General features: G+C 41.0%; 47 protein-coding genes, 1 tRNA gene and 1 pseudogene (2 of these 49 only partly in view). 17 read left to right on the top strand and 32 right to left on the bottom strand.

Annotation, left to right across the window (positions count from 1 at the left end):
- Positions 1-757, bottom strand: the start of a protein-coding gene (locus PHEP_RS12930) for a GMC family oxidoreductase (RefSeq protein WP_015808424.1). 980 nt of this gene lie to the left of the window's left edge; only the first 757 of its 1,737 coding nucleotides appear in the window; its start codon is at positions 755-757; the stop codon falls past the left edge of the window.
- A 531-nt stretch (positions 758-1,288) separates the two neighbouring features.
- Here PHEP_RS12930 and PHEP_RS12940 point away from each other — a divergent pair.
- Positions 1,289-1,576: a hypothetical protein gene (locus PHEP_RS12940; protein WP_015808425.1), complete on the top strand. Its 288-nt coding sequence runs from the start codon at positions 1,289-1,291 to the stop codon at positions 1,574-1,576.
- Between the two features lie 24 nt (positions 1,577-1,600).
- Here the strand turns inward: PHEP_RS12940 and PHEP_RS12945 are convergent, their stop codons facing one another.
- Positions 1,601-2,047 carry a GNAT family N-acetyltransferase gene (locus PHEP_RS12945; protein WP_015808426.1) on the bottom strand — a complete coding sequence of 149 codons (447 nt, stop codon included), beginning with the start codon at positions 2,045-2,047 and terminating at the stop codon, positions 1,601-1,603.
- 371 nt (positions 2,048-2,418) lie between these two features.
- Between PHEP_RS12945 and PHEP_RS12950 the strand changes: the two genes are divergently transcribed.
- Both PHEP_RS12950 and PHEP_RS12955 read left to right on the top strand, forming a co-directional pair.
- Positions 2,419-2,865, top strand: coding sequence for a VOC family protein (locus PHEP_RS12950; RefSeq protein WP_015808427.1), 447 nt, complete (start codon positions 2,419-2,421; stop codon positions 2,863-2,865).
- A 143-nt stretch (positions 2,866-3,008) separates the two neighbouring features.
- Entirely contained in the window at positions 3,009-3,743 is a 735-nt protein-coding gene (locus PHEP_RS12955; protein WP_015808428.1) for a DNA-formamidopyrimidine glycosylase family protein, read from the top strand.
- Positions 3,744-3,754: 11 nt separating this feature from the next.
- Here PHEP_RS12955 and PHEP_RS12960 read toward each other — a convergent pair whose 3' ends face one another.
- Positions 3,755-4,012, bottom strand: coding sequence for a hypothetical protein (locus tag PHEP_RS12960; RefSeq protein ID WP_015808429.1), 258 nt, complete (start codon positions 4,010-4,012; stop codon positions 3,755-3,757).
- Positions 4,013-4,309: 297 nt separating this feature from the next.
- Here PHEP_RS12960 and PHEP_RS12965 point away from each other — a divergent pair, with 297 nt between their 5' ends.
- Entirely contained in the window at positions 4,310-4,981 is a 672-nt protein-coding gene (locus tag PHEP_RS12965; protein ID WP_015808430.1) for a DUF6766 family protein, read from the top strand.
- An 87-nt stretch (positions 4,982-5,068) separates the two neighbouring features.
- Here PHEP_RS12965 and PHEP_RS12970 read toward each other — a convergent pair whose 3' ends face one another.
- From PHEP_RS12970 to PHEP_RS12980, 3 genes are read right to left on the bottom strand one after another with little or no spacing between them, the layout of a single operon-like run.
- Positions 5,069-5,572, bottom strand: coding sequence for an SRPBCC family protein (locus PHEP_RS12970; RefSeq protein ID WP_015808431.1), 504 nt, complete (start codon positions 5,570-5,572; stop codon positions 5,069-5,071).
- Positions 5,572-5,889: an ArsR/SmtB family transcription factor gene (locus tag PHEP_RS12975; RefSeq protein ID WP_015808432.1), complete on the bottom strand. Its 318-nt coding sequence runs from the start codon at positions 5,887-5,889 to the stop codon at positions 5,572-5,574. Before PHEP_RS12975 ends, PHEP_RS12970 begins: the two co-directional genes overlap by 1 nt.
- 25 nt (positions 5,890-5,914) lie before the next feature.
- A complete protein-coding gene (locus PHEP_RS12980) occupies positions 5,915-6,295 on the bottom strand; it encodes a DoxX family membrane protein (RefSeq protein WP_036674071.1) in 381 nt (126 codons plus the stop codon).
- A gap of 214 nt (positions 6,296-6,509) precedes the next feature.
- Between PHEP_RS12980 and PHEP_RS12985 the strand changes: the two genes are divergently transcribed.
- Complete coding sequence (locus PHEP_RS12985; RefSeq protein ID WP_015808434.1) at positions 6,510-6,809, top strand: cupin domain-containing protein; 300 nt, start codon at positions 6,510-6,512, stop codon at positions 6,807-6,809.
- 133 nt (positions 6,810-6,942) lie between these two features.
- Here the strand turns inward: PHEP_RS12985 and PHEP_RS12990 are convergent, their stop codons facing one another.
- Both PHEP_RS12990 and PHEP_RS22245 read right to left on the bottom strand, forming a co-directional pair.
- Positions 6,943-7,398 (bottom strand): ferritin-like domain-containing protein, encoded by a 456-nt coding sequence (locus PHEP_RS12990; protein ID WP_015808435.1) that lies wholly within the window; start codon positions 7,396-7,398, stop codon positions 6,943-6,945.
- A gap of 6 nt (positions 7,399-7,404) precedes the next feature.
- Positions 7,405-7,563, bottom strand: a complete 159-nt coding sequence (locus tag PHEP_RS22245) for a hypothetical protein (RefSeq protein WP_015808436.1) — start codon at positions 7,561-7,563, stop codon at positions 7,405-7,407.
- Positions 7,564-7,715: 152 nt separating this feature from the next.
- Between PHEP_RS22245 and PHEP_RS12995 the strand changes: the two genes are divergently transcribed.
- Positions 7,716-8,450, top strand: coding sequence for an SRPBCC family protein (locus PHEP_RS12995; protein ID WP_015808437.1), 735 nt, complete (start codon positions 7,716-7,718; stop codon positions 8,448-8,450).
- A gap of 60 nt (positions 8,451-8,510) precedes the next feature.
- Positions 8,511-8,663, top strand: coding sequence for a lmo0937 family membrane protein (locus PHEP_RS22090; protein ID WP_015808438.1), 153 nt, complete (start codon positions 8,511-8,513; stop codon positions 8,661-8,663).
- 42 nt (positions 8,664-8,705) lie between these two features.
- Here PHEP_RS22090 and PHEP_RS13000 read toward each other — a convergent pair whose 3' ends face one another.
- Complete coding sequence (locus PHEP_RS13000) at positions 8,706-9,080, bottom strand: response regulator (protein ID WP_015808439.1); 375 nt, start codon at positions 9,078-9,080, stop codon at positions 8,706-8,708.
- Positions 9,081-9,289: 209 nt separating this feature from the next.
- On the opposite strand from PHEP_RS13000, the gene PHEP_RS13005 reads away from it, so the two are divergent.
- Entirely contained in the window at positions 9,290-9,853 is a 564-nt protein-coding gene (locus tag PHEP_RS13005; RefSeq protein WP_015808440.1) for a type 1 glutamine amidotransferase domain-containing protein, read from the top strand.
- 8 nt (positions 9,854-9,861) lie between these two features.
- On the opposite strand, the gene PHEP_RS13010 is transcribed toward PHEP_RS13005, so the two are convergent.
- Positions 9,862-10,431, bottom strand: a complete 570-nt coding sequence (locus PHEP_RS13010) for a dihydrofolate reductase family protein (RefSeq protein ID WP_036674609.1) — start codon at positions 10,429-10,431, stop codon at positions 9,862-9,864.
- Between the two features lie 426 nt (positions 10,432-10,857).
- On the bottom strand, positions 10,858-10,995 hold the full coding sequence (locus PHEP_RS21925; protein ID WP_015808443.1) for an Hsp20 family protein: 138 nt from the start codon (positions 10,993-10,995) through the stop codon (positions 10,858-10,860).
- A gap of 66 nt (positions 10,996-11,061) precedes the next feature.
- On the opposite strand from PHEP_RS21925, the gene PHEP_RS13015 reads away from it, so the two are divergent.
- Positions 11,062-11,430 (top strand): SpoIIAA family protein, encoded by a 369-nt coding sequence (locus PHEP_RS13015; protein WP_015808444.1) that lies wholly within the window; start codon positions 11,062-11,064, stop codon positions 11,428-11,430.
- Between the two features lie 19 nt (positions 11,431-11,449).
- Entirely contained in the window at positions 11,450-11,791 is a 342-nt protein-coding gene (locus tag PHEP_RS13020) for a YtxH domain-containing protein (protein ID WP_015808445.1), read from the top strand.
- A 167-nt stretch (positions 11,792-11,958) separates the two neighbouring features.
- Here the strand turns inward: PHEP_RS13020 and PHEP_RS13025 are convergent, their stop codons facing one another.
- The 4 genes from PHEP_RS13025 to PHEP_RS13045 form a co-directional block, all read right to left on the bottom strand.
- Entirely contained in the window at positions 11,959-12,246 is a 288-nt protein-coding gene (locus tag PHEP_RS13025) for a hypothetical protein (RefSeq protein ID WP_015808446.1), read from the bottom strand.
- A 17-nt stretch (positions 12,247-12,263) separates the two neighbouring features.
- On the bottom strand, positions 12,264-12,524 hold the full coding sequence (locus PHEP_RS13030) for a hypothetical protein (RefSeq protein WP_015808447.1): 261 nt from the start codon (positions 12,522-12,524) through the stop codon (positions 12,264-12,266).
- 259 nt (positions 12,525-12,783) lie between these two features.
- Positions 12,784-13,431 (bottom strand): hypothetical protein, encoded by a 648-nt coding sequence (locus PHEP_RS13040; RefSeq protein WP_015808448.1) that lies wholly within the window; start codon positions 13,429-13,431, stop codon positions 12,784-12,786.
- A gap of 109 nt (positions 13,432-13,540) precedes the next feature.
- Entirely contained in the window at positions 13,541-14,437 is an 897-nt protein-coding gene (locus PHEP_RS13045) for an SDR family oxidoreductase (RefSeq protein ID WP_015808449.1), read from the bottom strand.
- A 313-nt stretch (positions 14,438-14,750) separates the two neighbouring features.
- On the opposite strand from PHEP_RS13045, the pseudogene PHEP_RS13050 reads away from it, so the two are divergent.
- Positions 14,751-15,227, top strand: a pseudogene (locus tag PHEP_RS13050) (YciE/YciF ferroxidase family protein); the annotation flags it as partial.
- 829 nt (positions 15,228-16,056) lie between these two features.
- Here PHEP_RS13050 and PHEP_RS13055 read toward each other — a convergent pair.
- The 13 genes from PHEP_RS13055 to PHEP_RS13120 all read right to left on the bottom strand — a co-directional run bounded on the left by PHEP_RS13055 (position 16,057) and on the right by PHEP_RS13120 (position 44,375).
- Positions 16,057-17,898, bottom strand: coding sequence for a beta-N-acetylhexosaminidase (locus PHEP_RS13055; RefSeq protein ID WP_015808450.1), 1,842 nt, complete (start codon positions 17,896-17,898; stop codon positions 16,057-16,059).
- 18 nt (positions 17,899-17,916) lie between these two features.
- On the bottom strand, positions 17,917-18,963 hold the full coding sequence (locus PHEP_RS13060; protein WP_143715747.1) for an exo-alpha-sialidase: 1,047 nt from the start codon (positions 18,961-18,963) through the stop codon (positions 17,917-17,919).
- 5 nt (positions 18,964-18,968) lie between these two features.
- On the bottom strand, positions 18,969-20,723 hold the full coding sequence (locus PHEP_RS13065; protein ID WP_015808452.1) for a RagB/SusD family nutrient uptake outer membrane protein: 1,755 nt from the start codon (positions 20,721-20,723) through the stop codon (positions 18,969-18,971).
- 10 nt (positions 20,724-20,733) lie between these two features.
- On the bottom strand, positions 20,734-24,039 hold the full coding sequence (locus tag PHEP_RS13070) for a TonB-dependent receptor (RefSeq protein ID WP_162141657.1): 3,306 nt from the start codon (positions 24,037-24,039) through the stop codon (positions 20,734-20,736).
- Positions 24,040-24,261: 222 nt separating this feature from the next.
- Entirely contained in the window at positions 24,262-26,211 is a 1,950-nt protein-coding gene (locus tag PHEP_RS21665; protein ID WP_015808454.1) for an FG-GAP-like repeat-containing protein, read from the bottom strand.
- Between the two features lie 27 nt (positions 26,212-26,238).
- Complete coding sequence (locus PHEP_RS13080) at positions 26,239-27,387, bottom strand: cellulase family glycosylhydrolase (RefSeq protein WP_015808455.1); 1,149 nt, start codon at positions 27,385-27,387, stop codon at positions 26,239-26,241.
- A 111-nt stretch (positions 27,388-27,498) separates the two neighbouring features.
- The gene (locus PHEP_RS13085) at positions 27,499-28,971 is read right to left on the bottom strand and encodes a RagB/SusD family nutrient uptake outer membrane protein (protein ID WP_015808456.1); all 1,473 of its coding nucleotides are present in this window, start codon (positions 28,969-28,971) and stop codon (positions 27,499-27,501) included.
- A 21-nt stretch (positions 28,972-28,992) separates the two neighbouring features.
- Positions 28,993-32,424, bottom strand: coding sequence for a SusC/RagA family TonB-linked outer membrane protein (locus tag PHEP_RS13090; RefSeq protein WP_015808457.1), 3,432 nt, complete (start codon positions 32,422-32,424; stop codon positions 28,993-28,995).
- Between the two features lie 270 nt (positions 32,425-32,694).
- Positions 32,695-33,846, bottom strand: a complete 1,152-nt coding sequence (locus tag PHEP_RS13100; protein ID WP_015808458.1) for a FecR family protein — start codon at positions 33,844-33,846, stop codon at positions 32,695-32,697.
- A 76-nt stretch (positions 33,847-33,922) separates the two neighbouring features.
- Entirely contained in the window at positions 33,923-34,501 is a 579-nt protein-coding gene (locus PHEP_RS13105; RefSeq protein ID WP_015808459.1) for an RNA polymerase sigma factor, read from the bottom strand.
- A 909-nt stretch (positions 34,502-35,410) separates the two neighbouring features.
- Complete coding sequence (locus PHEP_RS13110; protein WP_015808460.1) at positions 35,411-39,502, bottom strand: hybrid sensor histidine kinase/response regulator transcription factor; 4,092 nt, start codon at positions 39,500-39,502, stop codon at positions 35,411-35,413.
- A gap of 66 nt (positions 39,503-39,568) precedes the next feature.
- Positions 39,569-40,747: a glycoside hydrolase family 88 protein gene (locus tag PHEP_RS13115; RefSeq protein ID WP_015808461.1), complete on the bottom strand. Its 1,179-nt coding sequence runs from the start codon at positions 40,745-40,747 to the stop codon at positions 39,569-39,571.
- Positions 40,748-40,790: 43 nt separating this feature from the next.
- Positions 40,791-44,375 (bottom strand): T9SS type A sorting domain-containing protein, encoded by a 3,585-nt coding sequence (locus PHEP_RS13120; protein WP_015808462.1) that lies wholly within the window; start codon positions 44,373-44,375, stop codon positions 40,791-40,793.
- A gap of 316 nt (positions 44,376-44,691) precedes the next feature.
- Between PHEP_RS13120 and PHEP_RS13125 the strand changes: the two genes are divergently transcribed.
- Genes PHEP_RS13125 through PHEP_RS13140 form a run of 4 tightly spaced genes read left to right on the top strand, consistent with a single transcriptional unit; the run spans position 44,692 to position 53,727 of the window.
- Positions 44,692-46,236: a surface glycan-binding family protein gene (locus PHEP_RS13125; RefSeq protein ID WP_015808463.1), complete on the top strand. Its 1,545-nt coding sequence runs from the start codon at positions 44,692-44,694 to the stop codon at positions 46,234-46,236.
- A gap of 55 nt (positions 46,237-46,291) precedes the next feature.
- Positions 46,292-49,414 (top strand): SusC/RagA family TonB-linked outer membrane protein, encoded by a 3,123-nt coding sequence (locus PHEP_RS13130; protein WP_015808464.1) that lies wholly within the window; start codon positions 46,292-46,294, stop codon positions 49,412-49,414.
- A 26-nt stretch (positions 49,415-49,440) separates the two neighbouring features.
- A complete protein-coding gene (locus PHEP_RS13135) occupies positions 49,441-51,159 on the top strand; it encodes a RagB/SusD family nutrient uptake outer membrane protein (protein ID WP_015808465.1) in 1,719 nt (572 codons plus the stop codon).
- 24 nt (positions 51,160-51,183) lie between these two features.
- The gene (locus PHEP_RS13140; RefSeq protein ID WP_015808466.1) at positions 51,184-53,727 is read left to right on the top strand and encodes a heparinase II/III domain-containing protein; all 2,544 of its coding nucleotides are present in this window, start codon (positions 51,184-51,186) and stop codon (positions 53,725-53,727) included.
- Between the two features lie 142 nt (positions 53,728-53,869).
- On the opposite strand, the gene PHEP_RS13145 is transcribed toward PHEP_RS13140, so the two are convergent.
- The 3 genes from PHEP_RS13145 to PHEP_RS13155 form a co-directional block, all read right to left on the bottom strand.
- Complete coding sequence (locus PHEP_RS13145) at positions 53,870-54,625, bottom strand: LuxR C-terminal-related transcriptional regulator (RefSeq protein WP_015808467.1); 756 nt, start codon at positions 54,623-54,625, stop codon at positions 53,870-53,872.
- A gap of 357 nt (positions 54,626-54,982) precedes the next feature.
- Positions 54,983-55,056: transfer RNA gene (locus PHEP_RS13150), tRNA-Arg, on the bottom strand.
- A gap of 51 nt (positions 55,057-55,107) precedes the next feature.
- Positions 55,108-56,478, bottom strand: a complete 1,371-nt coding sequence (locus tag PHEP_RS13155; protein ID WP_015808468.1) for an exonuclease domain-containing protein — start codon at positions 56,476-56,478, stop codon at positions 55,108-55,110.
- A 150-nt stretch (positions 56,479-56,628) separates the two neighbouring features.
- Between PHEP_RS13155 and PHEP_RS13160 the strand changes: the two genes are divergently transcribed.
- Positions 56,629-56,994, top strand: coding sequence for a response regulator (locus PHEP_RS13160; protein ID WP_015808469.1), 366 nt, complete (start codon positions 56,629-56,631; stop codon positions 56,992-56,994).
- 63 nt (positions 56,995-57,057) lie between these two features.
- Here the strand turns inward: PHEP_RS13160 and PHEP_RS13165 are convergent, their stop codons facing one another.
- Positions 57,058-57,459 (bottom strand): OsmC family protein, encoded by a 402-nt coding sequence (locus PHEP_RS13165; protein WP_015808470.1) that lies wholly within the window; start codon positions 57,457-57,459, stop codon positions 57,058-57,060.
- A gap of 159 nt (positions 57,460-57,618) precedes the next feature.
- Between PHEP_RS13165 and PHEP_RS13170 the strand changes: the two genes are divergently transcribed.
- Positions 57,619-57,671, top strand: the beginning of a protein-coding gene (locus PHEP_RS13170) for a ferritin-like domain-containing protein (RefSeq protein ID WP_036674621.1). The gene runs 403 nt beyond the window's last position; 53 of the gene's 456 nt are visible here — the first part of the coding sequence; it begins with the start codon at positions 57,619-57,621; the stop codon falls past the right edge of the window.

The following is a 57,671-nucleotide window of genomic DNA, read 5'->3' on the forward strand; positions in this document are numbered from 1 at the left end:
CATTGGTAATTACTGTCAGGTTACCTGTATGAACTGCGGGTATAACCAAACAGGATGATGATGAAAAATCGCCATATACCTTGCATGACCGGCCACATTGTCCGCAATAAAAACAAGGTGCACGGTCTTTATTATTGGACAAAGCTTCCGTTAGTACGGCACCTCTGCCAGGTATCACTTTCACGCCAACCTTTTGCGCGGCCTTTTTAATAAAAAGTTCATTAAGCCTTGGCTTCGGTGGTGTCATAAAAATACCATCAGGTTCACTTTCTATTCCTTCAACCGTACCATACAGACCGATCATCCGGTCTACCTTATCATAAAATGGCTTTAACTCCTGATAAGTAAGTGGCCATTCATCCGTAAGTCCGTCTTTCGGTTTAAAATCATCGGGGCCCATTCTTAAAGAAATGCGTCCCCAGTGGTTGGTACGTCCACCAAGCATTCTTGACCGGTACCATGCAAATTCAGAATCATTTTTTTGGGTATAAGGTTCTCCTTCCAGCTCCCAACCACCATAAGAACCGTCAAAATCACCAAATGGCCGTATAGTATTGGCACCTCTTCTTGGTGATTCCCAGGGCCATTTTAATTGCTGGGAATCTATACGGGGATCAAAATAAGCACCAGCTTCGAGCATTAAAACCTTTAGGCCTGCATTGGCAAGTACATATCCGGCCATTCCGCCGCCGGCACCCGATCCTACTACAATGGCATCGTACTCGATACCCGTTTTTTTTATTTCGAATTCGTTCATTTAATTTGGTTTTCATCAAATCAGGTCTCTCATCCTGGATGATTACAATTTAAACAGTTTATTTAAAGATTCAATTTTATTTTGAGGAAAAACGTAATTTAAATAGCTCCCGTTCTAATACGGGCAGAAACTATTTTTAACAAATCAGCAAATAACCTACTCGGTCTTCGAATTGGTAAGTGTGGCGCAAATGTATTATGGAATAAAAAAGCACGCTGGACTATTGATGGAAAATTTTATACTTCTTCTGGCGTAAGTGCTGGAATGGACATGGCTTTAGGCTTTTTAAGCGATAGACACGGGAGTGAATTTGCAAGGCAAGTTGCGTTTGAAATTGAATATAATTGGATGGAAGAGAAGGACAATGATACCTTTACAGCTATAAATTAATAAAAGAAATCACTTACTCCTCAAATGTGGCAGCGGCCATTATCGCAATATCAGGAAATGGAGGAGTTGCTGGTCAAAAAGTAACAATTGTGGTCAAGAGAGGCGGCAATCAGGTAGGAGCACCAATTGATGCTGTAGCCGATGCCTCAGGAAATTTCTCTAAATCTGCTCCGCTATCGTTTTCTAATTCCCTTATTAGGGAGTGGCCAACCAACTACCAACCATGCAGACAGCACCAAAAATGCAGCGGAAAGAAGAAGAGTCGAAGTTCTAAAAAGCAATAAGGCAGGTGATTCAAATGCGATTGCGGTTAACCCACTTTATATACCTTCCGGCAATATTGAAAAAAATCCGCTTTACAATCCGGCTTCAAGAGCGATCAATGAATCAGGTGTATCCGTCAAATCAAATACAAAATCAAAAAATTAAGTAGTAAACCTATATAGGTTTAAATTAAGATTTTAAGGGATAATAAAAATGTACCACATCCTCCCCTGTTGCACCAGTAGAACGATAGAAATCCAGGGCATAATCATCTGCCACATCTGCCTGTACAAATACTTCTTCTACGCCTATATTTTTGCAGTAATTTTGGATAGCTGCTATCAGCATCTTACCAATACCTTTACGCTGGTATGCAGTAGCTACCGCGAGGTCATAAATATACACCAATGGCGATGTGGAATAATATTGCCGCAAAGTATAACTTGTTAAGCCGCCGATTACCTCGCCATCCCGGAGCACTACAAATACAAAAAAATCATCCCTGGCCAGTAACCTCTCCAGATGATCTGCAGGGGGCATTACAAAGTCTTTCATTTCAAAAACTTCTTCAAATAGCCTGATCAAAGCGTCAAAATGAGCAGTATCCTTTGTTTTTTGTATACTACAATTTATCATGTCTTTACCAACCCATCCTTTTTATTTAAGATTTTCTAAGTCGTTTTCAATTGTTTAAATATATGATTTGTATATTTATTTCAGCATCATTTATTTCAGCATCACCCTCAAAAACCTATAATGTTAGATACATTGTGGCATAGTATATGCCCCAGTTTATCGATTCTGCAGTGTATATGTGCTGTAAACAGCCATGATAATAAGTTTTCATAGTGACGTTTCAAAATCAAGCATTTACCCATAAAAATAGGCCTTACGCTCCCACTTCAGCGGGTACCTCTCAACGCAAAAAAACTCCTTTTTGTCGTTTTCACACCCTATTTATTTTGCAGTTAAGCAGTACATTTGAATACAACAAAAGATAAAAAGTTATGACACTTATCAATCCACATATTAATTTCAACGGAAATGCTGAAGAAGCATTTACTTTTTACAAATCAGTTTTTGGCGGAGAGTTCACAAAGATCATTCGTTTCAAGGACCTGGCAAGCGCTGAATTTCCCATAGCAGAAAAAGAGGAAAATAAAATCATGCACATCGCTTTGCCAATTGGTAAACATAATGTATTGATGGCTAATGACGTTCCCGAATTTATGGGAAAAGTAAATGAGAATGAGCATAGAAGTAAAATTTCAATAAATACAGAAAGTAAAGACGAAGCTGATAAATTATTCAATGGCCTTTCCGTAGGTGGAACAATCGAAATGCCTATTACCGATAGCCCCTGGGGTTCATATTTTGGTATGTTTAGAGACAAATATGGCATTGAATGGATGGTGGAATTTAACCCCACTCCCCTCATACCATCACTTCCATGAAGGAATACGCTGGCACCATGATATATTAAAAGGATCTATGATTCACTATGGTAGCCCCAGCTAAAACATCGATTGCGTTTAAAATAATTTTCAAACTTATCTAATCAGTTGGGTGTTGATCAATACCAGATATATGATTTGATATGCCAGAAGGACCATCTATAGTGATTTTAAGAGAACTTATTGAAGAACTTGATTTGGAAGGACAAGAGGTTATAGCTCTTAGCGGAAATACAAAAATCGAGAAAGATAGAATGCTCCATCACAAAGTAAAGGCCTTTAAAAGCTGGGGCAAGCATTTCCTGATTTGCTTTGAAAATTTCAGCCTCCGGATACATTTCATGATGTTTGGAACCTATCGAATCAACGAACGTAAACAGACTCCTGCAAGACTAAGTCTATCATTTGAAAATGCGGAACTCAATTTCTACACATGCTCTTTAAAATATGTTGAAGGTGATGTTAATGTAAACTACGATTGGTCTTCTGACATCATGGCTGAGCAGTGGGATCCTAAAAAAGCCTTAAAAAAAATGAAAACAAAGTCGCAAGCATTGATCTGTGACCTATTACTGGACCAGGAAATCTTTTCAGGCCTGGGCAATATTATAAAGAACGAAGTTCTTTATAGGGTGGGTATTCACCCATCAAGTGTAATCGACTCAATTCCAGTAGCTAAACTTAAATTACTGATAACAGAAGCCAGACAGTACAGTTTTGATTTTCTGAATTGGAAAAAAGCCCATGTCCTGAAAAAACACTGGCTGGTAAACACCAGGCAATTTTGTCCGCTTAAACATCCGCTGATCAAATCATACCTTGGAAAAACCAAAAGAAGAACGTTTTTTTGCCCGGTTTGTCAAATACTATATCATTAACAGTAGAGCAGTTATACCGGTTTATTATTTAGGTAATTTTCTACCTGTTCACCTAGCTCAGCCACTAAAGCTCTAACCACTATACCTTCCCCACACCAAATTTTTCCGGTTTTGCCAATCTCCTGCCAGATCAGTCCAAGTGAGGTAAGCTGATCAAAAACCTCATATTTGGGTTCTTCTCTGGCAGGAACCACTAACAATGATTTGATTTCTCCTTCGATGGTCACCTGAATCTCAAAAGGTTCCCATTCTTCTGCTATTTTTCCCATAAGTTCAATTCTTTAGCAGGACAGCAAAAATTTTAAAGCTGTTTCTGGTTTCCATAATTATAATAGCGTTTAAGTGATGCGTTAACTACCAAGCCTTTAACTTCCACATTGGTCAAAAAGTTTTAAATACTGATGAAAAAAGCATAAAAACAAATTGACCAGCTAAAACAGGAAATCAACAACACTAATACAATTGTTAAATATTTTTTAAAATAAATTAAACAAAAAACATTTCTTGAGGTTGTATTGCCTCAGGAACGTCAAATCAATCACAATTCATATTTATAAATTTAATACATGAAAGCAAATCCTACCAATCGCTCCTATTTCTACCGTAACGGGCTCACCATCGTTTTTCTACTTTTGTTTATCGTAACACTTGGTGCGCAGGCATTGACCGGCTGGAAACAACACAACCAGGATCTGAAAGAAAACAATGCGCAACAGATCGGACTGGGCAGTTACCTGAAAAGCGGACATTTCATCTCAGCTACTTTCGAGAATTTCGAGAGCGAATTTCTGCAAATGTCCCTATATGTACTTCTGACCATATCACTCCGGCAAATAGGTTCAGCAGAATCCAAACAACTTGATGAGCCTGAAGAAGTAGATCGCACCCCACAGGCTTATTATGATGCCCCCTGGCCAGTCAAACAAGGGGGCTGGATCCTGAAACTCTACAGCAATTCTCTATCGATCTGCTTCGGGACCCTGTTCTTTGCCAGCTGGGGATTACATTTCTATGGAAGCTGGCAGAACCACAATGTAGAGCAAATCACCAAACACTTACCCACATCAAGTGTCATGGACTACCTGGGACAACCTGAATTCTGGTTTGAGACCTTTCAGAACTGGCAAAGCGAATTCCTATCCGTAGCTTCTATTGTATTTTTAACCATTTACCTTCGACAGAAAGGCTCTCCGGAATCAAAACCTGTCGATTCCCCGCACCTGGAAACCGGTAAATAGTTAACTAAACAATTCAGGCACTTACCAATAAAAACAGGCTTTGAATTATATTCAAAGCCTGTTTAAAGAAATAAATTATCATTAATTTTATTTCTTTAAGATCAACAATAATTCATCTAATTTTTCAAGAGTTGCAATCATACCTTGTTCCATTCCCATTTGTATAACCGTTTCCAGGTCGGCAAGGGATTTGTAGGTTACTATGGTTTCTACAAGAGCATTGTCATCCTTGTCCATAAAATTTACCAGCCACTCTGCGCGGGGTAAGTCTTCATTTATTTCACCTTCTGCATTAGAGAAAGCGTCTAAGGCTGTATAAAAATCTATCGGTTTAATCTTCAGGTATTCTGTCAAACCCCAATATTCAGTGCCATTGGGTTCTACCATTGCGTAATGCCATAAACCGCCTTCGCGAAAGTCCATTGACTTTGTCTTTGTAGTTAATGGTTTTGGAGCGAACCATTGGTTCAGCAGTTCGGCCTTGGTATAACAGTCCCAAACCAGTTGTCGGTCAGCTAAAAATTCACGCCTGATGGTCAGCGTATTTTTTGCCTTCTCAGCAATGAAGTCGAATTGTAGGTTGTGTTTCATTATTTTTTCTTTTTAATGGTTAATAAAAGATCGTCTAGTTGTTGGAAACGGGTCTCCCAGATCTTACGGAATTGTTCCAGCCAGCTGTCTATTTCTTTCATTTTATCAATTTCAAGCTGATAATGAATTTCCCGTCCCTGGTGTTCCTGTTTCACTAATTCACATTCAGTCAATATTTTTAAATGTTTTGATATGGCTTGCCTGGTAGTGTCAAAATGCTCGGCAAGGGCACTGGGTGTCATTGCTTGTAATGCAATTAACGCTATAATGGCCCTTCTGGTTGGATCAGCTACCGCTTGAAAAATATCTCTTCTCATTGATTATGATCTTGAATAGTTAAACTTATCCTTTGATCATTGGCAGGTATTTTTCCCTATTGTCAATAATCACCCACAGGATAATGCCGATCAATACAAATACGATAGGCAAACCCGATGGTGCCATATTGATGTTGGCAAGAAGAATACCTGTTAAAACAGGTAAAATTACTATCGCACCAAGAGCCCTTGTTCTGTCAAAGATCAATAATAAACCTCCGAGTATTTCAATGGAACCAACCAACGGCATAAGCCAGCCTATCTCCATAAACGCTTTTCCGGCTTGCACCATTTTTTCAGGCATTTCCTTTGGTATCGGCATATAATGAAAGAATTTATCCAATCCCGCATTAATAAACATCAGGCCAGTGAGCAGACATAAAACAAAAATTATCCTTTTCTTCATTGTAATTTATTTAAATAGTAAACCAATTGGTTGCAAATATAAAAGCAACCGATCAGTTGCACAAATTTATTTTCAAAAAAATTACTCTCTCCTACTTTTAGTAGCAGGTTGGATTAAAACCAACCTTGCAGAGGTTAAACATAATCAACCAGAAAAATGTTTCATGGATATGGAAGCACTAACCTTAATCGACCTAAATTAGATCAGCAAAACAGTGAGCGGCAAATACCACAATCTGCCCCTGAATATGGTAAACGACCACATCATCAGAATAAGCATCATGACCCTGCCTTATTATTGGCATTACCATCCCAATTCAGATGAAAGTTTCCTCTGCCTGGAAGGCCAGCTGATTATAGAACTCCAGGATCAGCTTATCGAACTCAGCCCCGGACAGCTTTACACCATCCCCGCCAACGTACTGCACCGCACCAGGCCTAAAGGCGAGCGCTCAGTCAACCTTAGCTTTGAACTGGAATCCATGCAGACCATTAAAAAAGAACCAGAATCATAGTTTAAACCCCAGCAAACCCACTTATGCATCAGCAGTAAACGAAAAGATTCTATGCAAATCAAAGTCCCTTCCGCCGGCACAGTAGCCTGAAAAAAGCCATAGTAGAATAGTGAACCTGGGTTAAAATAACCTGTTATCGTACCAAGCGCAGATGATAGGTCTCAATTTCTTTCAAAGCTTCCAGAATACCGGTACGCTGACGCTGCAACAATACAATATGATCTAAATGTGAACCATAGTTCTCCAACACTTTATCATATTTTTCAATGGCAGCCTTCTCCCCGGTCTCAATTGCACTTAAAATAGCTGCATCTTCCTTACTATTTAAAGCCTGCTTAATGTCAATCCAGGTCCGATGCAATGCACCTAAAATGCCACCTTCCTGATTATCCGAATCGCCCCCATGCTGAGCAATGTGTTCCTTAAGTTCGTCTGCAAAATCCGCACGCTGCGCAGCATATTTCAAAAATACAGTTTTCAGTTCGCCGCTGTCTGTAGCTTCGCTTGCAGTGGCATAACCTTCTTTCCCGTCATTGACAATATTGACCAATCCTTTCAGGTCGCTGATGATCTCTCTGTTTGTTTCCATAGTATATTATATTTGTGCATAAAGAACAACAACAATGGCATTCTGTTTAAAATTCCAATAATATTTCCTCATGGCCGGAATTCTCGTCATACTCATACACAGGATACCCTCCGGGTTCCAGCTCATCTGCTGTAATAGCTTCCCAATGATATTAAAAGGATTCATAAATTGAGTTTTATAAGTTTAAAATTAGTTACCTGACAAAAAAGAATGGAGAACAATAGTTTCAACAAATTTTAATAACGCTAAAACCAAAGTCCAGTAACATTGTTCAATACGCAGATGTCAAATCGAAGCATACCCTTAATCATCTACACATGAAAAACAAATTGAATAACCAAATTATGGAACATCTGTGCACCTTAAGCCTTCCTACTAATGGAAAAGAAAACATCGACCAGGGGGAACGGATCGTTTCCCTGTTGGGTGGAAGCTGGCTATTGTACAAGAGCCTGAAAAAAATCGGTAAACACCCCTTTCTCGGACTTCAGGGAGTAGCTGCAGGTGGACTCATGCTTTATCGCGGCGCTACAGGTATATGCCCGGTCTACCAACAACTTGGAAAGGACACTACCGATCCCCAGGCCATCAACATTACCGAGGATATTGTAGTCAATGCCCCGATAGACAAAGTTTATGCTTTCTGGCGGGAATTTTCCAATCTCCCTAAATTCATGGAACACCTGAAAAGCGTCGAAGAAGTAAGTGAGAAAATATCCTTTTGGACAGCCAATACCCCCGGAGGATTGATTGATCTGAACTGGAATGCCGAAATTACCAGGGAAGAAAAGGGATCCTATCTGGGCTGGCAGTCATTGGAAGGTTCGATGATCGACAATGCAGGGAAGATAGAATTCCGGGAAACCTTAAACGGGACAAGAACTGAACTGCACATAGAAATCGATTACTTCCCTCCAGCAGGTAGTGTTGGCAGAGGCATCGCTTCGCTTTTCAACGGTATATTTGAACGCATGATCCGCCAGGACATTCAACGTTTTAAAACCTATGCAGAGGAAAACGATTTCAAACAATATGCAGGACTGGCTTTATAGGCAAACAAAATACGCTCAGCAAGTGTTATAAGCATACATAAACCTTAAAAAAACAACATCATGGGAAATCTACTTTATACAATCGCAGTCATATTGGTCATCATCTGGGCCATCAGTTTTTTCGGTGGATTCTATACCGGCGGAATTATTCATATCCTGATCGTTATCGCAATCATAGCAGTCGTCCTGGGCGTAATCCGAAGGGCCGCCTAATACACAAAGGCTGTGGAAATTCCTGGCCAAATGTCTGTATTATTACTGGTCCTTCCTTTGTTGCTCGGGAATATGTCTTCTGAGTATAGTGTACAGCAAATCCAGGTCAAAAGGCTTACGTATATAACCATCGAAACCGTTAGCCCCATATAGACGGTCGATATTGTAATTGCAGCTCATTGCAATCACGGGAAGGTGCGGATATCGCTGCTTAATTTGAAAGCAGGTTTGTTTACAGGCCTCGCCATTTAATCTGTAATCCAGCATTACCACGTGAGGCCTGTGCTGATCTATCAAGGAGAGAAAATCACCTTCAATATCTGCCACCGGCAAAACATCAAAGCCTTCCATCGTTAAAGCTTCTGTAAGCACATCCAAAATGGCGGCATCAGTATCTTGTACAATAATGGTTTCCATAAGCCCATTTATAATTTGCTTAATAAATATACGATTTTATTAAACAAACCCAATAAAAATAGCTTTATGCAGATCGAACAATTAAAGAACTTTTTTAAATCCCAGCTGTTTTTAAAAAGGCAAGGAATCAAAAGAGCAAGGAATCCAGAGTTTAAATTGGCATTGTATAGTATACAGAGAACTTAAAGTTGAACATTAAAACAGTAATTATGGGACAATTAAGCAATCGAACCATTGCCGTTTTATCAGAAAGCGGTTTTGAAGAAACAGAATTGACTAGCCCAGTGCAAAGGCTAAAGGAGGAAGGTGCAACTGTTCATATCATTTCCTCTACAGCAGGAAAGATACAGGCCATGAAGGGCGATCATCAGTGGACCATAGAAGTTGATGTAGATAAGACCATCAGTGAAGTCAATGCCGAAGATTATCAGGGCTTAGTCATTCCAGGTGGGGTTTTGAATCCGGATGCATTGAGGAAGAATGATGATACCATCGCCTTTGTGAAAGCATTCTTTGAGGCAGGAAAACCAGTAGCAGCGATCTGTCACGGGCCACAGGTTTTGATCACAGCTGAAGTAGTAAAAGGCAGAGAACTTACCTCGACAAAAACCATAAGAATTGACCTGCTCAATGCCGGAGCAGAGTGGTATGACCAGGAAGTTGTGGTTGACCAGGGCTTGGTTACCAGCCGTAGCCCGGATGACCTTCCTGCCTTCAATGACAAAATGGTAGAAGAATTCGCAGAGGGTGTCCATGAAGGGCAACACACCTAAAAAGTAGATCATTTTTTTAACGGCCCAAGGTGCCTGTATGTGTTGATGAGCAAACCAGTGGGCGTGGTCTTGGAATCCACAAAAGTAAGTTCTCTTGCATCAATACTGTCCGAGAGTAAGCGCTTACCCCTGCCAAGCAGAACCGGGTAGGTAATCAGTATCACTTCGTCGGCCAGTCCCTTGTCAAGCAATACAGCGGTTAGCGTTGAACTTCCAATCACGATCAGGTCGGGCCCTTCAGTTAGCTTGAGATCGCGAATGGCACTACTAAGCTCCCCATCCAGGTCCTGCACCGGTCCCCACTGCAGGCTTTCGGGTCTATGTGTTGCGATATACTTGGTGGCAGCATTGATCGCATTTGCCATCGGAAAATCTCCGGCATTAGGCCAAAAGCCACTAAATATATCGTAGGTATGGCGGCCAAGCAGCAAATCAAAGTTCGGTCCGTAAGCTTCAAAGAGCATTGTCGCCCCCTCAGGACTTCGATAAGGTGTTGTCCATGCCCCATAGGTGTAGTCCCCATCGTGCTCGATCACTCCGTCAAGCGAGATATGTTCGAAAATTCTAATCTTCCTCATCTTATTTCTATTCATCTAATTGTTAACCAAATTTAAACAGTAAGGCTATACCTCAGTGAGGTGCAATTGCGACAATAAAAGGGTGTTTTTCCCATTCTAATAATCGGAGATCTCATCTATTTTGTTTGTTTTGCTCATGTTAATTTGGTTTTTGATTTGGTGAATGCGGAAATGATTAGACTGAAAATTATACTTGTTACCAGTCCGCCTATAATACTTGTAATAATGTAGCTTTTAATGTTGAATTGTGCCTGGGCCTGCTCTAGGGCAAACATTCCAGATTTGACCGTATGGCAAAGTAGTCAGGTGGAATGATATAGAAGGTAGCCATGACATACCTGGTAAAGCTTTCATCACACACAATAAAAAAAGCTGTCCCTAAAGGCAGCTCTTCAACCTAAATTTTAAAAAACATAATTATCTAATCTAAATTTTACGAGAAATATGTTTAGCCCCATCGTACTTAGGGATATCTAAATACAATACCCCATCCAGATACTTTGCTTCAATACCGTTCACATCGGAGCTTTCCGGAAAGGTAAAAGAACGATAACTGTATTTCATAAAAACCAGTCTAAAATTATAAAACCATATCCTGCCAATCTTGTTATGCTATAAAACCTTAAGATTATGCTAACAATTATTCCTGATCTACCAGATCATATATTCGGCGTGCGCGCCAGTGGCGAGGTCACCAAAGATGACTTACAGCAGGTTTTACTACCTGGCCTTGAAAAGCAAAGCGAGCAGTACAAAGAAATCTATTACCTGCTGGTACTGGAAACTGATGTACAAAACTTTACAGCCGGAGCCTGGATACAAGACCTGATTGCTGGGATAAAACACCTCACCGAGTGGAAAAAAATAGCGATCGTCACCGATCAGCAGGCCGTAGAAAAATTCACGGACATTTTCAGCTATATCAGCCCCGGAGAGGCAAAAGGCTACAAACTATCGGAATTACCTATAGCAATTGGCTGGTTAAGCCATAAAGCATAACATTATAAAATCTATTCCTATGAACTACAAAAAATTCATCAGAAATGCAGTTAAAAGCAGGCAGGAAACCAGCCTGGCTGCCTTTGCACTACTAGCGGGACTTGCAGCAGGTGCTGCAATAGCTGTATTATTTGCCCCAAGATCAGGGCGTGAATCCAGAAAACTACTGACAGAAAAACTCAATTTCACACAACAGTACGAAGGGAATGAGCTTGAGGAACACTTAATTGAGGACATCCGCAAAACCGCTCGCAATCATGCTGAGCATTTACAAGGACCTACTAATAAACGAAAAGACCCAACCCAGATCAAAGTTCCTTCAGCAGGCACAACAGCCTGGAAAAAAGCTATAGTTGAGTAATGAACACGGCTGGCTAAAGACTGGCCAGCCGAATCGATTAAACCAGGCGATTTTGTGAGCGACTTGCTCCTATCCGCCACTTTTTGGTGCGATCTAATACACTCACGCTGCTTACTTTCAGTATAGTTTATCAAAAACTAAATGCCTGCATCACAGCAACAGTTAGGCTACCTTTCTTCAAGGCTGTTAATCTGCCTTCCGATTTCCTGCACGGTAGCCTCATCAAGCAGGATATTCTGGTGTCCTGAGGTTTCATCATATTCATACACTGGGAATCCGCCAGGCTGCAACTCATCGGCAGTTATCGCCTCCCAGTTTTCACCATCACTTCCCATAAAGATTTCCCCGATTAAAGCACCATGATATACGAGCTTATAAGTGCCAGCTTCCTGAGGATGTATATTGATGTCTACCTGTGCTCCATCAACTCTGATAATGATATTAAAAGGATCCATAAATTGAGTTTTATGTTTTAATTATCCATAGGATGATGATTAGAACCAGGATTGGTGCCATCCAGTTCACCTAATCCGGCAGCGCCGCGATCAGTGCCTTGCTCATCCTGTTTAAAAGGCTTCCGCTCCTTTTCATCCTTATCTTTATCATGCTGATCGTCTGGCCCAGGTTCAAACTCAAACCCCGGGTCCACTGATTGGTTTTCAAATTCAGCATCCTTATTTATAATTACAGAATGATCTGTCTGTTCCGGTAAATTGGCTTTTATATTTTTCATAATTCCCTATTTAGTTCACAATCTGAGCGCTATCCGTATTTTGACAAGCCAGGAGACCTACATAAACCAACAGTATGGCAAAAATTTAACGCTGATTTTCGTTTTCATAATTACTGGATTAAGAGTTAATCGATCTATTAGCTATCAAGGCATTAACCTCCCGATCAAGCAAAAAGTTTTAAATACTGCTAAAAAAGCGTTATTAAACAACTACCCTCAGGAAATATACGTGGCTAAGCTTGAGTAGCACCATTGCCATTCATAACTTGTCTGGTTTTCGATTGTTGTTTAATAGACCTTCTACCAATGCCTTCCACTGGGGATAAGAAAACCCTATCTTAGCACCCCATCCTACAAAAGTATTGCGGACATTATCCAGGGAAAGATCTGTATCTGTATTGGGCACTTCGTTACGGCCATGTTCTTCAGCATAAATCGTATGACCAATACGCTTCACCTGGAAAGTAGAAGTAGCCTGATCGGTCAAAAAATGCGCAGTATCCTTGCTATCACCCAATGGATTGGCAGACGGTCTGGCCGTCATACTCAGCACTTCAGCATCATCCAGCATTTCGGATTTGATCTCTTCAATGGTGACCCAATCATACCCCTCACCCGCCAGGGAACCTGGACCAGGTATATCAATTCTGATGTGATCCCCGCCGGTAGCCTTGCGCTGCACGGGATTTCCTGCACCGTCGGTGAGAAAAAAATCCGACATTACCCCACCCGCAAGCTGCCTCCAGCGGTTCACGTCAAGTAAACGTTCCTTTACAATATTAAAAAAATGTACGGCCTCGGCCTCAGAAGAAAGCTCAATCTTTTCCACCGCATTCATTTCTGATCCGATTTGTTGAGGCGGAACATGTGAGGCCCCTGGATCGTTGGTTAGCTTATTAGTTTCCATATTTTTATAGGTTAGATTAATTTTTAAACCATCATAATTGTGGTGCACAAGTTTTTTCCATAGGTACCCGGAGGAAAGCTTTTTGATTTGGTCCCCCCTGCTATGTTGATCAAATTGTAATCCGTCCTCCGGTAACAGGTATGGTAGCCCCTGCTATATAGCTCGCATCTTGGGAAGCCAGGAACACATATGCAGGCGCCACCTCAGCAGGTTGACCAGCCCTTTTCATAGGCGTATCCTTACCAAATTCTTCGTGCTCTGGCATAGTAGAAGGGATTAACGGTGTCCATATAGGCCCCGGCGCCACTGCATTTACCCGAATGCCTTTACCATCCATCAACAAAATCTGGCTCAAATTAGCCGTAAAATTTTGAATAGCCCCTTTTGTGGCCGCATAAGGAAGTAATTGCTCACTTGGTGAATAAGCATTTACTGAAGTCGTATTGATAATGCTACTGCCAGGTTTAAGGTGAGGCTCTGCCGCTTTACATAAAAAGAACATCGCAGTGATATTGGTGCGGAAAGTACGCTCCCATTCTTCAGTTGGAATATCAGCCATTGTTTTTCTTGCCATCTGAAAAGCTGCATTATTGACCAGGATATCCAGTCCACCGAATTCTTTTACAGCCGTATCAATAATGTGTTGGCAATGAGCTTCATCCTGTATGTCCCCTTTCACTAAAATTGCCTTTTTGCCGGCTGCTTCCACTAGTCCTGCAGTAATATTGGCGTCCTCATCTTCCACATCATCAAGATAACTGATCAAAACATCCGCTCCTTCCCTGGCAAAAGCAATTGCCACCGCACGGCCTATGCCTGAATCACCACCAGTTATTATAGCCTTCTTTCCCACTAGCTTGCCACTGCCCTTATAGGATTCTTCTCCATGATCTGCCTGTGGACGGAGCCGCCCCTCTGTTCCTGGAGCTGGTTGGTCCTGCTTTGGAAAAGGAGGTTTAGGATATTTTTCTGCTGGATTCTCTAAGGGATTCTGTTGATTTTCCATAGTAATTGTTTAAATTGAAGTCCTGTTCTATTTTTGATATTCACTTCCACTGCGTCTCTAAGGAAGATCCGGTGGGCTCGTTATAAAACATTCAAGTAGAATTCCGGTTTATTATTTTTTAAAATTCTCCGGCTAGTCCTTTGGCCATTTAATCCAGAAAACAGCAGACCGCCACTACAATCGAACTAAACGTAGATGATAGGTCTCAATTTTTTCTATCGCTGGTTATTTACCCGCAATTGGTTATAATACAGCAAATCATTAAATATTTATCTACGAAAAACTTAAAATATAACAACAACATCAAAAACAGGATTTTTTTATAGATGAACTCAAAGACATCTACTGGGCCGAAAAACACTTGGCAAAAGCTCTGCCTAAAATGAAAAAAGCAGCGACGAGTCCAGAACTTGCAGCCGCCTTTGAAAAACATACAGAAGAGACCAATAACCACATCACTACCCTGGAGCAGGTATTCCAGCTACTCGATGAAAAAACCCAGGCAAAAAAATGTGATGCCATGGAAGGTTTACTAAAAGAAGCAGACAGCATTATAGAGGATATCGATACCGGCACACTGATTCGTGATGCGGGGTTAATCCTTGCAGCACAAAAACTAGAGCACTACGACATCGCCACCTATGGAACACTGATCGTATTTGCGCAAAACATGGGGCATAATGACATAGCCGAATTGTTGCAGTTTACTCTTGAAAACGAAAAGGCAACCGATATAGCCTTAACAGAAGTTGCCGAGAGTTTCGTCAACGAGCAGGCAGCAGCTGAATAACAACCCTTGATAAATCTATTGTAAACTTAAAAAGTTTAATATAAAAAAGCTATTGATTACAACCCTGATGGCTGCCTTTTGCTGGACAGCGCACCACAAACCTTCGCACAGGATACTACGCGTAGACCAGATACAACTTCAATGCCGTCAAGGCCACAATAATTATCTCTACTAAATTAAAAGCCTTAGACTGTTTATAGTCTAAGGCTTTTAAGAGAATAAGCAACTGTGTATCCAGCTGCTTACACCAATTTACAGCCATAACAGTTTCATAACTAGTAATCACCAGGGATTGTTATGGCAAATACAAGCATGCGGTAACTAAAGGTGCACCCCAGGCTATCCAAGTTACCCATCGCTGGCGTTTCGGTGAAGCCCTCACTAAATGATGACCCGGGAATATACCAGATTAAGTAGATCGTTAGTGCCGAAGATTGCGGAAAGCCCAGTAGTAATACCGGACGAATTGCCTGTTAGAGAAAAAGAAGTGGCTACTACCGGAATAAGGGCAACGGTTGGTCTTATCCGCCTATAGCTTTAAAGATTTAAAATTATGGAAGAACGCCAAAAAGATATTACTAGGGAAGTTTGGTCTGGCAACATTGAAGGTGGCAATCAAAAACATCGGTTTGTTCCAACCTATCGAAATACAATAAGTAACCCTCCCCTATTTCGAACGAATCTACTGACGAGAACCAAATGCAATAAGTTCGAAGCGCCTATTTCTGATGTGTAGGTTTTGATTGTTATAGCAATGAATTCAATTGCCGATTAGGCTATTTTAATTCACCAGCTCTTACAAAAAACAGATATCCTATTAGGATCATTATTATTTTAATATAGAAAAAACACTGACCTTGTATTGCTTTTTATTTTCGTCAAAAACTGCGGCCTTAATGGTACCTGGAAGACCAACCTGGAAAGGGACTGTATATTTTGGTGAATCATAAACTGGTTCCGTTCCGTCTGTTGTATAACGGATATCCGGTTCAAAGCTATCAGTCTTTAGTGTAACCAGGGCAGTTCCATTTTCTACATGCTTTATCAGGCTATAGGAAACATTCATTGCACTCCTGGCATAGTTTATTCCCAGAACTGAGTATCGTTTGTACTGAACGTTCATCCGCCTTTTAAAATCATTCCAGTTTTTCATTGCCGGGTCTGTCCAGGCAACCTCGGCCAATGCCGCAGCACGCGGATAGGTCATGTATTCAACCTTATCCGGAGAGTGGATAAATTCAGACCAGATATTCCCCTGTACGCCCTTGATGTATTTTGCTTCTTCTTTTGTCAGCGCTGCGGGAACAGGTTCAAAGGAATAAACTTTATCTAGTGAAACTATACTTCCAACTGCTAAGGGTTCCAGATAAGGTGCTCCCTGATAATAGTCAAAATACATGTATGCTGTTGGTGACATCACTACATTATGTCCCTGCCTTGCCGCAGCTACTCCTCCTGTTATCCCCCGCCAAGACATTACAGCTGCGTTAGGAGCAAGCCCTCCTTCAAGGATCTCGTCCCAGCCAATTATATTTTTGCGTTTTGTCAACAGAAAATTTTCAATGCGTTTTATAAAGTAACTTTGGAGTTCATGTTCATCTTTTAACCCTTCCTTTTTCATTCTTGCCTGACATTTCCGGCAAATTTTCCAGCGGTCTTTCGGACATTCATCTCCTCCAATATGGACGATGGGTGCAGGGAACAGTTCAGCAACTTCCGTCAATACATCTTCCAGGAACTTAAAGGTCTGCTCATTTCCGGCACATAAAACATCTTTTTGGATGCCCCAGTTAGCCGGGATTTTGAACGGACCGCCACTACATGACAATTCAGGGTAAGCCACTAATGCTGCCAATGAATGCCCGGGCATTTCAATTTCGGGAATAACGGTCACATAACGCTCTTTTGCGTATGCCACAACTTCCCGGATCTGGTCTTGGGTATAATACCCGCCATGGGGGGTATTGTTAATCTGTGTTGCGGCCCTGTTGAATTGGGTCCCCTCACGCCAGGCCCCGATTTCTGTAAGACGTGGATACTTTTTGATTTCGATACGCCATCCATGATCTTCGGTCAGATGCCAGTGAAATGTATTTAGTTTATGCATAGCCATATGATCAATATATTTCTTAATGAAATCAACTGAATAAAAGTATCGCCCCACATCCAGCATTAAGCCCCTCCACTCAAAACGGGGCTTATCGACAATAACTACACCTGGAATTAACGCCTCATTTGATGGTATCCCTGTTTTAAAAGGGATCAACTGGAGCAGCGACTGCAGGCCATAAAAAATGCCATTGGCTGTTTTTGCAGTTACGGTTATGGCGTTTTTTTGAACAGCTAAAATATATCCTTCTTTGCCCAATGTATCAGGAGCATTTTTTAAAGTCAGATGGATCAGATTTCTGGCGGGTACATTAGGCCCGGCATCCCTGGCAATTGTTAATTTGTTCTGTAAGCTTAACCGTTCAGAAAATAAGCCGGCTATCTTTTCCAGTTCGGGATTATTTAAATCAGTATATATTTTACTTTTAGCTGAGATCATAAAGCCATCATTAAGCCGCTTTATTGATGTTGGACGTGGTATGATGGAGAGTTCACCTGGCATTTGTGCATGGACCTGGTTTAATATCAGACTTAAAAATAGGATCAGGTTTATTATCTTCATTTTACTGTTTTTTATAGTTTATCGAAATTTAACGGCAACAAGCACGCGGTAATATTTTGCCACATGCCCTTTTTCCATGAACCGGTTATGTGATTTGTTTACTCCATAGTAATACAACCAGTAACGGTTTTTCCCGGCAGGTATCAATCCCGGATTTACACACCCCCATTTTACGTCTTCGCCGTGATAAAGGTCATCGGTGATATCGGCATCCATCAGATGGGCCTGCCCTTTTATCGAATATGCTACCCTTACACGGACCCGGTCCTCCTTTTCATTGAAAAATGTTGGCAGAAAAACCTGTAAGGAATCGTTGATGCCTGAGGTGGCGTTATTGTAGATATGAGGAAAATCCGGATATGGGCTTCTTAATATCACTTCTGGTTCCTTGATTACCCTCCAGTTACGGTCTGCAATGGCATGGCCGATAACCCGGTACCGAATATGGTTAACTACCTCCCACATCCGCAGATATATATGGTATAAAGAATCCTTTACCAGTACGGAAAACTGGCTGTCAAACTTCTTATTCCATAGAACACGCCTGTCTGTCCATTTGATCCCATCTGCTGATTCCATATAGAAAGTTTTCTGCTTGCCCCCGTCAGCAGGATCCCTTGCGGTAAAAAGCATTTTATATTTCAGTGGCGAATGTCCGTCTATAAATACATCCTGTTCTACAATACCGTCCTTTTTAGGAAAACCGCTCCCAAACAGGATGTTATTTTTATTGCCGGGCACTGCCTTTGTCCAGTCTTTGCCATTGGCTGAATAAGCATAGGGCAGATACCCTGAATAATCATCATTGCGGCGATTGTCCCATGAGGAATACCACATCTGCCAGTTGTGCTTACCGGTCTTAAGTACTTTATAATAAGCTAGGGTTTGCTCCTCCCAGGGCTTTTCTTGCCGGAGTACAACTTCCCTGGTACCGGACAACACTTCCAGATCAAAAGGGGCACCGGCATCGTTATACGTTTTTAAAGGCGTCCTGACACTTGTACAATAGTTAAAAAGCATTACAACAGCCAAACAGCTGAGCACGGTCTTCGAAATCTTTTTCATAAGCATTACCAGTATGGGGTTTGTGTAATGTCCCTGTTCATGGTAAGTACCGCCTGCGGATAAGGGAAAAAATAGTTTCTAGGACTGGTAAAACTTCGCTTTTCAACCTCGGTCCTGATATAAAAACTGTTATCTGAAAGGCTGGTCCCGGCAGCAGTGTTCATTCCTGTTACAGACTGGCTATTTAACGTTTCTGCCAGCAACCACCTGTTGATATCAAAATACCTGTGGGTATCAAATGCCAGTTCTATCCGTCTTTCATGTCTGATCCTTTCCCTCATCTGGTCCTGGGTAAGGTTTGCAGGCAGATTAGGAAGGCCCGAACGGTTGCGGATAAGGTTTATATATTTGTAAACATCAGATACGGGGCCTTCTGATTCGTTCAGTGCCTCTGCATAATTTAGATACACTTCGTTCAGCCTAAGATAAACCCATGTCTTCTGTGCCCAGACACCTTTAGGGATATCAACAGACATGTCAATAAATTTTTTCATCAGATAGCCGGTCTTCGCATAGGCGGCAGGGCTTTTTGATTTCCCGTCAAGGCCAGAATTCCAAAATTGTACCTGCCGCGTTTTGAAATAGGAACCGTTGTAAATGATACTTGCATAAAACCTGGGTTCTCTGTTTACATACATATTCCGGGTCCCGGCCAGCCATCTGCCCTTAGGGTCATTGGCAGCTGCATAACCTAATTCTATATAGCCAGAGCCGTTTTCGGTTATAGCCAGGCCATTGCTCATTTCGTAATCGTTAACAATTTCCTGTGTCGGGCACAACTGCGACTGTCCGCCAAATCCGTATGGATATGCCCATTTTTCCTGTTGCTGATAATTTCCCAGGTTCTTTGCAAAAAATATCTCGGAGTTCCAGTTCTTGTTAAAAGCCCCTGAATAATTTAAAACAGGATCATTTGAAGGATCGGTATATAAAATATACCCGGCAGCTTCAGCCTTCTCTATACATTCCTTTGCCGCTTTTGCCGCCACGGCCCATCTATCCTTTTCGAAATTTGTCAGAAATAAATGTTGTCCATACCTGTTTTTAAAGCTTGCATACTTCGGGTTTCCATTGTATAACGGGCTGGCTGCGTACAATAATATCCTTGATTTTAAAGCAAGTGCTGCTGCACCGTTCGCCAGGCCAAATTTACTTGGGATCAGGGCCTGGTCTAAAAGTGAGGCCGCCTGATCAAGATCAGCAGTCATAAAACCGACAACATCAGCAACCGGGCTACGGTCCAGTGAAACAAAATCATCATCTGTTTTATATGCTTTGTCTGCTATAATTGTTGGTCCGTACATCCTGAACGACATAAAATGAAAGAAGGCCCTTAAAAATAAGGCTTCACCGATCATTTTATTTTTCTCCACCTGGTCCACAGGCGTTTGCCCTATGTTTTCCAGAAAAAGGTTAATTTTTCTGAGCACCTGATAGTGATATTGGTAATCAGCTAAAAAATTGGCCGGCGAGTAAGAGTTGTTGTTGAGGATCTGGGATGCGGCGGCCGGACTCGTGATTTCCATATCATCGGACGAGCCCGTAAAGGGATTAAAACCAAGCGCCCCTTCTATCGGGTTAATCTCCAGTGGCAATGAAACATAACAGGAATACAGCCATCTTTCAGCATAATTTTTATCGGCGAAAACCTGGGCTACAGTAAGGTCTTCATCTGGCGTTTTATCAAGAAAATCCTTAGTACACGAAAGCAGCGCAGTGCTAACCAGCACAATAAGCAATAGGGTATATATATTTTTCATAATCTATAATTTATAATCCAATTTCCAATCCAAAACTAAGCACCCGCTGTATGGGGTATTGTCCGGTACCATCATCAGATTCCGGATCTAAAAATTTCAGTTTATCAAACGTTAACAGATTCTGTGCTGTAACTGATATCCTGACCTGGGTCATGTATTTTGGTAAAAATCTTTTTGGTAAACTGTAGGCGAATTGTGCATTCTTTATACGTATATAACTGGCATCTCTCATATAACTGCTGGATTGTTGTTGGGAGATAGGAACCGGGACTTCACCAATCCTCGGGTATTTGGCATTGCTGTTATCCGCCCCGGCCACCCAACGGTTAGCATAATATTCGCCCAATATATTTTCCCTTCCGCTGCCATATACATATGGTCTGATGGATGCACCGTTCAAAAACATATTTGTCTGGGCAGCGCCTTGGATCAGCGCGCTGACTTCAAATCCTTTGTACCTTACAACTGGTGTAATCCCATAGATGACCTGAGGAAATCTTGGATAACCCAGATAGGTCTGGTCATTGAGATCGATTTTATTGTCGCCGTTGAGGTCCTTAAATTTCAGGTCACCTGGCTTTGGGTTCCAGGCATTTGCAGGGCTGTTATTGATATCCTCCTGGTCCTGATAAAAGCCTTCTGTTATAAATGCAAGCCTGCTTCCGATGGATTTACCTTTTACTTCCAGGTTGGGATATAAAGGGACCGGTGAGTCATTATCGATAATTTTATTTTTTGAATAGGTAATATTGCCGCTCACTGAGTAAAAGAACTTTGAGTTTACCGTTTTTTTATAGGTTACCTGTGCATCAAAACCTTTGTTCTCAATGATACCAATGTTACCAAAAGGTACTGAACCGCTTAAAAAACCAATATATGCAGGAACTTGCTGTCTTTGCATCAGGATACCCGTTCTCCTTTCATGGAAAACATCTGCCTGCAGCACAAAATTGCCATTCCACATTTCAAGATCGAGTCCGATATCTGCTTTTCTGGACGACTCCCAGGATACATTTTCATAACCTGTTTTACCTTCTCCGTAACCTACATATCCAACTTGCGACTGTCCCAGCAATAAAGTGCCCTGGTTCTTGTTGATGGTAGACAAAAACAAGAACCTGTTGTCGCCAATCTGGTCATTTCCCACCTTGCCATAGGAGGCCCTGATCTTCATGAAGCTGATTGCAGAAGAACCATTCCAGAATTTCTCGCGTGTGGGTACCCAGCCAACAGAAACTGAAGGGAAGAACCCGAACCGTTTTCCTTTCATAAAATTTTCAGAGCCCATATACCCTGCATTCAGCTCTGCAAGATAACGCTCATCAAAATTATAGGTCATTCTTGCTGCATAGCCCATTGTCCTATATGGCAATGCAGCTATAGAGTTAGAGGTAATAAGTACATTTTTTTCACTTATCGTATGGATAAGCATGGCGTTGACGTTATTTCTGCCAAAAGCCCGGTCGTAATTCACCGCAGCTTCCATCCACTGGTTGCTTGTACCGGCAGAACTGTTCGCATAGCCAAGCGGGGCTTCGTTCCTGTAGGTGATATACTGGTCTTCACCGTTGCTGTCCTTACCGGTATACTGTTTGATGGCATAGGGCTTTATTCTGTCTTTGCTGAACTGGTTGTTGTGGTCGTAAGAATATTTGATACGTGCTGACAAACCTGTAAACAATAAATTGCCCAGGTTCCATTTCACCTCAAAAATTGACTGGACATTATTCCTGGTCTCAGAATTGTACCCGCTTTGGGTTACATAACCATAAGGATTAGGGATCAAAAGGTCTTTCCCTGCCACTGATCCATCTGGATTTACCTTTGGAAAGGATATCGGGGAAACGGTTTTGATCGCATTAAATATGCCATCTGCCGTAACACCAGGAAAATTACGGGCCTGCTGCACAGAGCCTACGCTTAAGAACAGGGATATATCAGAACTTACGTTTACATCCACATTTGCCCTGAAGTTGTATCTCTTGTTGGTGGCATTGGTATTAAATTTCTGAAGGTCATCTTCTTTAAATACCCCGTTCTGTACAAGCGCCCCTAAAGACATGTAATACCTGGCGGTTTTATTTCCACCGGATACACTCAGATTATTGTTGTATTGAAATGCATTTTTATTCAGTATCTCATCCATCCAGTTTACATTGGGATGAAACCAGGGATCAGAACCATCCTGATACTTCTGCAGGTCTTCTGCGGTATATGCCGGGTTCTTTCCGTCATTTTTAAGGGCTTCATTGGCCAGGGATGCATATTCATAACCGCCAATATATTCCGGCACCCGCAGTGAAGATGTCATGGAGCTTTGCGAGAAAAAGCTGACCCTTGGTTTCCCTTCCGCTCCCCTTTTTGTTGTAATTAGAATTACGCCATTTGCACTCCTCAATCCATACACAGCTGTAGCCGATGCGTCTTTTAATAAGGTAATGCTTTCGATCTCGGTGGGGTTGACCCAATCCAGCGTGCGTTCAATACCATCAACCAGTACCAATGGCCTGGAATTTACCCAGGTCCCAAGCCCTCTGATGGCTATGGTTGATTGGTCTGCGCCTGGTTCTCCCGATGACTGCCGGGTTATTATTCCCGGCAAAGACCCACCCAGTGCATTGCTGATAGCTGCAACGGGCTGTTTCTGTATGTCTTTGGCCGAAACTTGTGAAACTGCACCGGTCACAGTAACCTTCTTTTGCGTGCCGAAGCCAACTATGACCAGTTCTTTAAGGGCAGAAGGGAGCTCCTTCAATACCACATTAACAACATCCTTGCCGTTCACCGCAACTACAGCATGCTCAAAACCGACATAACTGAAAATCAGCGTATCAGTACCGGCAGCAGTTATTGCATATTTTCCGTTTACATCTGTTGCAGTCCCGGCATTTGATTTTCCCTTAATTTTAATAACTACACCTGACAACGCGATATCTAAAGTATCCGTTACCGTTCCTCTTACTTTTATTTGTTTTGTACTTGATTTTGCATCAGTATCAGACAATTTGCCGATAGCGGCAGATTGTTTCAGTCTTACAACAACGGTTTTATCTTCAAGCGTATAAGTCAAAGACTGCGACCCGAAGACCTGATCTAAGGCTTCAATAAACCCGATATTTTTAAAATCGACACTCAGGGGCTTGGTATGGGCAAGAATTTTATTGTTGTAAACAAAGTCGTACCCTGATTGCAACCTCAGGTGTCTGATGATTGTTTTCAACGGGACGTTGGTTTTACTGAGGTTGATCTTTTGTGCAAATCCAGATGCGTTTACCTGAAGCATAGAGGCCATTAACAGTACGGTGGTTAGTCGCATAATTAGCAAAATTTTACAGCACAGCCGATCAGGCCTGCCCGGTTTTTCTGTATATTTTTTATACATTAGCATTAGTTTGGTTTTTATGCAGCATGCTTCTTGCTTCGAAACTTTAAGCACCTGCGGTCAAATAGTTGATATATTTTTATTGGCTGTTGCCAAACGCAACCAGCCCCTTGCAAAAGTGGCTGGTTGTTTTTCGAAAGGAGATCTGTGCTGCAATCAGGGAAAGAAAAATTTCCTGATGTGATACGGCAGGTTGACCAGCTTATCGCCTGATGCGCCTAAAGTAACGGTACCACCGCCATTGATCAGCAGCTGATTGGTAGAGGGCCTGTACACCGCCACATCTGTTGTGCCATCACCATCATAATCTCCTGGTGCCGGGATATCTCCGGAATTACCCCATGCGATATTAAATAACACACTTCCGTTTGCAGGATTACGGGCAATCCATTCGCGGGTAGATGGCCTGAAAACCAGAATATCTGTTTTTCCGTCACCATTATAATCGCCCGGAACTGGAATATCGGTAGAAACGCCCCAGGTCCTGTTAAAAAGTACACTTCCATCGGAAGGGTCCCTGGCGATCCACGCTCCTGCGCTGCGCCTGTAAACCACAATATCTATACGTCCGTCTCCGTCATAGTCACCAGGAACAGGGATATCCGTTGAAATTCCCCAGATGATATTGAACAATGTCCCTCCTGAATAGGCCCGTCCTATCCATGCGCCCGTAGATGGTCTGTATACAGCAATATCGGCCCTGCCATCTGCATCATAATCCCCCGGTACAGGGGTATCTCCGCTTATTGAACCCCATGCATGGTCAAATAATACAGATCCGGTAGCAGACCGTGCTATCCATTGGCCTGTAGAAGGTCGGAAGCTGGTAATCTCGGCCTTCCCGTCTCCATTATAATCTGCCGGGACAGGAATATCGCTGGACACGCCCCAAGTAGCATTACTCATGCCGGCTACCTTCCAGGTCCCTCCGCTATAAAGCGTGAGTTCTGTTTTTCCGTCCTGGTTAATGTCACAAGTACGACTGGCCCTTTCATCATGGAACAGAGGCAGCTCAAACTGGCTGTTGGCATCAGTCAGGAAAAAGGGGCTGATGCTGCGGTTCTCCAGATAAGGGGAATAAGTTTTTACTGTGACCTTATCGTTTTCCGGAGAGATTTTTATCAGCCGCATATACCCGTTTCCTCCGTTGCTCACCCCATCGGGATCTTTATAAAACTGGTAGTCAGAGACCATCGTTTTTACTGTCTTGCCATTGTAAGTATCCTGACGGTATCCCTCGCCGTTCACATGGCCTCCAAGAAACAGAAAAAGATTCGGAAGGCTCTTCAGACGGTCATAGATTGCTTGCGCCTGCGCCGAAAAAGGATGAAAATCATTGTTGTAATCGTATTGGGAATGGCCACCGGTAACAAAATGGGTAGTAACAATCGCTTTTCGGGAGGGGTAGGTAGTCAGCAGGTTATAAGCCCAGGTATTAACCGCATTCCATTGCTGGTTATTCAGGTCATATTCGATGCTGATGGCGATAAAATCAATGCCCCCTGCACTGAACAGGTCATAATGGGTATCGTTATTGGTCCCGTAATTCCCTCCATACCAAGGCTTTCCAGTAAAATGCGCCACGCCAAAATATTGATTGAACTGATTGGTTGTACTGGTAAGTGGCCCCCCTCCGGCATTCGATCCATTCGGATATTGGTCATGGTTACCTACGCAGGGACCATAGGCAATGCCTGCCGTATCCAGTTTATATAAAGCTTTGGCATTGTTGGGCCATTGTACACTGCTGTTGTCCCCGTTATCTGTCATGTCGCCAACATGTGCAACATATGCGATATTTTCAGTGGTTTTGTTGTCAATGATCCATTGTATCTGGTCAAGGTACATATTCATGTTTATCTTTGGAGTAGCTGGTGTACCTTCCACATAATACTGCGTATCTGACAAAACGACAATGGTAAAATCCGACCCTGAACTGACCTGGCCTGCCACAGCAGACCTTGATGCGGCGTTTTCCTTCGATGTTACTTCCAGATTATCAAAATCCTTACAGCTGACAGAGGATATGCCTATCATCACCGGCAATACAGCTTTTTTAACCAGACTCCTGTATTTAGTTAAACAAATAAAAGTCTCATTTTTCATGATTATGCAATTTTTAAGTTAAATCAATTATTTAATGTTCCCCAGAGCTGAAGTAAGTTGCCTGATCAATGCGGTTTCTTCTGGCCTGTATGGACTGCCGTCACGATGAAAGATCTCGTGGAACCAGATATCAGGGTCTGCAGTGTAGTTTTTGTTCCAGCTGTCCCAGGCAAATTTAGTTTGGGTCTTTCCGTCAACAAGACCCCAGTTGATTACCCCGACATTATACTTTTTTGCTATTGGCATTGAGCCCTGAAATGTACTGTGGTTTCCCCTGGCCATATATTCGGTACATATCACTGGCCTGCCATAGGGCAACAGCCATTTGATGCATTTCTGAAATGCTTCAGCACTTTCATAATTATGGAACGTAATGATATCGGATTCTTCCAGCTGCAGTTTATCGATTGCTTTGATCCTTTCCGGCGACCAATCTCCTGCCCATACTCCTGATGTTAGTGGCTGGTCCGGATTTACCGAGCGCGCCCATGCAAAGGTCTTCCGCAATAAAGGCAAGACATAATCCGTTTTATTTGCCAGCTCGTTTTTCAGGTAAGAAGACTTGTTCATGTTATCGGGCTCATTCCAAACGTCCCAAGCCAGTATCCTTTTATCCTTTCTAAATTTTTTGATGATGCCTTTTACATAGCTTTCAAGCCGGGCGTAATGGCTGGAATCTTTCAGTGCCACGTAGCCCGGACTCTGGACCCATCCCGAGTTATGTACATATGGAAGCGGCTTAGGCTGCGCTCCCAGTTTTGGGAAAGGGTCCCAGCAGGAATCGAACAACACAAACATCGGCTTTATGCGGTGCTTTTCAGCAATCTTTAAGAAAGTATCTATGCGTTTGGAGAAGCCGGCTGCGTCTTGTTCCCACAACAGGTCGTGCAAATACACCCGCATGGTGTTCATGCCAATGGCCGCAGCCCACTGGAGTTCCCTGTTGATCGTCAGGGTATCAAAAGATTCCGCCTGCCACATTTCAAGTTGGTTGATTGCCGTACTTGGGATAAAATTGGCGCCTACCAGCCAGCCTTGTTTTGTATACCATTGTTTTGCTTTTTCTTTGGTCCATTTCACACGATCTTGTTTTCCTGGCTGTGCCCATAAGGCATTGTTTTGTAATAATAACCCTATAACCAATAGCAGTACAGGGTTGATTTTCATAAATTTCATCGGGTTTGGTTTTATAACATTTTCTGGGTTTCAGTGCTTTTATATGACCCCGGATTTTCTGCATATAAGAAATTTGGAGTAACCGGGCAAAAAACCAATAGGATCAGCTGCTTATTCGTATCCGGGGTTTGGTGTCACCTTTGGTTCCAGGCTTAAAGTACTTTCTGCAATAGGGAATAACAACAGATGAGTTTGCCCGGTCCGGCTTTGAAGTGAGGGGATCTTTTCGAAAGCCTTTCCGAAACGAACAAGGTCCCACCAGCGTTTACCCTCAAAAACAAGTTCTAAAAGCCGCTCCGTCAATATGGCCTCATCATTCTGTTCTTTTGCACCATTGATAAAAATGTGCGCATTGTAATTTGCCCCGTAGGCCCTTTTCCTGATTTTATTGATTTCCGCCGAAGGATCCTGGCCCAGTGCATTTTTTGCTTCAGCTTTCATCAAAATGAGATCGCCATAGCGGTAAATGATGATGTCATCCTGAAACTGTCTCACACCAGATACAACAGTACCTCTGAACTTGCTGATAACAGATCCGTAATAGGTATGATTGGCATCGTTAAGGTAAATCTCAATAAACGAAGCATTTTTACGTACATCGTCATTAGTAAACTGAAGCCTGGCAGTATTGGAAATATTAGTATAGGGCTGCCCGCCAAATATACCGATTGCAGCCTTGGTAGCAGCATCGGTGTTGTTGGTCATAAAAGTGGCGGACATATACATATCCTGGTAGATATTGACCGGAGATTCGCTGACCTGGAACCGTGTCGCCATCATGATTTCTTTATTGCCCTTGTTTGCGTAATCAAAAATACTTGAAAATGGCTCAAGTAAAGCCACGTCACTGGTTTCGGCATCATTAATTGCCGTTAGCGCAATGTTAAAGTCTGTTGTTCCGCCATTGAGCATTTTACCGGTCCATAAATACACATCTGCTTTTAATGCATTGGTAGCTGCCCTGGACCAAAAAAACCGTCCGGTAGTATAGTTGTTATTGGGATAAAGTCTTAAGGCTTCTTCGATATCATTTTTAATGAGCTTAAATATTTCCGCTTTGTCGGTACGGGGCCTTTGTATACGCTCCGCATTGAATGATTCTGTAGGTTCGGTAATCAATGGAAGGTCTCCCCAGGTTTTAACCATAGTGAAATAAACGAATGCCCTCATGGCGTATGCCTGTGCTAAAATCTCATTTTTTGCCGAAACTGAATTGATGGCGATATCAGGAATGTATTTCAATATTAGATTCGCATCGTGCACTACTGTGTACAGGCCCTGCCAGGTTGGGAGCCCGGGAGTTGATTTAATTAAGGAATTCTGATAATAATAAATGTAATTACCTACCCCGGCGATGCTTTTGTCTAAAACGTCACTTCTTGCCTCTCCCAGCAAATAATAGTTCGAGGCCATTTGCGAGCGCAACCTGACATACATCCCTACCTGGGCCCCCTTTGCATCATCCAGGGTTTTCCAGAATGAGGCATTTGAAATCTGGCTGATCGGTGTAAGCTGTAAATCTTCTTTACACGACGTTAATGACCCCATTAAATATAATAGTATTGCAATATGTAGCTTTTTCATATAAATGAATGTTAAATGATATTAAATAGAAATATTTACACCGAATATGAAATTTCTGGCCACAGGATACCGCCCGACATCCAACCCCCCATCTTCAGGGATCATACCTTTGAACTTCGTAAAATAATGTAGATTATTCCCGGTAATATTAAACCTGAGATTGTTTAATTTAATTTTCCGCAGAACCGACTGGGGTAAGCTATAAGATAAGGTTACCTCTCTAAGTGCAATATAGTCACCTTTCTCATAGAATTGTGAATTCCCTCTTTCTACGTTACGTTGTGCCTGCTGGTCGGCATAATAATATTTAGGGATATCTGTGACATCTCCAGGATTCTGCCATGACCGGAGTACATCAATCGATAAACCGTTGTCGCCCGAAGCCTGTTGTATACCAAACAGCCGCACCCCGTTAACTATGGTATGGCCGGCAGTATAATCCATTCGCACGGAAAGGCTGATGTTTTTATAAGTAAAATAATTGGAAAATCCACCTGTTAAGGTTGGAAACTGATTGCCCAGATATACCCTGTCCCTTTCATCAATAATCCCGTTTCCGTCAACATCCTCCCAGTTTACATCCCCTCCGTACTTGGTTTTATCAGTTCCGACAACGAGCATATCCACGGGACCCGCAGCAGCCTCGGCATCAGTTCTGTAAATGCTGGCTTGTTTATAAGCATAATAATCACCAATTCTACCGCCCTCCTGGAGTCCTCCCAGCCAGGCGTAGTCTTGCCTGGCTGGATCGTAGACATAAAATCCTCCAATCCTGTTATTTTCCACGCCATTGTCTGGAAGCTTTAAAATTTTATTTTTGACTTTGGCCGCATTAAAAGAAACGCTCCATTGAAATGCTGCATCTACAGGCAGCGGACTGGCCGTAAGCTCCAGTTCGAAACCTCTGTTTTGCAAACTGCCAAGATTTGTTAAGACGCTCTGAAAACCAGTTGATTGCGGCAGGGAGAAGCTGGTCAGCAAATTGTCCGTTCTTCTTATGTAATAATCAAACAGCAAGCTAATGCGGTTATTTAACAAGCCAAGATCCAGTCCGACATCTAAAGTTTTAGATTGTTCCCATTTCAGTTCATTGTTAGCGATGGTTGAATTCTGGATTCCTGCCAGTCCGCCGTATTGTAGCCCTACACTGTATTGGCCCTGGGCCTGGTATAACCCCAACCCGTTTATATTGCCATTGACACCATAACTGCTCCTGAGCTTTAAACTGGATATTGCAGCAGGAACCGACGTCCAGAAGTTTTCTTTATGTACATTCCAGCCCAGAGACACACCGGGGAAAAACCCGAATTTGTAATTGTCCCCCAGGTTTGAAGCTCCGTCATACCGGGCATTGAAAGAAAGTAAATATTTTGAATTGTAATTATAATTTACTCTTGAAAAATATCCGATAATGACCTGTTCGGCCTCCTGCCCCCTGACCGCGGTTGCTATAGCGGCAGAATTCAATGTTGGCACAACATCAGTCGAAGCGCCCTGGCCTGTAGCTCCAATCGTTGCAGTTTCCTTACCAAAAAAAGAAAACCCACCCTTTATCTCAAAATTATGCAGGTTTTTGAATGATTTATTATACGTCAGGACTGCATCTGCCTGTGTTTGTGTTTGTTTGGCGTAATCGCCTGTGGTACTTCTTGTGGTATTCAGGTTCACTCCCGCCAGAAAGGCCTTTCTGAATGAACGTGCATCATTTTGAATGTTATAATAAGAAACTTGGGGTTCAAAAACCAACCCCGGCAATATCGCCCATTTCGATCCAAGTACTATTGTAGTAAAATTTTGTGCATTTTTATTGACGAAGGTCCCTAACTGGTATACCGGGTTAGCAAGGTCTTCAGACCGTCCGGGGGCGATGGAGCCATCTTCAAATATAAACTTGGCCGTTCTTGGCAATAAAGTATTTCTTCCAAACTGTATGGATTCGCTGTTTACTGCATTGTTGCCCGTATTTGTATACAACAATCTTCCAAAAACTGATACATTGTCCTTGAGCTGAAGGTTGCCGTTCATATTTACAGAAAGCCGTCTGAATTTTGTTGTTATCGCAATCCCGTCAGTACTGTTATAGCCCAGACCTGCATTGAAAGTAGCCTTGTCCGTTCCCCCTGAAGCAGTAATGTAGTGATTGTGGGCAATGCCGGTACGGTAGAGCGCTTCCTGAAAATCGGTGTCCTTAAAAATAATGGTTTTCGACGGATCTACCGGGTCAACCATAGACTCCCAGCCTTCGCTCAGTTTATGCTGGTTCTGAGCTGTAAGGTATTGAGTAGTATACAATGTGCTGTTGGTCAGATCATTCCCTGTACCCCCACTGCCGGCGACCGATAAAAGACTTACCCTTGCAGGTATTTTTCTAGCTGTGGCAAGAATTCCGAGGCGGGCAAAATAGATATAGTCCCTTGCATTCAAAAATTCGTAGTCCCGGATAAGGTGGGACGATGTGAGGTCATAGCTATAGGAGATTTTTGACGCTCCTGCTTTTCCTGATTTGGTCGTAACAAGAATTACCCCATTTGAACCGCGTGCGCCATAAATGGATGTTGCGGCAGCGTCTTTTAAAACCTGAATGGATGCTATGTCTTCAGGATTGATATCGTTCATATTGTCCCTTATCACACCGTCAATACTGTACAGGGGATTGGCCCCATCAGGATTTGCTATGGAAATCCCGCCCCGCAGCACAACTTTAGGACTTGCCCCTGGCTGTCCGGATGATGTCTTGACCGTCAGTCCGGCTATATTTCCCTGTAATGCAGACGTCGCGTTAGCGTATGGCACATTTTCTAAAACCCGGTCATCGAGTTTGGAAATCGAAGTTGTTAAGGTTTCCCTTGATTGAGCCCCGTAACCTGTGATCACAACCTGGCTTAATACCGAAATATCTTCAAACATAACCACGTTAATGGAATTTTTTCCTGCTGTTTCAACTTCTTTAATCTTAAATCCTGTGGCAGAGAATATCAGGATGCTATTTTTTTCGGTAACATTGATTACAAACTCCCCTATCCCGTCAGTAATTGTACCGGTGTTGGTTCCTTTTACCTTAACAGTTATCCCCGGAAGTGGCTTGCCGTTATCGTCAACAACCTTACCTCTAATATTTATAGATGAAAAGGTATCTGACGATCTAACAATAGCGGCAGGTTGTTTCAGTCTTACAACAACGATTTTATCTTCAAGCGTATAAGTCAAAGACTGCGACCCGAAAACCTGATCTAAGGCTTCAATAAACCCAATGTTTTCGAAATTGACACTCAGGGGCTTGGTATGGGCAAGAATTTTATTATTGTAAACAAAGTCATAACCTGATTGCAACCTCAGGTGTTTGATGATTGTTTTCAACGGGACGTTGGTTTTACTGAGATTGATCTTTTGTGCAAATCCAGATGCGTTTACCTGAAGCATAGATGCCATTAACAGTACGGTGGTTAGTCGCATAATTAGCAAAATTTTACAGCACAGCCAATCAGGCCTGCCTGGTTTTCCTGTATATTTTTTATACATTAGCATTAGTTTGGTTTTTATGCAGCATGCTTCTTGCTTCGAAACTTCAAGCACCTGCGGTCAAATAGTTGATATATTTTTATTGGCTGTTGCCAAACCCGACCAGCCCTTTGCAAAAGTGGCTGGTTTTTTCAATTACTTTCTCAGCGTAATTTTACCATCCTGTTAATGTTTTAGTTTATATTTAATTATTAGCTCCTATTTTTATTCAGAAACATATATTTTTCTATCCTGTATTTTAAAATGAACACCTCCGGCACGTTCCAATATACTTAGGACCTTTGAAATGTTTTCATACCTGGATACGGTACCGCTAAAATTGTCTTTAGGGACCTTTCCCTCATAAACAACCTGAACATCGTACCAACGTGCCAACATGACCATAATCTCAGAAATTGGCTGACTGTCGAACATGAATTTATTATTTTTCCATGCTACAGCAATATCAATGTCTACGTCCGATATGCTGATTTCATCGCCGGTTGACACAGATTGTTCGCCAGGTGTTAAAACCCTGTAGATCTGACCTGTATTTTCTTTTGTTCCTGAAAGTGGCCGCTGAACAATACGCACCGAACCTTCCAGCAGTGTTGTTTTTATGTTACGGTCTTCCGGATAGGCGGTAACGTTAAAATGTGTACCCAACACTTGAATTTCCTGACTTTTTGACTTCACAATAAAAGGTTGCTGTTTATTTTTGGCAACTTCAAAGTATGCTTCTCCACTAAGTATAACTTCACGTTTTTCAATCTTTGAAAAGCTTGAAGGATATCTAAGAGAAGAAGCCGCGTTAAGGATTACACTTGTACCATCGGGCAAACGTATTTGATAAGTTTCTCCTCTGGCAGTGGAAAGCTCGTTTATTTTATTCAATGCGTTTCCGGAATCTTTAATCTCGTAAACAATTTGCCCTGAGTTAGTTTTGGAAATTGTAACTCCCGCCTCCTTAGCAATTTCGCCGTTAACAACATCGGTTAATTTTATTTTTTTGCCACTGGCTAATGTAAGCGTAGCACCGGTTCTTCCAGGAGCAATATCAGTTTGTGTTACAACTTGCGGTTTGCGAGTAGCGATTAGATCAGGGGAATAATACCAAACACCAAAAATAATTGCTGATACCGCAGCAGCTACACCAATAATGCGAGGCCAAAGCCTAATTTTCTCAATTGAAACCTCGTCTTTAGCAAGATATAACCACATTTCAGCTTTAATGACTTCCAGTTCTTCTACAGTAAAACTTTTAGGGTTGCCTGTATCAAAGCCCTGAACCCAATGTAAAAGACAATTAATTTCCTCTTCTGTAGCATTACCTTTCTGGTATTTCTTCAATAACGCCTCTGCTTCCCCGTGTTGCATAGTAGATAATTTGTCTTATTTAGTTCTAAGACGGATAACAATAGCTTAGGGGTTAGAAAGATTGAAAAAAAATAATCTAAAAGCGAATCATAAACATGAGATATACAAACAGACCAAGTTTAACTCGCAGTATTTTCAACGCATTTTTAACCTGGCTTTTTACTGTCTCCTCAGATATATTCAGTTTAGCTGCAATTTCTTTGTGGCTTAGGTTCTTTTTTCTACTTAGTTCAAATATCTCTCGCATTTTATTCGGCAAAGCATTAATTTCCTGATCAATGATGGCTGATAATTGTTTTAACCGGATCAGATCATCTGTACCTTCTTTTACTTCATCTATAAAGTTTTGTAATGAAGCCAAATAGTTACGAGCGGTTTTATTACGGGAAATCTGATCAAGGATTTTATGTTGTACGCAGGTATACAGATATCCCACCAAATTACTTTTAACCATCAGGGTTTCCCTCTTTGCCCAAATCATAGCGAAGGCTTCCTGTACCGCATCCCGTGCCTCCTCTTTATTGTTAAATTTTTTAAAGGCATGGATGTATAGGAGACTGTTATATCTATTAAAAATTTCCGTAAACGCGGTACGGTCACCTGATTTGAGCAAATCGGCAAGTTCGGTGTCCGAAAATCTACTATATGCTTTCATGAATATTACAATCCCTCTTTATAAAATTAATGAATATATTTTTTAATACATAAAATAATTCAGTTGTAGTGTATATTTCGTGGAAAGTATGGTGCGGATGGGTGTCAGTTTAAATGCGCAATCCGCGGTCATTATCAGGTTATCTTCTACCGGGTCATTGCTCCAAGGCAAGCTGATCGCGTTTTCAATAGACTAGTAATCCCTTAAGAAACCATTTGCAAATGGTCGCAATCTCACTATGCCTGAATGCAGCACATTTTATCCAGCCCTAAGTTGATTCCCCAACTTGTTTCCATTAGATTACGGAATTCTCTTGCCAGTAATAAGATGCGTTCTAAGCCAGATGATAATTTACCGTTGTTGATGCACCTATCTTTTACTTAACTGGATACCAACAGAGACATATCGAAAAGATTCGATAGATTGAAATGAAATGATTTCTAATTTACCATCATATTGATTCTATTCTCTTGCCCCAAGACCATAAGTTGGAAAGGTTCATTTACAGTAAAGTTTTTTACAATTCCAAAGTTTACAAATCCCACTTCGCTTGGTCCTTAAGAAATTACCGGTCCATTGCTCGTCCAGTTATCTACGCTTCCCCAAACGTCCAACACCATATCATTGATGCCATAAGCAACAACTCGACTGGCACCAGCCGCCCCCCTATTCCAAATTTGCTATCAGAATTGTATATTTCAGGGAAAGTGGTTCTTCTCCGATTTTGATGATAGAGCAGAGTGTCATTATACATCAAGCTCTAAAAAATGCTTTTTGGCTGTGGTGAGGATGTTTCTGGTAAGGAGGAAAGACAGGGATAAAGGTTTTTTGAATTTCTCTGTAGAAGAAATCTGTAGCACTATAACAACAGTACAACAAAATATAATAAAAAGATTTATTTGGTAGTGATTACAAATTATCCTTTATATGTTTCCTTTTATATTCGGAAGGAGTTAATTTGAAAAAATCCTTAAAACATTCCCTGAAATATTTCAAATCATTGAAACCAACTTCATACGCAATTTCAGAAATGTTCATGCTTGTCTGAATAATTAACTGACCCGCTTTCTTTAACCTTATCGTTCTGATAAACGTAGAAATATTCTGGCCCGTCAGCACCTTTAATTTCGTGTAAATTACCGTGCGGCTCATATTCATCTCGCTGATGAACATACTGGCGTTAAAATCCTCAGTTCCTATATTTTGCTCCACTACCGCAATAGCCCTTCCCAAAAACACTTCATCAGGCGAGGTTGCCGTCAGTTCTTTAGGTACTAAAATGGCATCCTTTTTAAATTTACGAATTAAATTCGATCTGGTTTTCAGCAAATTATCCACCCTGACCTCAAGAATATTCGCATCAAATGGCTTGGTAATGTAAGCATCAGCTCCCGTATCGTATCCCTTTTCCTGGTATACATAAGATGTTTTTGCTGTAAGCAGAATAACCGGAATATGGCTCATGATCAGCGTAGTTTTCACATGATGACACAATTCAAAACCATCCATCACAGGCATATGTACATCGCTGATAATTAAATCAATAACATTCTGATTAGCAATTTCTATTGCCTGTTCTCCGTTTTCAGCTACAAAAACATTGTATTTATGCACAAAGATCTGCTTAATGAAATGCTGAAGATCCAGGTTGTCCTCCACAATCAACAAACTTTGAAGTTCGTCATTATAGCCAGCAATAGACATAGGTACTTCCGGCTCTTCAATTTGCTGCCGGACAACTGCCGGATCTCTGTCTATATAAAAAGTCTGTTCGTCACTGGCTTCAGCCTCAGCTACACATTCATTTTCAGAAAGATGTCCATTTCCCAACCTTAATAATACACTAAAATCTGTGCCCCCAACAGCAGAGCTGCTCACAAAGATTTCGCCCTTATGAAGTTCTGTAAGCCTTTTGATTAACGACAGGCCAATCCCCGAGCCTAAACTCTTTTTATCATTGTCCAACTGATAAAACTGGTCAAAAATAAGGTCAATTTGCCCTTCAGGAATAACGTAACCGAAATTTACCACACTTATTTTAACATATTCAACTAACGCTAAACCCTGCTTTTTTGAAATGGTGGAAATATGTACCGATATTTCTCCATAATCATGGCTAAATTTAAAAGCATTAGACAATAAATTATACAGGATATTTTTAAGCTTGACCTGGTCAAACCATACCTGGATTTCCTCATCACTAGCCGTAACCCGATAGCTAATGTTTTTTTTCTCCGCCAGTGCATCAAAAGACCTGCCGACCTCTTCGATAAAGGGAACGATGTTACTTTTCGAAGCCTGGAGCACAAGTTTCCCGGACTCAACTTTCCTGATATCTAAAATCTGGTTGATCAATTGGAGCAACATCCTTGCATTTTTCAACATCACTTCGTGCTGCTTCCGGATGTAATGATCTCCACCATTTTTACCAATCATTTTTTCAAGGGGGCCAATGATGAGCGTTAGTGGCGTTCTGAAATCATGAGATACATCCGTAAATAATTTCAACCTAAGCTGGTTAATTTGTTCTGATTTTTCTTTTTCTTTTCTTTCCCGTATCCCCGATAAGGTTAATTTCCTGATGTACAGAAATATACCCGTGCAACATGCGAAATAAAATAGATAAGCCCACCATGTTTTCCATGGTGCCGGTAGCACACTAATCTTTATGGAATCCCCTACTTCATTCCAAACGCCATCATTATTAGTACCTTTTACCCTAAATACGTAATCCCCTTCCTTGATATTCGTATAAATTGCTTTCCGCTGGTTCCCCACATTATTCCATTTTTTATCATTTCCCTCCAATATAAATGCAAATTCATTTTTTTCCGGATACATATAGCTTAAAGCAGTAAAGTCAATGCTGAAATTATTTTCATTATACTTCAGGCTGATTCTGGAAATGGCATCAGTTATTCTTGCATAAGGCATATTGTTGACTTCAATGTTATTGATGTCAATGGCGGGTACAAAAGTGTTTTTCCGAATGTCATTCGGATCAAAATAGGTCAGCCCATTTGTTCCTCCAAAAAAAAGTTCCTTCTCTCTGGTTTTAAAGAATGAACCATAATTAAATTCATTTCCCTGGATTCCATCAGACTGATTGTAGTTTTTTATGTTATTAGACTCTATATTCAAGCGACTGATTCCGTTATTGCTACTGATCCATATGTTCCCGTTATTGTCAGACAAGATGCCGTAGATAATGTCATTTGGTAAGCCATCCTTTACCGCATAAGCTTTAGTCTTTTTCCGTTTGGGATCGTACATAAATACGCCCTGTCCTTCAGTTCCTATCCAGTAATTATTAAAATTATCAATAAAAATACAGTTTACATAAGGCTGAGAATCTCCTTCTGAAGACTTTTTAAGCGGTATTTTACTGATCCTTCCTATCTTTGTATTTATCGATTCAAGTCCATTATCGCCGCCTATCAGTAATACATCCGGGTCCCGTGTTTGTACAATGCTCATAATCGTCCTGATCTCCTTATCAATTCTTGATAACCGTTTGTTTTTTACGTCATAAAAAATCAATCCTCCCGTTAATGTTCCGATCCAGATATTTCCATGCTTATCTTCTAAAAGCGTCAACACCTTATAAGCTTTCAGGGAAATATTATTCTTTTCTGTAAAATCAATTTGTTGAAACTTAAACGGCAATTGTTTTGGATCCAGTACATTCAATCCACCATCATGAATTCCAATCCAGATCAGTCCGTTCCGGTCAATAATTACCGATTTTACGTTATTGGCACTTAAACTGCTTTTATCATTGGGGTTATTTTTATAATAGCTGATCTTCTTTGTTTTTCTATCGTAGAAGTTTAAACCACCTCCTTCCGTACCGATCCACAAATTCCCGTTCAAATCTTCTGCCAGTCCGCTTACTACCTTATAATTTAATTTACTGCTCGTATTACCGAATGAAATATTTTTGAAAGCACTGTTATCCCTGTTGTAATAATTAAGGCCATCGGCCCAAGTTCCCAGCCACATATCCCCTCTGGAATCACGAATAATTTTATAGATAGAGTTTTGGCTTAAACTGGTTGAATTATCCTCATCATGCACAATATGTTTCAAATCAGAACGTTCAGGATTCAATATGTAAAGCCCCGAATAACTTCCTATCCACAAACTGCCGCTCAGGTCTTCACAAATACTTCGAACAGCTGCTGCAACCGCCTTTTTATGGTTAAACTCAAAATCCAAAAAAACTCCTTTCCGGGGATCATATATGGCCAGTCCCTGTTCATATCCCAGCCACATTGAATTTTTATGATCTACAAACAACGTCGGAAGATCGTTGAGATGTGTACTGTTGCTATTTTTTTTTGGATAATCAATCCGCTTAAACATTCTTTTCTGCGGATCATACACATCAATGTACCGCGTGTTACAGATCCAGATGTTCCCGTCCTTAGTTTTTAGAAAGTACCTGATTTTATCGTCACTTAAAGAATTGGAATTGCCAGCTACTTTCTTTATTCTCTGAATTTTATCCGTCTTGATATTTATCTGAATGATGCCATTATCCGTAGCCGCCCATAACAGATCATGTGTGATCTGTATAATTCCCCGGATAACATTGTCTGAAATCGTATGCGGGGCATCAGCCTGTTTATACCGGACAAAACCATCAGTTTTGGGATCATATTTATTTAAACCTATCTGAGTGCCTACCCATAAACTACCATGGCTATCTTCATAAATAGAATGAATATTATTGTTGCTTAAACTTTTCGGATCAGTCAGCTTATGCCGGTAAACAATAAACTTATTGCCATCAAAGCGGTTAAGTCCGTCTCTTGTTCCAAACCATAAATACCCCTTTTTATCTTGCAAAATAGCCATCACAGATCTTTGCGACAACCCATTGGCTGGTGTAAAGTGCTGAAATTTAAAATCTTCAGGCATGCCTTCCAGATTTTGGGATAATGCGAACTGGGAATATCCAAATAAAAGAAAGGCACAAAAAAAGAAATAAACTTTCATTCGTTTAAAGGGTTAATAACCAAATCTAAAAAAAAACTTCGGTTAGATTTATCGCAGCTGCGATTGTCATAAACCTCTTTCTTTTAAACGTGAAAGTGCTTCCAGATAATAGTAATCTGTATAATTCAGCGGTACATCTATTTCGTTTCCATGCGGCAAACTACCAACACTATGCATCAAAACAAAATGGGCATTCTCACCTTTTTTTGCAGTGTAGGCATCGCTTGCCAGCGAATTTAAAATGCGTTGAGCATTGTTGATGTACTTGTCCCCGGTATATCTGTTTAATTCTAGCAGTGCAGATGCGATAATAGCTGCCGAAGAAGCATCCCTTGGCGCATCCGGAATAGTCGGCGCATTAAAATCCCAATAAGGAACCCCATCCTGTGGATAGTTGGGATGATTTAGAATAAAGTTTGCGATCTTTTCCGCAAAATCAAGGTATTTTTTATCCTTCGTGTATCGATAGCACATGGTATATGCGTATAATCCCCAGGCTTGTCCCCTGGCCCAGGCACTTTCATCCGCAAAACCCTGGGCGGTAACTTTACTCACAAGCTCACCGGTTTCCGGGTTATAATCCAATACATGATAAGAACTACCGTCCGGTCTGAAATGATTTCTCATCGTCGTATTTGCATGTGCAATCGCAATCGCTCTGTACATGCTATCCCCTGTTATATCCGATACTTCAAATAACATTTCCAGGTTCATCAGGTTATCAATAATGACAGGAAATTTCCAACCCCTTTTCGCTTGCCAGTTACCTATAACGTCCCAGCTTTTAATACAGCCAACATTTTTATTAAAACGTGTACTTAAAGATTTTGCAGCGTCAATCAAAACCTGCTTATACCGTGTATCACCCGTTATTCGGTAAGCTTTTCCAAATGAATTGTTAAATATGAAACCAAGGTCATGGTCGTTCGTCAAAAGCTTGTGCTGCTCAAATAAATGTTGTGTGGCAATAGCCGCCTCCTTCCATTGTTCATCCTTTGTGTTTTCATATAACATCCAGCATGTTCCAGGCCAGAAGCCCTCAGTCCAATCATAGGGAGACTCTGTCCAGCGAACCTGTCCTTTTGCATTAATACTTCTGGGGTTCTTATGTTGTTTCATTGAAAGTATGCGCAATTCCGTAAGTTGCTGTTCACTCTTTGTCAGTCGTGCTACGCTATCAGTTTGAGATTTACAGCTTAAAATGGTTAAGAGAATAAATAAAGGACTTGACTTGATAATGTTCATTATGATTTTGTTTTGTAGAAATAATTTACTGGGCGATTGATTTTTATTCTTTGATTATTCTTTTTGTAATTATTGTTCCGGTATTGTTTAGTACCTGAATCAGGTAAATGCCCGATTTTAGCTGTTGTAAATCCAGTTTGATTTCTTCCTGGTCTGACAATAAATGGTAACTATGGTTAAGCACAGGGGTTCCCCAGCTGGTATACAACCTAACCCTGATGTCTTCAAATGCCCGGCCTACGCTTTTAAGTGTAATATTTTTTGTAAAAGGGTTGGGATAAATGCTGATGTTCTTTTTGTCTTTCTCTGGTAGCTGTTGTGGCTGGACCTGCATTAGCGGCTGTGCCATTAAAGGGCTTGCGCCGTCACTGAGGATTTTGAATACCAGTTTATTGATCCTGAAACTACCAGAGCCGCCCGTATTGAATAGTGATGCCAGATCGTAATCTGTTTCCCCTCCCTCCACTACCATGTTCAGGTCTTCAACATCAACAAACCCTGATCCGGTAGGAAGAACAATTGTTGATGATGTAGCACTTCCTCCGAATGATTTTTGTTTATTCGTGTCATTCCTGTTCACCAGCATACCTGACCTTGATCCGCTTACAAAATTAACCCCTACTTTTACCAACTGAAGTGACACATTATCCGGTAGCCTTGTGGCATCAAACCCAAATCTGAAACCTTCATTGATATCTATGCCATTACTGGCACCTCCTCTTACACCAAGCTCTCCATTTTCGCTTCTGTCTATACCAGCCTGAGTTAACAAATTGCCATAGTTAATCCCTGCTGTGGTATTGGTACTGTTCATGCCCTGCCACTTAAAAAAGAAATTTTTATTCAGGATACTGTCCACATTGGTGTCTCCATATACATTCCAGGCATATTCAGACGCGATTCCTCCTATGCTTACCTTTCCCGCTCCATTTACATGGAATTCAGAAGCATCACTGTATAAAGTATTACCCTCCAGTCCTGTATTAGGGGCCGGCAGTTCCAGCAACACATAATTAACCGGCATTACTGCAGAAGGCGGTACTTCGGCCCCATCTTTTAGCGTTATGGTAAAGGTGACCACCTCATTTGCGGGAATTGCAGCTTCAAACCCAATCATTACCGTTCCCGGGTTTTTCCTTTCATAAGTAGCCGCTGGATAATAAGTCACCGGATCTGTAGACCTAGCTTTCTTTAGGATAAAAGTTACTGCAGGATTTGAGGATACAATTTCCAGTACCGTAGTTCTACCTCCTTGGGTAAGTTTTAGTTTGGATGCACTCAGGCTATCAACTACAGCTGTGGTTGCCATATTCCAGTAAAGGTTTATGGCCTGTGCACCATTATCGATATAGTCCTTAACCTCCAGGTAAGCTTCATCCACCATGTAGATGCTCCTTTGCGCTGCATCCAACTCATTATTTAAGCCAATCAATGGTTTTAAATCCAGCTTTGCGCCTCTTTTAGCATTGCTGTCATAAATCTCCGTCACAGCCGCACTGCCACTGGTTTTGTGGTGCTGCCAATTGCTTTCAGAAGCTTTTTTAATCGATATGGTATTGTGGTTTAAGTTACTCACTTTAAATATATTCCATCTGGCAGAACTCTGAGAAAAGTCATTTAAAGCACCTGCCGGTGATATACCTGCATTGATGGCATCATAATCTTCCTTCCCAAAATCCACTGCCCAGCGTAATCCTTGCGAGTCGTAGGCAAAAGATCCTCCATCCATATGCGCATGACTGTAGTTCGGTGTACCCCCTTTTACACCCATGTATTTACCATTGGCCCCCTGCCAGTCTGTACGCACCAGAACCACCGGCTGTTCGCCATAGCCATTCCACAGTTTTTGCTGCGGAGGTTGCAGGTTCCCCATGTTCACATCTTTTCCATAAATCAATGCTATGGGTAAAAATCTTGAATCCTCTGAATAATTACTGGCATATTTACCGTTTTGCAGGAGTTCCTTTTCAAGGGATAATACATCGGTATTGTTCAGCTTTTTCGCCATCCATAGGGCAGCAGGAAGTGGAGTACGTTTTTCTGTACAATCACTATAATTGAAGTATAAGGACGATGTTCCGGTAATGAACTGCATATATCTTGCCGACTCTAAAAAACCGGGCGTATAAGTAAGCCTCTTCACGCCTTCATGGCTCTGCCCAAATATTTCTTCTAAAGCAGATAACATCAATACCTCGTAAGTAGTGCCATAAGACCAATACATCGCCCCTTCCTGATAGTTCCCATTGGCATAAGTCTCCATAGAATTGGGATTTTTAACAAGTATATTGTTCAGTATATATTTCGCTTCCTGATCCATCTGTGCAGTTCCATCACCCAGAATGGCTAAGGCACCAAAAGCCAGACCGCCTATTCCTACCTGGTTCCAATTGGAAGTATAATCCCAGAAAGGTTTTGTTTTTTGAGTAAGAAAGGCATAGTTCAAAATCTTTTCCCTCGCCTTTTGCCTGGTGGTTGCCGATAAACCATTGTAAAGCCAATCGTAGCCAATAGATACACCAAAACACATTTCGGCAACATCTAGAGTATAAGTTACCCAGTCCGGAAAATCACAAACCGTATTCATGACCTGTTCAGCCCTTGTTAAGTACGACGATTGATTGGTCATCCGATAGGCATACGACAGATAGAAGATTTGCTTAATGGCAACCCTGGCAGTTTCCAGCATTCTGCCGTTAGTAGCATTGTACACCAAAGCAGGCGCAATCAGGAAAGTATCAGCCTGTTCAAGAATGTAACTATGTACCGCATTGAAATCTGCCGACTGCGCTATTAAAGTTTGAATTGCGACTTGCTGACCTTGTTTCAGCAACAACCTGGGATGGGCAATATTGGTTACCTGCTGGGGATTAAAAATATTGGTTAGTACTTTAAGTTCTATTTGTGTGATCCTGAAACCGCTGGCCGCTGCCCCATTGTTGAATACCGATAGCATGGCATTATTGACCTGTCCGCCGGTAAGGTACAGGTTAAAAGCAGACACATCAATTATGCCCGCCCCACCGCTAAGCTGGTAATTGACCCCTGGGAATCCGGCATTCCCAAAAACGAGCCGTTTTAAAGGATTCATTCTACTCACTACCATACCCGTTTCATTGATTGCAGACAAATCTGTTACACCAATTTTTGTAATCTGAATGGCCGCTGTAGAACTTAAGTTGGTTAGGTCTAAGCCAAAATAGAAACCTTCATTTGGATCAATTCCGTTACTTATGCCACCACGGATACCCAGTGCTCCATTACTAGCCCGATCTATTCCAGCAGCGGATATCATTTCACCAAAGTTGTTGCCTTCTGTGGTCTTTACACTGTGCATACCACCAAAAGTTATGGTAAATGTTTTATTCAAAGCCCCCGTGGCTGTAACGGTAGTTCCGGTTACCGTCCAGTCATCACTGGCATTGCTGTTATAATACGAAACAGCACCGGCAGCATTGATAAAAAATATAGAGGAGTCTGTATACTTGTTGTCAGCTTCAGAACCGGTAGGTGAAGGAACCAGAAGAATGGTGTTGCTATTCTGGGCATAACCTGCACAAGTGAAAAAAAATAAAATAATTGTTGCGAACAGTCTTATCCACTGGATGTTGTTAATATCATTGCTCATGGTTGTAGTTTTTGGTTAGGCAATCATGCTGGCAATGTAAAATTTTCTCCATTCGGGCAGCGGGGGTAAATCGTCTGAATAGTAGGTACAAAATGTCCGTTTCCCAGCACAATATAAAGCTAGGAACCAATGCAGTTCAACCTCAGGCCAATCTTGGTGATCAAGACCTGATACACTAAATACCCCCTTAATTAAGTTACTTTGCCCCCTTGATAAAGCAGGCTATTTTTTGATATTTGTCAAACAACCGCCTCAAAACCATATATAAACCAAAAAACTGCACTAAGTTTCTTTCCTTTTAAACGAGTATACAATTATGCAAAGTAAAAAGCTACTTTTATTACTGTTTTGCTATGCGGCAACAACAGGCTGTAAGGATTCCATCAAATCCGATCTGGTGAATGTTACGAACCCTTCAAACCTGAAATACATTAGTATCGCAGATGCGAGAGAAGGTAAAGCGGTTATAACGACGGCCCCTACTGTTCAGACCGGAGGACTTCTTCCAAACTTTGAATTGATCAGTATACAGAAAAGTGATGGCACATTGTTGGATGAGTCCTACTTACAATATGTGACGATAGGAAAAAGTATCGAAGCAGAGAGCCCGGTAAAGGGGACAAACTCCGCAAACAACGGCGTGATATCTGTTGCCGCCGGACATAACTTTGGCGTTGGTGATTATTACTTTAACATTAAAGTAACTACAACAACTGAGGGGCAGACCTATTCAACGGTATTTGAAAAAGCTTTTCAACTCCACATTGCGCCACTGTTGCCCACCAATATGGTTTACTCTCCAAAAAATCAAAACCTGGTTTATGGTAATGCCAGCAGCAAAACAACAGCACCATTACTGCCAGGTTCCAATCCCGACGTTTCTTTCGAACTGGGCAATTATTCTGATAAACTGACTATTGTCAAAGAAACAGGCGTAATTGCTATTGCACCTAACTATATATATCGTACACGTGAAACATTGAACCCGGTGATTAAGGTCATCAGCAACATCAGTAAAGAAGTTGTCTCTTTTGAAAATAAAATAACAGTAGTCATCACCGACAAGCCAGAAATAATGCCTGTTGAAACTATTTACTTCTTCTACCCAACTTTAAAAACTGCTGTGGCTTTACCTACCGGCGGCGAAGGCTATACCGTACAAACAGACAACATTGGCCTGGCCACCAGAATCTGGGGGGTGAGGGCTAATTCGACAGGTTCATTTTTCTTAAAACCTGAAGAAAGACCTGAGGTTAATACTGCACAGACGATTCTGGAGACACAAACCCACAATGCGTCTAACCAGACAGAACCAACCAATACATGGATGGTGATGCCAACACAAGACTTAACACCCTTTCAATATGGCTATAAGCTTTCTTTCAATTATTATTATCAGCCGGCATTTCAAACCTACATGGCAGACGGGCGAACACCTACAGATTTGGAAGTATATATCTCTACAGATTACACAGGCGGTGATATCCAGGATACAAGCGGTAAATGGCTGAATGGTACATGGACAAAGGTCAACACCTCTATTAAATGTCAAAAATCATTAGGTGTAAACGGAAGTAATTCGACCGGTGCGCCCTGGGGAGCAGAATTTATCGGAACACCATATCCAGGAGATCAGGCTGGTGCTAACCCTGATAATAAAAAGAGACCTGCTCTTGGAACGTTTTACAACAAATGGGTAAAGTGCACTTATGACATTTCAGCCCCCCAGATCAGTTCAAAGTTTACTGTTGCATTTAAAGTAGCCTCTTATTTTGAAGGCAGGTTATTGAACACCACAGCTGTACCTGGAAGAGGTGGCATATATTTCCTGTCGGACTTTAATTTCAAGGCAGTCGAATAAACGTATTAATGTTATAGAAGAAACTATAGATTTCAATAAAATCTCATTTTAAATTATGAAACTAACCAAATTATTATTGTTCTTGATTTTCACTGCAGCATTGCCTGCCCTTGCTCAAAAAACTATCAAGGGTAATGTTAAAAATTCCAGCGGAATGCCAATGGCCGGAGTTAATGTTGCGGTGAAGGGCAGCACAAAAGGAACAGCAACAAATGCGAACGGAAATTTTACCATCGAACAAGTGAAACCATCTGACGTACTTGTTTTCTCCTACATGGGATTTCAAACTATTGAAAAAATGGTACTGGAGCAGCAAACCATTAATGTTATCCTTAAAGCGGACGACCTCAGACTATCTGAGGTAGTAGTAATTGGCTATGATGTGGTCAGAAAAAGAGACCTAACCGGTTCAGTTGCCGTCATAGATCCGAAAGAGCTTGCAGCAACTGCCACAGCAAACTTTGACCAGGCCCTGGCCGGAAGAGTTGCTGGCGTACAGGTTACTTCTAAAGACGGAACACCTGGCAGTCCTCTTAACATCATCATCAGAGGAGGGAACTCCATAACAGGCGACAACTCTCCGCTGTATGTGGTAGATGGCGTTCCGCTTGAAGATTTTGATCCATCCAGTATCAATACCCGTGACATTAAGAGTTTTGACATTTTGAAAGACGCCTCTGCAACAGCTATTTATGGGTCCAGAGGAGCCAATGGAGTGGTGGTTATCACTACCATAGGTGGACGTAATGACGGAAAAACAGACATCAATGTTACCTCTTCAGCCTGGGTTCAGTTCATTCCCAACCGATTGGAGGTATTAAATCCTTATGAATATGTAAAATATCAGCAAAAAATAGCCTACGCAAATGACAGTTATGCCCCCGGACAAAATGTAGCGATGTTTACCGCCAACTGGATAGACCCTGAACTGTATAGAAATGAGAAAGGAACGAACTGGCAGGACGAAATTTTTCAGACCGCACAGACCAACAACCATACAATTTCGTTGAGAGCAGGCAATAAAAATACAACTTTGTTGTATAGCGGAAATTATTTAAATCAGGAAGGAACTTTGATTACTACCGATTTTAAAAAGATCAACAACAGATTGAAATTTACCCATAAAGTAATTAATAATTTTGAAGTTAACGGACAGGTTGAGTATAGTTACATCAACTACAATGGAATGGAAGTTGCCGGCAATACCAGGAACAGTGTGATCAGAGATGCCATTTCTTTCAGACCTGTAAGTCCTGTAAATTGGAATGCAAATGAAGAAAGTGCCATCGCAGATCAGGACCCATACTTGTATGATCCCGTAAAAACATTAAAAAATACAGAACGCAAGCGTGTGGATGATGTCCTTTCCGGAACTTTAGGATTTAACTATAACTTCTTAAAGAAATTTGACCTGAGTGTTAGTGGAAACTATAGAACATCGATTACAGAAAATGACATCTTCTATAAAAAAGACACACAGGAAGCCACCAGGACAAACAGGGGAATAAATGGCACCATTACAGACAAAAGATTCAATACCCTGTCTACTTCCAACACTTTAAGGTTTAAAGATCAAAAGGATAAACATGCTTACGGTGCACTTCTAGGGTTTGAAGCGCAGTACAGAGCTTATGAATTTTCGCAACTGAGCAATACAAACTTGCCAACAGACCAATTTGGCATACACAACCTGGGCATTGCAACCACTGCTACCATCGCACAGACCTTATATTCTAAAAATGCCTTGTTGTCATTCTTTGGAAGGATAAATTATACGTACAACGATCGTTACTTGGCAACAGTTAATTTTAGAACAGATGGATCATCAAAGTTCAGAAAAGAAAACAGGTGGGGATACTTCCCCTCCTTCTCCCTGGCCTGGAAACTGTCGGAAGAGGATTTCCTTAAATCCAGCGAGCTGATTACGGATCTGAAGCTGAGGGGCGGCTGGGGCGTAACCGGAAATAACCGTATCGGCGACTTTGATGCTTATAACTTGTTTTCTGTAAACTCATCAAGCGGATATATCTTGGGTGTAGACCAGAACTTTTCACCAGGTGCTTACCAAAGTAATATGGCCGTACCGGATCTGCGCTGGGAAACCACTGCCCAAACCAATATTGGGCTGGATTTAGAACTGTCTAAAAGATTCAGCATCGCTGCTGATTATTACAATAAAAACACCCGGGATTTATTATTAAATGCTGACATGGCCCTAAGTACCGGTTTCGATAAGGTGCAACAAAACGTTGGCGCAGTTTCTAACAGAGGATTCGAGTTTACTTTTAACTCGCAAAATTTCAGGAACAAGAACTTCAGCTGGACTACCAATTTCAACATCGCGTTTAACAAAACCAAAACCCTCCGGTTAAATAGTGGTCAGAATGAAATCCTGACCGATCCACAATGGGATCTGCAGTTTATGCAATCCGAATATCAATACGTAACAAGAGTGGGGCAGCCTGTAGGTATGATGTATGGTCTTGAATTTGACGGCATTTACCAGGTGGATGATTTTGTACTGACAAATGGTTCTTATCAGCTGAAAGACGGCCAACCTACTTACAGAACGGTGATGAGACCCGGCATGGTAAAATTTAAGGACTTGAATAACGATGGTGTAATCAATCAGAGCGACAGAAAAATTATTGGAAACCCTTACCCAAAACATACAGGCGGCTTATTCAATAATTTCAGGTACAAATCTTTTGATTTTCAGTTCCTACTTCAATGGTCGTACGATTTCGACATCCTGAACGGCAATGCATCAGAATTCGGCAGCATTTATCAGACCAACAGAAATGGACTAAAGTCACTTAACAAAATCTGGACGCCCACTAACCCGGAAACAAACATCGGTGGCATGAGATACGACGGTGTAAATTTGCTGACTCCTTTTGGTTACAAATTAGATTCACGTCATATAGAAGATGGTTCTTATTTAAAACTTAAAACGGCAGCACTGGGCTATAACTTCTCCAGTCAGTTGTTAAAGAAATTTAGTATTAAGAAGTGCAGGCTCTCGCTTTCTGCTCAGAATCTTTATACCTGGACCAAGTATACCGGTTATGATCCGGATGTATCTGTAGGAAGATACGGGGCCCTAACCCCCGGATTGGATTATTCCGCATACCCGCAAAGTGTGACCATATCAGGCGGAATAGACTTTACATTTTAGAACCTTTAAAAATAAAATATAGACTGATGAAAAAGGGCAATACATATATCACCATAGCTTTTCTAGTAATTTTTACTTTAAGTGGCTGTAATAAATTCCTGGAGCTGGACCCAGAGTCGTCCTGGAAAGAGGAAACCTTTTACGCTTCTAAAGAGGAGGCCAATTTAGCCCTGTCGGGAATTTATAGCCAGCTGTCTAAAGAAGATTTATATGGATATAAATTCAATGTCACCTTAGAAGCGGGGACAGATGAAACCTATACAAACGACCCTTCCCCGAACTGGAATGCGGCAAAATACGCTTATACATCTTCAAGTGATGAAATCAAAAATGCCTGGTTAAAGTTCTATACCTGCATTCAGCTGGTCAACCAGTTTGAAAAAAATTTAAAAAAGGAATTGTTTGCTACCGAGCAATACAATAATCTTCTGGCGAAAGCCCGCTTTATGAGGGCTTTCAGTTATTATAACCTGGCCAGCTGGTTTGGGCCGGTACCACTAAGGTTAACGCCAAGTACATCCCAGGAAGATAACAATGTTCCTCCTTCTCCTGCTCTGGATGTTTATAAACAGGCAGAGCAGGATTATTTATTCGCCGCCGAACATTTGGAACATGCCAATAGCCCCAGCTATATACCAGGTGAACCAAACAAGATGGCTGCACATGGCTTGCTAGCCCGTCTTTATTTAAAAATGGGGGGTTACCAGCCTTATTTATCTCCCAGCGACGCGAACTGTTATTTTGAAAATCCTCAGCAATATTTTGAAAAGGCCAAGGCACAATGTGAAATCATAATCAATGATGGCTGGCACCGGATTGTTCCCTATGCTACCGACAGCAAAAGCTACCGAACACACTTCTTAACTTATTTACAGGACAAATATGATTTAAAGGAAAGCTTGTTTGAAATTTCTTTCGGCAATTTATACAGCATGGGAATAGCCGTTAGCGGCAGGCTGGGCAATATCAATGGTGTTGAGTTCGTGGGAACGTCAACTATTCCAAGAGGCTTTGCCAATATCAATGTTGCGCTACCGGTATACGATGCCTATTCAATGGGCGATGCCAGAAGAGAGTGGAGCATAGCGGGATACCGGAACAAATATTCCACTTCAACACAGCTTTACACTATGAATTACATGTTCAATAATCCCTTACATTTCGAATATGGTATTGGAAAATTCAGAAGATGGGAACCTGCAAACCTTGAGGAGTTAAAAACTAAAGTTAGTGTGACCAATGCTAACTATACGATTCTAAACAATACTACAGGCTCAGATACAGACCCTAACTATACCAGTATAAATTTCCCGATATTGAGGTATTCTGATGTATTGCTCATGCATGCAGAGGCCATTATTGGCGGAAGGTTTGGAACTAATGCCGCAAATTCGGCGGCGGTAAACAGTCTTAATGTGGTGAGAGAAAGAGCCGGATTAGAACCTTATACCGGCAGTTTAAACCATACTGACTTTTTTAATGAGCTTGTAGATGAAAGATTGAGGGAATTATGCTTTGAAGGACTTCGTAAGCAAGACCTGATCCGCTGGAATTTATTGGAAGATAAACTGAAAGCAACCAATCAAAAAATAAAGAACAACCCGCTTTTTCTGGCCAACGATCAATATCACCAAACTTATTTAGAACCGGGAAATAATTTTAACAGGACAAAACACTTACTTTTACCTTATCCACTGCAAGAAACATTAATCAATACCAAGCTAAAACAAAGGTTAGGTTGGTAAACAGTTGGTCAAGAAAACATAGAAATGAAAGTTAAAGACATTTTAAAAATACTTTTTGTAAGCTTAGCCCTTATTTATTGTGTTCAGGTAAAGGCGCAAAATGCAGGTATTATACCTTCTTATAATTATTCCCAAATAACGGAACATCCCAGGCTTTTACTGGTCAAAGGAGAAGAAAATGCTTTAAAAGCATCGATCCAAAGAAATCCGGAGTTTAAAATCGTAGATACCTATATCAGGCAGGTGGCAGATCAACTGCTTTCTGAAAAGCCTTTGGTGTTTAAAAAAGATGGTAAAAGACTGCTGGCAGTTTCCAGAAAAGCACTTACAAGGTTATATTATCTGTCTTACAGTTACCGGATATCAAAAGATATCAAATACCTGAACAGGGCGGAAACAGAGCTCAATGCCATTTGTGATTTTGAAAGTTGGAATCCTTCACATTTTTTAGACGTAGGGGAAATGTGTATGGCTGTTTCTTTAGCGTATGACTGGTTATACAGTGATTTAAAGGAAAGTACGAAAAAAAATGTGCGCAAAGCGATTCTGGAAAAAGCCTTTGCCCCTTCCTACGTAAAAGAAGATGCCTGGTTTTTGGAAAGAAACAACAACTGGAACTCTGTTTGTAATGCTGGCCTGGTGTACGGGGCCCTGGCCATTTTAGAAGATGAAAAAGAGCAGTCGGTAGCCATTATTGAACGGGCTTTAAAATCCAATGTTTTACCATTACAGGCTTATGCACCAGATGGAAATTATCCCGAAGGACCAGGTTACTGGAACTATGGTACCTCGTTCCAGGTGATGTTGTTTGCTGCATTGGAAAGCGCATTCGGCTCTGATAAAGGTTTGTCCAAAGCTCCTGGTTTTATGGCTTCCGCCCATTACATGGCCTTCTCTTCTGGGCCATCAGGAAATTACTTCAACTATTATGATTGTGGAAGAGAGATTACTTCATGTTCTTCTATGTTTTGGTTTGCAAACAAATTAAACGATCCATCATTGATATTTCCAGAAATAGCTTTAATCAACAATGGCGTGTATACCCGTGCAGATCAGTCTGATATTGAACGGATTTTACCCAATGTACTTATTTTTGGGAGAGACCTGACTTTATCAAAAGTAAAGTTACCATCAAAACAAATATTTACAGGACATGGAATTACACCCGTTGCTATTGTACGTACAAATTGGGAAAGCGGAGCGGGTAAATTTTTAGGAATTAAAGGGGGCAGCGCTGCTGACGGACATGCGCACATGGATCAGGGAACGTTTGTATACGATGTTGGCAGATTAAGATGGGCCATGGATTTCGGGATGCAGAGCTACATCACGATGGAATCTAAAGGTGTAGACCTATGGAACATGGCCCAGAATTCTCAAAGATGGGATATCTTCAGGTACAATAATTTGAATCATAATACCCTAAGTATCAACAACCAACGTCATAATGTTAGTGGCAGGGCTGAAATTATTGAAGCTTTTGAAAATAAGAATGAGCTGGGTGCCAAGCTAGACCTAAAGTCCGTCTTGAATTTTAACGATGAATTGAAAACTGCCACCAGGAAAGCCAGCATCATAGACGATTCGTATTTGAAAATAGAAGATTTTGTGGAAACAAATGCCAAACCTGTAGACTTAAGATGGAACATGGTTACCCCTGCCCTGGCTCAGATTGTCGATAAAAATACCATTAAACTTTCCCAGCAGGGAAAAACCATGTTTTTGAAGTTCAACGCCGATGTTCCGTTTAAACTAGTCATCCGACCTTCGGAAAACCCCAGCCAATACAAATGTGAGTTTGGAGATTACAAGTATGGCGATTACAACCAGCAAAATAAGGGGACAGTGATGCTTGGCTTTGATTCAAAAATCCCGGCGAATAAAGCTGCCAGGTTTACGGTGACACTTGTAGAAGGGAAACCAGATATGTTATTGAAAAAGAACACCATCATTCTTGATGCTCCAGACCCTAATACTGCATCTTATGGAAGTAATGTTTTTTATGATGTTTCTCCTATCGGCGTTAGCAGCACAGGTGAGTTATATCCAATTGAAACTCCAGACTGGAATATTTATGGCCATGTAGACGTAAAAAACCTGTTTGATAAGGTTTTTAAATTTCGGATTGATGCTAAAAGAATTACTGCAGCAGGGATTGTTAATACCGGAATTGATAGATCTTTGAATGGGCAGTTGGGTGTTAGAGGGGGGGAAAGTACTGGAATTGATAAAAATGAAGGATACCTGCTGAGTCTTGATTTAAGGGATTTAGCGACTTCGGTAACGATTGAGCTTACAAAAATTGGTTTTACTTACCTGGATGCTTCAGAATCTTGTACGCTTGTTAATCGTCAAAATCCGGGAAAGATGATGGTGTTTACTGGAAATGATAGTAAAAAAATAGAAGAGGTTAAAATAACATCCGTCCATAAAAGACAATTTGTAGATGTTTCCAGTTTGGGCATTTCCTTCAAAGGTGGTTCAGATAATCCAGAGTTTTTGTCGTTTTTTAATACCGGCGATAAAGGAAATTTTAGAGTATCTGGTTTTGAGTTTATAGTAAAGTAATTTCGAAGTTTCTTTCTACTACTTTATCGCAATTGAACCCACTTCGGCCATTTTTTTAATCTAATGTAACAATCTGATTTCAAACAGCAAAAACGCGTATCTCCATTTTCGCCACAGAACAATAGAAGTTTTGCAGTTTTTATTAAATTAAGCCATGCAGAATACAGGTTTTAACCAATTGCGCAGTGTTTTTGCATTCTGCCTTGGTTAAAATATTTTTCCGATGCTGTTTCACCGTTGATTCAGCGATAAATAATTTATTGGCTATTTCTCCACTGTTCAGACCTTTAGAAATATTTTTAATGATATCGATCTCCCTTTTTGAGAATGAAATCGGCACTTCCGTATTTTCGTCAATACTCAAATTCATAAACGAGGGTTCGCCATGTAAACCGATAAGTGAAATCTTATAGTTGGGTGTATGACCAAGATGGTCGATCCGGGTATTGATAATTAGCGACTTCCCATACCCCCCAGTTTCATCTAAAGTAAGCATCAGTGCCTGATGGTTAAATAAAACATAATTTCCGTTTTTTAACCTGACTCTATAATTGTAATTAATCTTATAGCTCATTAGCTTATCTCTGCCAACCTTGTTTACAAAGAACGTAGTTAAAAATTCTTCTGCTTTTATAACAAATTTAATGTCGTCCGGATGGAGCAAACACAATATGTCGTTAATTGTGATGCTCCCAGGATTCAGGTCATAAATTTCATAAACTGAGTCACTGACATGGGAAATAGACATATCATAGAAATCGATGATGAAAAAAGAAATCGGGCCCGTACTTACAATGGAATTAGTTAATTCATTAAAAGAGATTTGGTGGCCGTCCGTTACGTTTATTGATCTATGAGCAGCCCAGACATTGTGGAGCGTTTGTATTTCAGCCTTCATCTAGATTGAATTTGAACAAATAATTTCTGTTTTCAAATGTAGCTAAATGTGATTACTTATGCTATACTTACCTGAGTATTCCGCGGAAGCGCTTTTTCACCATGCCCGTTATATAAGTTCTAAGAAGGTTTCACAAAACATTGATATCTATTTTATTGCGGAAGATCATATTGGGTGATATCTATCAAAAGCATGCTATTATTCATGCGGTGTTCAAAGATAATCTTGCTTACGGTGGCGGTATATTTAGAACACCTTACATCGATCCAACATTTAAAGATAAACACTGATAATCAAAAAGAAAGGACTGCTCATCTATGAACAGTCCTTTCAAATTTCGGGGACCGATCCCCTTTGTACCCTGGAAGGGACTCGAACCCCTGACCCACGGTTTAGAAAACCGTTGCTCTATCCAGCTGAGCTACCAAGGCATCTCCCGTTAGGAGCGGCAAAGATAGCCGTTAAGAAGTAAACACGCAAATTTAAATTGCTATTTTCTTTTGTGGAAACTGGGTCGTATGGCTACTGATCAGATTTAAAATGTAATCATCAGAGGGATAAGGCTGTAACACAGACTTCAGCATTTCCGGGCCCGCAATATCAGTATGGTAAGAAATATAGCCCATCCCGTAAAATTTACCCTGCTCTACCAAAAGACAACTTTGCTCTTCTTCAGTCCTCCCCTTATCTATCACAGCAAAGGTAGGAAGGATTGAACTTAAATATTCAATGGCATATTTTACCCTTACGTTATAGGAGGCGGCAGACTCTATGCCAAGACAGGCTCCACTACATTTTCCTTCGTTATGGCCGGTACATGCATCTCTGTTTTTTTGAATGAAGCACAGTTTTTCACAGAGCTTGTGTTCCTTGATCAACCTCCTCAATAAATTATGCCCCTCGACCAAGGAATTAAAGCTATATAGTACAGGCACACGTTTTTTGTAGGTATCAATCCCAAGTCTCATATAACCCTTTTGGTCTTCAAAAACATACAATCCATATTTCTGTTCATAACGCTTCAAAGCACGATTATTTTCGGGCCATAACCGCTTGATCTCGGCCGCTTCAAGGATAAAAGCCATAAGCTCCGTCCCGCAAATCTCAAAATCAATGCTATGGATATTTTTAAGAAATTCCTGACGCTGTTTTCCCGAATTATTACCGGTAAAATGGGAACAAACCCTTTTCAGAATATTTTTAGCCTTCCCAACGTAAACAACAATTCCCTTTTGGTCTCTAAAATAGTAAACACCGGGTACCTGAGGAAGCTTATCTATCTGGGTCCTGGAAAGATGAGGTGGCAAAACCTGCTCTTTTGAAGCGCGGCTTAAAGTCTGGACTATAATCCCCTCCAGATCAGTCTTTAACAATAGTGTTAAAAGTTCGGCTGTCGCCCTGGCGTCCCCACCGGCTCTATGCCGGTCATGAATGGCTATATTTAACGCATTACACAGTTTACCCAAACTATAAGAACTATAGCCAGGAAACAACTTCCTGCTCAGCCTAACCGTGCATAGTTTTTTACAGCGAAGGTCATAACCGGATAAGCTTAAATGGTGTTTTATAAATGAAAAATCGAAATTCACATTATGTGCAACAAATATTTTATCGTGCAACATTGCATAAATTTCGGCAGCTACACCTCCAAATAAAGGAGCAGTTACCACCATTTCATTACTGATACCAGTAAGTGTCTCTATATAAGCCGGGATTTCCTGACCGGGATTAATCAGTGTTTCATAAGCTTCTACAACCTCCCGCCCATCATGTACCAGGATAGAAATTTCCGTAATGCCATTCCCGGAAGCAAAACCACCAGTGGTTTCAATATCTACTACTGCATACAACATTAACAATTGACTTTACATGGTTAAACAGTTCAAATATGCTAATAATTTTAGTAACAAAATTAAAATAATTGATTTGTTAACTATTTTTGAGTAGATTTTTTATATGTGGCATGCAAATGGTAAATAGATAGATAACAAAAGAAATGATAAATGTCTAAAAAAATATTAGCGGTAGATGATGATCGTGAGATAGTTGAAGTAATCAAGATCATACTTGAGGATGAAGGATACGAAGTTTCTACGTTAACAAATGGAAAAAATGTATTAAATGTAATTACTTCTTTAAGACCTGATCTCATTCTTTTAGATGTTATGCTGGGAGGAATGGATGGCAGAGAAATTTGCAGGACCATAAAATCTCACGCAATTTTTAAGTACATTCCTATCGTTATGATATCTGCAAGCCATAATTTACAAAATCTGTTAAAGATGCCAGGCTCACCAAACGATTTTCTTTCGAAACCTTTTGACATCGATAACCTGGTAAAAAAAGTTAAAGCACAACTGGCAGTTTAATCCTAAAGTGTACTAATTAATATAATAATGCAATTAAATTGTATAGGATAGTAATCGGCATCCTCAGGAAGTTTCAATCTTAATCGGATTACTCAAAATCTTATGTATCGGACACTTATCTGCTATTACCAATAGTCTTTTCCGTTCATCTTCGGTTAAATCGCCTGTAAAGATTATTTTTCTACTTATCGTAGTTTCCTTATTCATTTCTTCTTCTTTACATATAGCAAGCTCAATTTTGATATGATCAAGCTTTAAGTTCTTCCTATCCGCATACATCCTGATCGTAATTGCAGTGCAGCTCCCTAAACTTGCCAGTAATAAAGCTGCCGGGGCCATTCCTTCATCTGTTCCCCCTAGATCCTCAGGTTCATCTGAATAGATGAAGTGTCCGCCCGAGTAAACCTTAGTTTTGTAATGGGATCTGTCTAATTCCGTAATTGCTGTAATTTGATTACCTGTCATCTGCTTTTATTTAAAAATATAATTGAGATTAATATAAGGAAAAAGGATTACCAATTGTTTTTTCAATAGCTTCCTTTGCAATAAATACACAAAAAATCGGATGATTATAAAACCATTACCAGTAAAGGATGTTTTTATAGCACATCAAAACTTATGAAAATGGAAAACAATTCAGTAAACGCAGAAATTTTAAACGACCTTATTCAAATCAG

Origin of the sequence: Pedobacter heparinus DSM 2366 (assembly GCF_000023825.1) — a bacterium.
Lineage (GTDB): Bacteria > Bacteroidota > Bacteroidia > Sphingobacteriales > Sphingobacteriaceae > Pedobacter > Pedobacter heparinus.

Excerpts from the sequence above, each read along its gene's own strand:
- PHEP_RS12940 (WP_015808425.1), top strand. The coding sequence starts at position 1,289 with ATGCCTCAGGAAATTTCTCTAAATCTGCTCCGCTATCGTTTTCTAATT.
- PHEP_RS12945 (WP_015808426.1), bottom strand. The coding sequence starts at position 2,047 with ATGATAAATTGTAGTATACAAAAAACAAAGGATACTGCTCATTTTGAC.
- PHEP_RS12950 (WP_015808427.1), top strand. The coding sequence starts at position 2,419 with ATGACACTTATCAATCCACATATTAATTTCAACGGAAATGCTGAAGAA.
- PHEP_RS12955 (WP_015808428.1), top strand. The coding sequence starts at position 3,009 with ATGCCAGAAGGACCATCTATAGTGATTTTAAGAGAACTTATTGAAGAA.
- PHEP_RS12960 (WP_015808429.1), bottom strand. The coding sequence starts at position 4,012 with ATGGGAAAAATAGCAGAAGAATGGGAACCTTTTGAGATTCAGGTGACC.
- PHEP_RS12965 (WP_015808430.1), top strand. The coding sequence starts at position 4,310 with ATGAAAGCAAATCCTACCAATCGCTCCTATTTCTACCGTAACGGGCTC.
- PHEP_RS12970 (WP_015808431.1), bottom strand. The coding sequence starts at position 5,572 with ATGAAACACAACCTACAATTCGACTTCATTGCTGAGAAGGCAAAAAAT.
- PHEP_RS12975 (WP_015808432.1), bottom strand. The coding sequence starts at position 5,889 with ATGAGAAGAGATATTTTTCAAGCGGTAGCTGATCCAACCAGAAGGGCC.
- PHEP_RS12980 (WP_036674071.1), bottom strand. The coding sequence starts at position 6,295 with ATGAAGAAAAGGATAATTTTTGTTTTATGTCTGCTCACTGGCCTGATG.
- PHEP_RS12990 (WP_015808435.1), bottom strand. The coding sequence starts at position 7,398 with ATGGAAACAAACAGAGAGATCATCAGCGACCTGAAAGGATTGGTCAAT.
- PHEP_RS22245 (WP_015808436.1), bottom strand. The coding sequence starts at position 7,563 with ATGAATCCTTTTAATATCATTGGGAAGCTATTACAGCAGATGAGCTGG.
- PHEP_RS12995 (WP_015808437.1), top strand. The coding sequence starts at position 7,716 with ATGAAAAACAAATTGAATAACCAAATTATGGAACATCTGTGCACCTTA.
- PHEP_RS22090 (WP_015808438.1), top strand. The coding sequence starts at position 8,511 with ATGGGAAATCTACTTTATACAATCGCAGTCATATTGGTCATCATCTGG.
- PHEP_RS13000 (WP_015808439.1), bottom strand. The coding sequence starts at position 9,080 with ATGGAAACCATTATTGTACAAGATACTGATGCCGCCATTTTGGATGTG.
- PHEP_RS13005 (WP_015808440.1), top strand. The coding sequence starts at position 9,290 with ATGGGACAATTAAGCAATCGAACCATTGCCGTTTTATCAGAAAGCGGT.
- PHEP_RS13010 (WP_036674609.1), bottom strand. The coding sequence starts at position 10,431 with ATGAGGAAGATTAGAATTTTCGAACATATCTCGCTTGACGGAGTGATC.
- PHEP_RS21925 (WP_015808443.1), bottom strand. The coding sequence starts at position 10,995 with ATGAAATACAGTTATCGTTCTTTTACCTTTCCGGAAAGCTCCGATGTG.
- PHEP_RS13015 (WP_015808444.1), top strand. The coding sequence starts at position 11,062 with ATGCTAACAATTATTCCTGATCTACCAGATCATATATTCGGCGTGCGC.
- PHEP_RS13020 (WP_015808445.1), top strand. The coding sequence starts at position 11,450 with ATGAACTACAAAAAATTCATCAGAAATGCAGTTAAAAGCAGGCAGGAA.
- PHEP_RS13025 (WP_015808446.1), bottom strand. The coding sequence starts at position 12,246 with ATGGATCCTTTTAATATCATTATCAGAGTTGATGGAGCACAGGTAGAC.
- PHEP_RS13030 (WP_015808447.1), bottom strand. The coding sequence starts at position 12,524 with ATGAAAAATATAAAAGCCAATTTACCGGAACAGACAGATCATTCTGTA.
- PHEP_RS13040 (WP_015808448.1), bottom strand. The coding sequence starts at position 13,431 with ATGGAAACTAATAAGCTAACCAACGATCCAGGGGCCTCACATGTTCCG.
- PHEP_RS13045 (WP_015808449.1), bottom strand. The coding sequence starts at position 14,437 with ATGGAAAATCAACAGAATCCCTTAGAGAATCCAGCAGAAAAATATCCT.
- PHEP_RS13055 (WP_015808450.1), bottom strand. The coding sequence starts at position 17,898 with ATGAAGATAATAAACCTGATCCTATTTTTAAGTCTGATATTAAACCAG.
- PHEP_RS13060 (WP_143715747.1), bottom strand. The coding sequence starts at position 18,963 with ATGAAAAAGATTTCGAAGACCGTGCTCAGCTGTTTGGCTGTTGTAATG.
- PHEP_RS13065 (WP_015808452.1), bottom strand. The coding sequence starts at position 20,723 with ATGAAAAATATATATACCCTATTGCTTATTGTGCTGGTTAGCACTGCG.
- PHEP_RS13070 (WP_162141657.1), bottom strand. The coding sequence starts at position 24,039 with ATGCGACTAACCACCGTACTGTTAATGGCCTCTATGCTTCAGGTAAAC.
- PHEP_RS21665 (WP_015808454.1), bottom strand. The coding sequence starts at position 26,211 with ATGAAAAATGAGACTTTTATTTGTTTAACTAAATACAGGAGTCTGGTT.
- PHEP_RS13080 (WP_015808455.1), bottom strand. The coding sequence starts at position 27,387 with ATGAAATTTATGAAAATCAACCCTGTACTGCTATTGGTTATAGGGTTA.
- PHEP_RS13085 (WP_015808456.1), bottom strand. The coding sequence starts at position 28,971 with ATGAAAAAGCTACATATTGCAATACTATTATATTTAATGGGGTCATTA.
- PHEP_RS13090 (WP_015808457.1), bottom strand. The coding sequence starts at position 32,424 with ATGCGACTAACCACCGTACTGTTAATGGCATCTATGCTTCAGGTAAAC.
- PHEP_RS13100 (WP_015808458.1), bottom strand. The coding sequence starts at position 33,846 with ATGCAACACGGGGAAGCAGAGGCGTTATTGAAGAAATACCAGAAAGGT.
- PHEP_RS13105 (WP_015808459.1), bottom strand. The coding sequence starts at position 34,501 with ATGAAAGCATATAGTAGATTTTCGGACACCGAACTTGCCGATTTGCTC.
- PHEP_RS13110 (WP_015808460.1), bottom strand. The coding sequence starts at position 39,502 with ATGAAAGTTTATTTCTTTTTTTGTGCCTTTCTTTTATTTGGATATTCC.
- PHEP_RS13115 (WP_015808461.1), bottom strand. The coding sequence starts at position 40,747 with ATGAACATTATCAAGTCAAGTCCTTTATTTATTCTCTTAACCATTTTA.
- PHEP_RS13120 (WP_015808462.1), bottom strand. The coding sequence starts at position 44,375 with ATGAGCAATGATATTAACAACATCCAGTGGATAAGACTGTTCGCAACA.
- PHEP_RS13125 (WP_015808463.1), top strand. The coding sequence starts at position 44,692 with ATGCAAAGTAAAAAGCTACTTTTATTACTGTTTTGCTATGCGGCAACA.
- PHEP_RS13130 (WP_015808464.1), top strand. The coding sequence starts at position 46,292 with ATGAAACTAACCAAATTATTATTGTTCTTGATTTTCACTGCAGCATTG.
- PHEP_RS13135 (WP_015808465.1), top strand. The coding sequence starts at position 49,441 with ATGAAAAAGGGCAATACATATATCACCATAGCTTTTCTAGTAATTTTT.
- PHEP_RS13140 (WP_015808466.1), top strand. The coding sequence starts at position 51,184 with ATGAAAGTTAAAGACATTTTAAAAATACTTTTTGTAAGCTTAGCCCTT.
- PHEP_RS13145 (WP_015808467.1), bottom strand. The coding sequence starts at position 54,625 with ATGAAGGCTGAAATACAAACGCTCCACAATGTCTGGGCTGCTCATAGA.
- PHEP_RS13155 (WP_015808468.1), bottom strand. The coding sequence starts at position 56,478 with ATGTTGTATGCAGTAGTAGATATTGAAACCACTGGTGGTTTTGCTTCC.
- PHEP_RS13160 (WP_015808469.1), top strand. The coding sequence starts at position 56,629 with ATGTCTAAAAAAATATTAGCGGTAGATGATGATCGTGAGATAGTTGAA.
- PHEP_RS13165 (WP_015808470.1), bottom strand. The coding sequence starts at position 57,459 with ATGACAGGTAATCAAATTACAGCAATTACGGAATTAGACAGATCCCAT.